Here is a 57056-nt window from a genome sequence, read left to right as displayed (position 1 = left end):
GCTGTAACCGAAGCGGAACAGCATCCAGGCCATACGACCGTCTCCTTCTCGCGCCCGTACTGCTTCGGCGAAGAGTGCGTGCGACCCGGGATTGGTGATGACGGTTCCGAACGGGTGCAGCACGACGCCGTGCCGGTGCAGTTCGAGCCACGCCCGCATGAAGGTACGACCGGCCTCAATGTAGTCGGCAGGCGAGTCGAAGGGGCCCTCGATCCAGCCCAACTGATGCACCCCGCGCATCGTGTTCAGATAGATACCGCGGATCGCGTCACCGATGCCTCGCGTGCGCCACAGCCTGCGGTGCGCCATTGCGTATCGCAAGATGCCCCCGGGCATGAGCATGGTCTCGGCAGACAGCCCGTCACGTTTCTCCGCAGCTTCCTGCTTCGAAAAACGCAGCCATTCCATGATCTCGGCGTAGACGGCATCGTTCTCGAGATCGTCGAACAGCGTGGCTTGGTTGACGTGCACAATGCGTTTCACCAATTCGCGGTCGTCAGTGAATCGGAACTCGTGCCCGGCCTCAGCGCAGAGTCGCTCGACTTCGGAAAGCACATCAGGCGGGACCGAGCGGCTGAGATACGGACGCCGCGATGTACGGCGTGTGCGAAATCGTTCGAGCTCGATGCGGGCAGCGACCCGCTCGTCGTCGCTCAGTTCGAGTGGCACGAGCTCAATCTCGGCGAAGCGGTGCAGGCGCGAGCGCCCGCCAAAATCCATGTCGGAGTGATCCAACTGCTCGCGGACGCCATACCCTGCTGCCCGCGCGGCGATGCGCAGGGACTCGAGGAAGACTCCGGCGCAGACATGCCCGAATGGGATGCCGAAGGATTCGGCGGGGAGGCCGAGTGCGAGGTCGTACGAGAGGGTCGCGCGGTGGGGCCCGTGGGGCGTGAGTTTGATCGGCTGGGAGTTATGCGGACTCGGATACCGTCGTGCATCTTCAACGATGAGGGGCCAGGGATCGGGAGCGACGGTGCTCATCATGCGTCCGAGCCTACGCCCTATCCCATGCGTGCAGGAGTCTGCGCCCGCGCATTCGCTCGTTATTTTCCCACAGTCTCCCCACTTCTTCCCCGCAGCACCACCATGCCCCCGGAACCCCTGAACCCAGGCCCCCAGCCCCCGGGAACCACGCCGATGGTAGAAAAATCATGGACTTTTCGGAGAGAAGCATCAGTTTTCCGACCCTCGGTGCGGGTCCACGCGGCAGATTCGCGGCACAGACCCGCAGCACAGACCCGCGGCACCGGATGACTCCGAGATGAGCAGCCCTGGCACCACCGCTGTCATTCACTCTTGAGCGCCAGAGGTCTCTGCGTCGCTAGTACGACACGATTCAAGCGGTGCGCCGGACCAAACCAGTGCTACTTCCCGGCTTCCAGTCGCCGGGGCGCGGCGGCAGCCTATTCCGAAAGGGCCACATACTCGACTGGCTCACATTGGAAATCCATACTGCTCCCCAGGAGGAGCTATGCGCCGTCCGAGTTCTCCAAGCCCACCCACTCAAATCGAACGCGCGCCACACGTCTCTTCTTTCGGCCAATTACGTGTGTGACAATTCCCTCGCCGAATCGCTCATGAGTGATTCGATCATCAACTTGAAACTCGGGGCTCATGTTTCGTCCCGCGCCATCCGCGGAACCCACGGACGCCTTGCCTTCATCACTCGGGGACTGCGGATACAAGGCCATCATTGAGTCTCGAAGGTCATTCACCAGAGAAAGGATGAGGGCAACCTTCTCCTTCCCCAGCTTCCGACGGAGCCGAGCAACTCCGGGGCGCTCATCATTGCTCTCGGGTGCCAACAGGCGGAACAGGTCGAGTAGGGCATCATCAAAGAGTTCGGGATCGGGGTGCCACCACCAACCGCCACTTGGAAAGCGTGATTCGCGTTCGAGCCGTGACAAAAGCTTCGAAATATCTTCCGAAGGTCTATCTTCGCTCTGGGAAGTCTGCTCAATAATTTCGTCGAGCAGTTCGGTTGCTCTCGCTCTCCGTTGCCGCAGTTCAGCTGCGTGTCTTCCGGCGAGGGCACACACCAGAGAGAGCAGGGTCACCGTCAATGTCACGACGACCGTAATCTGGCTTTCTCCTGTGACGCGAACGACAATCACGCGAATGGTAGCGACGACTGCGATCGCAACAGTCGCAGCCACGAGGAAATGACCCCACGCAATTCTCGTGATCCGTGAATCTCGTCGTCGATGACTCAGACTCACGAGAGGCTGCTGTGCGATGCCCAGAGGTAGCATCAGCATCACGAGCACAAACTGCCAGAGACCAACAAGCAAAGCGATCCATGAGGGAATTGGCTCACTTCGAGACGTTTCCCCAAGTGTCAGTATCCACGCGAATAGGCCGCCTGGCTCCAGCGGGGCTGGCACAAGCAACAGGATCACGGAGGAGCCAGCGGCCAGCACCCCACCTACAAAAGAGAGTCCCCAGACGACCATTCGTCCGATATGAGCTTGTCGATCGATACCCAACGATATGGCGATGAATCTATTGTCGCTGAGATTCCAAATCACGAAGCCCATGCCGACAACGAACGTCACCAACGAGGCCACGATGAATGGACCCCCAAATGGGTCGTCTCCTCGGGTGGTTTGCCAGATCCCTGGGCCCAAGAAAAAGGCCGACAGAACCAGCAGACCGATCCCCAAGTAAAAACGCCACCGACTCGGTACTTGTTTTCGTCCCGTAGGAGTATGCCGAATGTCATCCAACGCGCAGACGAGCGCCCAGGATCGCCGGTATTTCACCTGTTCGTGCTTGTTGGCTTCTCGGTCGCCAGAACTACTAGGGCTGACGCCTTCCTGCTTTGTCGAGCGCATGCATCACTCGACCTTCTCGATGGGTGCAAGCTTGATGAGCAGCTTGCGCATCGCCCCGGAGTCGAAGACGACGTGGGCGATGCGCTTCGATCCGGCGCCCGTCACAGTATCGACGCGGCCTTCGCCGTAGTCTTCGTGCTTGATGCGGTCGCCCGGGGAAAGATCGAGGTCGCCGTTGTCTCGGGTTTCGACACCAATCATGTTCGAGAACCCGCCGCCGGCCGCCTGCGCCTCCTTGGCCAATCGTTTGCGCTCGCGCCACTTGTCGAGGGCCGACTGCATATTGCCGCTCGCGGGTTCGGATACCGCTGCAGCGCCGCGACCACCCCCGGACCCGAAGCTGACGCTCGACTCCGTCGTGCGGCTACGAGAAGACCAGGAGGATCCCGAGCCGCGCGGTGCATTGAGCGCTCGCGACTCGGTGCCACCCCTCCCGGTCACCTCACCGGGCGATTGCCGCCAGTCGATGAGCCCCTCAGGAATCTCTTGCAGGAACCTCGAGGGCATCGCCACGGAGATGTCGCCGAACGTCGCACGGGTCGAAGCGAGCGTGAGGAAGAGTCGTTCACGCGCGCGCGTGATGCCGACGTACATGAGACGCCGCTCCTCGCTGATCCCGCCGACCTCATCCACGGACATCTGATGCGGCAGCAGTCCCTCTTCGACGCCGGTGATGAAGACTGCCTTGAATTCGAGGCCCTTCGCCGTGTGCATCGTCATGAGCGAGACCGTGCCACTCGTGTCGTCGAGGTCGTCGGCTGCCGCGACGAGGCTGACCTCGGTGAGGAAGGCGAGTAGCCCCGCGCCCGGTTGCTTGACGTCGAACTCGCGTGCGACCGCCAGGAGCTCCTCCAGGTTCTCGGCACGCGCATCGTCTTGCGGGTCGCGCTTCGCACGGAGCTTCTCAATCATCTCGGTTTCGTCGAGGATCAGCTTCAGCACGTCGCCGACCGGTGCGGGCTTGGCTTCTTCGCCTTCCACGTCGGTCGCGCCGCCGCCCGCCGCCATCCGCGCAGCACGGGTCAGCACCTCGGCAAGTTCACGCACCGTGTTGCGCAGCTTCGGGCCGAGCGCGGCGACTTCGTCAGCGCGCAGCATCGCCTCGTGGAACGAGAGATCATGCTGTTCTTGGAAGTTCGCGAGGTGGGCCTCGGCCATGGGCCCGATGCCGCGTTTCGGGGCGCCAAGCATCCGCGACCACGCAATCGGATCGTAGGGGTTCGCAATGCTCGTCAGGTACGCCATAGCGTCCTTGATTTCAGCCCGCTCGTAGAACTTCGTGCCCCCGAGCACCCGGTACGGCACAGCCGAGCGTATGAGCAGTTCCTCCAGCGCACGCGTCTGTGAGTTGGTGCGGTAGAAGACCGCGATATCGCTGTATGCGACGCCTGCCAGATGCAGGTCTTCGATCTCTTCCGCGACGAATCGCGCTTCATCGTGCTGCGAGTACCCGGTGAAGCCAACGATTCGCTCTCCGTCGCCTTCGGTGGTGAAGAGGCTCTTCTCTTGACGGTCGAAGTTGTTGCCGATGACAGCGTTCGCCGCCGAGAGGATGTTCTGCGTTGAGCGGTAGTTCTGCTCAAGCTTGACCACCTCGGCGCCGGGAAAGTCACGCTCGAACTCGACGATGTTGCGGATGTCTGCGCCGCGGAACGCGTAGATCGACTGGTCGGAGTCGCCGACCACGGTGAGCGCGGCCGGCTGGATGCGCCCGGAGCCGTCGAGTTCGGCGGGACGTGCCGGTGGCATGAGACGGTCGACGTCTTCCGGTTCGACCGGTCGCGTGAGCTCGCGGATCAGGGAGTACTGAGCATGGTTCGTATCTTGGTACTCATCGACGAGGATGTGCCTGAAGCGGCGCCGGTAGACTGCTGCAACGTCAGGGTGCGCGCGGAACAGGTGCACCGTTTGCCCGATGAGGTCATCGAAGTCGAAGGCGTTCGCTCGCCGAAGTTCCTGCTCGTACAAGGAGAAGATCTCGAGGAAGATGCGCTCACGGGGATCTGCCTCGTTCGCGGTCGCCGCATACGCCGATGCATCGGTCAGCTCATTCTTGAGCCGGGAGATCTTGGAGCCGGCATTCGCGGGTGTAAACCCGTAGCTGTCGGCGTCGAGGTCTTTGATGATGCGTTTGAGCAGTGCGCGGGAGTCTGCTGAGTCGTAGATCGTGAAGCCCGAGACATACCCGAAGCGCTCTGATTCCCGGCGGAGAATGCGCACGCAGGCCGAGTGGAACGTCGAGACCCACATGCCCGCGACCTCGGAGCTCGGTAGCCCCTGTCGCTCGAGCAACCCCTGGAGGCGCTCTCGCATCTCGGCCGCGGCCTTATTGGTGAAGGTGATTGCAAGGATCTGGCTCGGCCAGGCCTCGCGATCCCGAATCAGCTGCGCGATACGGTGCGTCAGCACTCGAGTCTTGCCAGATCCCGCACCCGCCACGATCAGCAGCGCCGCGCTGCGGGAGGTGACCGCGCGTGCCTGCGCAGGGTTCAGACCGGTCAGCAACGGATCGTCGCCGCCATCTGAACCGGTACCACTGCGGGTGCCCGCGGAGGCACCGCTGAACGGCGCACCGGGATCCAGAAGCTCGAATTCACTCATCGTCCCAAGTCTAGGCTCCGCCACTGACATCGGGCGCGTGGTGCGGAACTGAAGCAGGTCGGAAGAATACGGAAGAATGGTCGGCATGGCAGCTCTCGATCCTCGCCCCGAAGTACTCATTTTCGCCACGGGCGGCACCATCGGCATGCGTGCGACCGATAACGGACTCGCGCCGGATCCTGATTTTCCCGATGTGTTCGAAGCAATGATCGAACGGATCTGCACTCCCCTGGGCGTCACCTCCCGCATCAGCCATCTTCTCCCCGCGGTGGACAGCTCCAACGCCGACGCCGAGACCGCACCACGCGTCGCTCGCGCCATCCGGGCGCGGGTCAACACGAGCCGACCCCGTGGCGTGGTGGTGACGCATGGCACCGACACCCTGGCTTACACCGCGGCCAGATTGGCATTCGAGCTGGCCGACCTCGACGTGCCCGTCGTGGTCACCGGCAGCCAGCTCCCGCACGCCGCCCCGAAGAGCGACGCCGGGGAGAACCTCTCGCTCGCGATCCGCGCGTCACTCAAGGCGGCGCCCGGAGCACCCGTCGCGGTCGCCTTCGGCGGAGCGATCCTGCCAGCCGTCCGCACGGAGAAGCACGACACGGTCTCCCTCTCCGCGTTCCGCGCCGAACTGCCGCTCGTCCGCGGCGGCGTCGGCATCCCCGCACGTACAGAGTCCTCCGACCGAAACGGGCCAGCACGCGTGCTGAGCTTCCGTTTTGTTCCGGCCTGCACGGCAGATGACCTTCGAGCCGCGATCGGCGGTCGCCCCGACGGCCTCGTGCTCGAATGCTACGGCAGCGGCAACGGTCCGATGTCGCGACCGGGCATGCTCGGCGCCTTGCGAGAGGTCTGTTCCGACGTACCCGTGGTCGCGATCACGCAGTGTTCGTCGGGCGGAGTGGATCTCTCGCGGTACGCGGTGGGCCAGGAGCTCGCCGCAGCCGGAGTAATCGATGGATCGGATCTGACCCTCGAGGCGGCTCTTGCGAAACTCGGATTCCTGCTCGATGCCGGATATCGCGGTGATCGGCTGCGCGACTTGATCGCCAGCAACCTTGTGGGCGAGTGCCGCTGAGAAGTCGTTGTGTATCTGTCATGATTGTTGCCATGGGAGCCAGATCTACGACAGGCGTCAACCTGGTGGTAGTTGCATCTCTGGGCTTAGCACTCTCCGGATGTTCAGTTCTCAAGGAACCCCCTTCCGTCGCTCCTCTTACAGATCCGAGTGTCACCAAGACCCCAACCTCTGAAGCCCCCTCGTCGCCGGATCTCAGGTCTACTCCCGCACCCGAACTACCTCTCGGAAAGCTCCCCTCCACCTGCGAGCAACTGATCTCCCCCTCGCTAATCAGCGGGTTCGATCAATATCTGACTCCTGGCACGGCCTCTGATGCAGCGCACTGGGCGAATTCCTTTCTCGGCCCGCGCACGCTTGATGCAATCGCAGGCGCGGATCGGCAACTGACGTGCTTCTGGGGTATTCCGAATTCTGATGCGTTGGCTTCTGTCTCGGTAGCGGTGCTCTCTGAACAAACTGCGGCAGATCTACTCTCAGACTTCCGCACCTCCGTCTACACAGACATTTCTCCTGAGTTTCCGAAAGAAGGGGTCACCGCCTTTCATCGCGGAGCCTCCTCGGACCACATGCATACGGTGACCGTTGTATTTGACGGAACCACTTTGGTCGCTGCCGGCCACACCATCGGAGGCGATTTTGCCCCGCAGCAGTGGACAGCATCCGGGCTCTAAATTCTTAGCCGCTCAGATCCGGCCCCAAGTCCGCTCTCTTCACAGACTCAGTGCCCAGCTACATAATCCACAAGAACCTCGGCTTCAGAGCTTCGCGTTTCCGCCTCGGTGGCCGAGTTGCTCGAGCAAGTGCACGGCGAGGTCCGGCTGATCAACAAAAATGCCGTTGACGCCGGTACTCAGGATCATGCGAAACTCGCCCTGCCAGTCGCCCCACTCCCCTGCGCGGAGCCCGCGTTGGAATCTGGGGTTCAAGAAATGACGCTCGGGTCGGAGCGTCCAGGTGTAGACCTCAAGCCCCAGTGCGTGGGCTTTGGCGACGAGATCGTTGGGTCCGACTGCTCGGCCGCGCCGGTTGGTGCGCAGCAGATCTGATTTAGCGACGCTGATTCCGTCGACCCGTCCGATGAGCGACCGTAGGCCGTCGTCACTGCGATACCAGGCGTAAGCGTGCGCGTCCTCGCCGGCCTCGGCAACTTCGTCAGCAGGTGCGCCTTCTCGTTCGAGCAGGAAGATCCGTTTCGCTCGCACTCCGGCGTCGCCCAACCACTCCAGTACCCCGAGTTCGAAGCACTCGATCACGAGCCGATCCGGACGATTGTCCCAGCCCGTCGAGGCGAGCTCGCGCAGCAGTAGATCTCCGAGGTTCAGCCCGATCGACGCGAAGTAGTGGGCGTGCTTGACCTCCACCACGACACCGAACTGCCGACCGTGATCGTCGCTTGCCGCGTCGACGATGCCGAGCACATCGCGAAGGCGCAGGATCGGCTCCGCCCCGTCATAGGCCCGGTTGTCAGCCCGCATCCGGGGCAACCGCTCCCTGCACCGCAGCGTGCGCAGCTCGTCCCAGGTGAAATCCTCGGTGAACCAGCCTGTCAGCCGCACACCGTCGACGGTCTTGGTGGTCTTGCGATCAGCGAACTCGCGCCGCTCCGCCACGTCGGTCGTTCCCGAGATGTCGTTCTCATGGCGCACCACGAGCACGCCGTCGCTGGTGGCGACGATGTCCGGCTCCACCAGGTCGGCACCGAGCTCGAACGCCAGTCGGTAGGCAGACTCGGTGTGCTCGGGGCGGTACCCCGAGGCACCGCGATGCCCGATAACGAGGGGGGATCCCGAAGCATTCGCCATGCCGCAAGCCTATGGGGCACCGCTGACTGATCGCCGATCCGCTCACCGAGAAACTGCCGAGATTCTGCCGATTTCCCAGACAGGGCGACAGCATTCCCGATACGCTTGACTCACGTATCCGCCCCTGCAAAGGAGCCGCATGAGCAATCCCGCTCTCAGCAACAACCCCGCACTGAACGGCAAGACCCTCACTGCGGAGGAGCTGCGCCGCATCTACGATCAGCCCGCAGCTCAGACTCAGCGTCCGGGAATTGACGAACCGGTGGTCGCCGAACAGCCGCCGACCATCCGTCCGTCGGACGATCCGATGACCTACGAGAACACCATCTCGAAGACTGTCGGTCTCTTCCTCGTCGTGCTCGCCTTCGCCGCTGTCGGCTGGTTCGCGCCGATCCTCATGATTCTCGGCATGCTTGTCGGCCTCGTTCTCGGCCTCGTGAACGCGTTCAAGAAGGAGCCGAGCGTCCCGCTCATCATGGGGTATGCGGTCGCTCAGGGACTCTTCCTCGGCGGCCTCTCCGGGCTGATGGAGAGCCTCTACCCCGGTATTGTCGCGCAGGCGCTGATGGGCACCTTTGCCGTGTTCGGTGTGACCATGCTGCTGTTCCGCAGCGGCAAGGTCCGTACGAGCCCGCGCATGACGAAGATCGTACTGATCGCCATGGCAGGGTACCTCGTGTTCTCGCTCATCAATGTGGGCATGATGTGGTTCGGCTCGGGCGAGGTTGCAGACTCTGCGTGGGGCATGCGCACCGGCATCGAGGTCTTCGGTATTCCGCTCGGCATCATCGTCGGCCTGCTCGCAGTCTTCCTCGCCGCGTATTCACTCGTCATGGACTTCGAGCTCATTCAGAACGGTGTGAAGAACCGCATCCCCGCCAAGTGGGGCTGGACGGCAGCCTTCGGCCTGATGGTGACGCTCATCTGGCTCTACGTTGAGATCCTGCGTATCCTCGCGATTCTGCGCGGCGGCGACTGATCGCCGCTCCCGCTCACTGATCTTCGATCGGTCTGGGAAGCGCTGGTCCCGAATAACCGGGATCAGCGCTTTCGCGTTCCGAAGATCGTTCGCGTGATCTCACGTCCGATCTGAGTCCCTGCGGAGCGCAGCGCGGACCCGATCGCCTTCTCAATCGTTCCGCCGCGTCGCTGAGCCTTGCGCGCGGCCTCCCGTGCTCGCTGCTCGGCCTCTTTCTCCGCGGCTTTCTGAGCCTTCGCGGCCGCAGCAGCCTCAGCTTTGGCGCGCTTCTCGGCCTCGGCGGCGGCTTGCGCCTCGGCCTCCGCGCGTTGGCGCTCGGATTCCGCTTCGGCGGCTCGTTGCTCCAGCTTCTCTTCTGCGGAGATTGGATTCGTCGCCTCGGCGTACTTGCTCGCGAGTGCCGACGCAGCCGCAATCGATTGCACGGTCGCCGGCTGGGCTGGTCCCATGACTGACGCGGGCGCCCACAGCTTGGTCGGAGCGACCGGGGTCGGCCTGCCATCGGTACCGAGCACGGTCACGATCGCTTCGCCGGTGCCCAGCGTCGTCAACAGCTCTGCGAGATCGAGCTCGGTGTTGGGGAAGGTATTGACCGTCTGCTTCAGCTTCTTCTCGTCGTCGGGTGTTGCGGCACGCAGCGCGTGCTGCACGCGCGATCCCAACTGCGCCAAGACATCGGCGGGAATGTCTTTCGGAGTCTGCGTCACGAAGACGACGCCAACGCCTTTGGAGCGGATGAGACGCACCGTCTGCACCACCTGTCGCAAGAACTCCTTCGTCGCATTCGCGAACAGCAAATGCGCCTCATCGAAGAAGAACACGAGCTTCGGGTGCTCGGGGTCACCGACTTCGGGGAGCTCAGAGAACAGGTCGGCCAAGAGCCACATGATCACGGTGCTGACGAGTGCTGGCCGCTCGAACATGTCGCCCACGTCGAGCAACGACACTACTCCGCGCCCGTCCACCTGGCGCATCAGATCTGCCGTATCGAAGCCTGGTTCGCCGAAGAATCGGTCACCGCCCTGCGCTTCCAGCGCAGTGATCGCACGCAGGATCACCCCAGCAGTCGCCTTCGACACGCCTCCCAGGCTTGCGAGCACCTCCTTGCCCGCATCCGAGGTGAGGTGCATGGTCACGGCACGGATATCTCCGAGGTCGACGAGCTCGAGCCCTTGTGCGTCGGCCCAGGAGAAGATGAGCTGCAGCGCCTGCTCCTGCGTGGTGTTCAGGTCGAGCGCACGGGCGAGGAGGATCGGACCGAAGTCGGAGACCGGCACGCGTACGACGACGCCCGGGCTCTCATTTTCGACGCCGCCCAGTCGCAGCAATTCCACCGGGAACGAAGCAGGCTCCCAGGCCTGCCCGTTGGCCTCCGTGCGAGCCAGCAGCTTCTCGGAGGCTGCGCCGTCTTCCGCCATGCCGGTGAGATCGCCCTTGACGTCGCAGAGCAGTACTGAGGATCCCGCAGTCGAAAGTCCCTCTGCAAGCAGCTGCAGCGTACGCGTCTTGCCGGTGCCCGTCGCACCGGCAACGAGCAGGTGCCTGTTGAACATGCCGAACGGCATCCTGACGAGGTTTCCCGGGCGCGGCTGCTCACCATCCAGCAGTGTGCCGAGCGTCAGCGCTGATGCCTCGAACGCATACCCGTCAGCGATAGCACGCAGGGCTGGGTCGAGTTCAGATGCGGGGCTCGGCTCCGTGGGCGCCGCGGGCTCCGTGACCGGCGCCGGACCTGCAGCATCGCCCTCGACCGCTGCCAACGCTGCTCGCGCAGCCTCGGCTTCAGCCCGCGCGGCTGCGGCCTCCGCGGCTTTCGCCCGCGCCTCTGCCTCAGCCAGTTTCGCCCGCAACACCTCGACGTCTTCGCTCATGCTGCGATCTTATCGAGGAGCACTGACACCGCCGAACTTTCCTGGGGAGAACAATGCGGCGCATCTTGTTCTTATCAGCTCGGATAAAAACCAGATGCGCCGCATCGCACGGGATCGCCTACTGCAACAGCGCTACTCCCACTCGATCGTCCCCGGAGGCTTCGAAGTGACGTCGAGCACGACTCGGTTCACCTCGGGCACCTGGTTGGTGATCTTGTTCGAGATGCGCGCGAGCACCTCGTAGGGCACGCGCGTCCAGTCGGCCGTCATCGCGTCCTCGCTGGAGACGGGACGCAGCACGATCGGATGCCCGTAGGTACGGCCATCGCCCTGCACACCGACCGAGCGGACGTCGGCGAGCAGCACGACCGGGCACTGCCAGATCTCGGCGTCGAGACCCGCGGCGGTGAGTTCGGCTCGGGCAATCGCGTCGGCCGCGCGCAACGTCTCGAGGCGGTCTCGAGTCACTTCTCCCACGATCCGAATTCCGAGACCGGGCCCGGGGAACGGCTGTCGCGCGACGATCGGCTCAGGAATCCCGAGTTCACGGCCGACCGCCCGTACCTCGTCCTTGAAGAGGTCACGCAGGGGTTCAATGAGCTCGAAGGTCATGTCTTCGGGAAGACCGCCGACGTTGTGGTGGGACTTGATGTTTGCGGTGCCAGAGCCACCGCCCGACTCGACGACATCAGGGTAGAGCGTGCCCTGTACGAGGAACTTGATCGGCTCGCCCTCGGCCTTCGCCTCCGCGATGAGATCGCGCTGCACTTGTTCGAAGGCGCGAATGAACTCGCGGCCGATGATCTTGCGCTTCTCCTCGGGGTCGGTCACTCCTGCGAGGTGACCGAGGAAGGTATCTGCCGCATCAACCGTGATGAGGTGCACTCCGGTCGATTCGACGTAGTCCTTCTCGACCTGCTCGCGTTCACCCTGACGCAGCAGACCATGATCAACGAATACGGCGGTCAACTGGTCGCCGATCGCACGGTGCACGAGTGCAGTCGACACCGCGGAGTCGACACCGCCCGAGAGCGCCGAGATCACGCGGGCATTCCCCACCTGCTCACGAATCAGTTCCACCTGCTCCGCAATGACACTGCCCGCGTTCCAATCGGGTTCGATCCCCGCAACGATGTGCAGGAAGTTCTCGAGGATGCGCTGCCCGTGATCGGAGTGCTTCACCTCGGGGTGCCACTGAACACCGTAGAGCCCCCGCTCGGCAGATCCGAATGCCGCGACGGGAGTGACCGCCGTGCGAGCAAGCACCTCGAAGCCCTCGGGCGCTTGCTGCACCGCATCACCGTGACTCATCCAGACATTCTGCTCGACCGGCTGCCCGGCGAGGATCGCACCGCCGTCGCCGACCACCACCGCATCCGTCGCTCCGTACTCGCGGTCACCAGTGTTGCCGACCACGCCACCGAGCGCACGTGCCATCACCTGGAATCCGTAGCAGATGCCGAGAACGGGTACACCGAGATCAAATACCGCCTCGTCGAAGGCCGGCGCACCTTCCGCGTACACGGAGGAGGGGCCGCCGGAAAGCACGATGCCGAGCGGCTGCTTGGCCTGAACCTCTTCGGCGGTAATCGTGTGCGGTACGAGCTCGGAGAACACGCCCGCCTCCCGCACGCGGCGCGCGATCAGCTGAGCGTACTGCGCACCGAAATCGACCACGAGAACCGGGCGATGCCCGGTAACGGTCTGCTCTGTCATTACTGGCCTTCCGAAGCCTGGGCGGCCTGAGCCGCGGCGGATGCTGAGGATTGGGATGTCTCGGACGCGCTCGCTTCTGCCTCACGAGCATCGAGGTATGCGGTGACCTCTCGCGCGACTCGCACCTCCATGATGAAGGAGAGCAGCGGCACCACGCCGCCGAGCGCGAGAAGCAGGAACCGCGGGAAGCGCCAGCGCATCGGGCTCCAGATCATGAAGCAGCCGATCAAGTAGGCGACGTAGAACCACCCGTGCGCCACCAGAATCATGAGTGAGAGGTTGGCTCCAGTGCCGGTCGATTCCAGCGAGCACCCCTCTTGGAAGGGGTTGAAGAGCGAGAACCACTGACACGATTCGCCCACGACGACCGGTGCGAAATGGAGCCCGCCCGTCTCGCCACCTGCGAAGAGCTCAACGTGCGTGGGCGAGTACTTCAGAATCATCTCGGTCAGCAGCAGGAGCAGCATGATGCCGGTGATCACTGAGGTGACTTTGTACACCTTGAGAGCGGAGCGGATTCGCGGGAAGTCTGAGAGCTTCGGTTGCAGAACCATGAAGTCCATCCTATCGGTGTTCCTGAGTCGAACCTCTCGCTACACTGAGCCCTGCTATGGAGATCACACCGACCGCACTCAAGGCGCTCGCCGCGGTCATCGAGACCGGCTCGTTCGCCGACGCGGGTCGTGCACTCGGGTACACGGGTTCTGCGGTTTCCCAGCAGATCGCGAGACTGGAGGAATCGCTCAACATCACCCTCTTCGAGAGACAAGCTCGAAGCGTGAAGGCTACGATCTCGGCGCTCTACCTGTACGAGCAAAGCGAGAAACTACTCAATGAACTCGCGACGCTTCGACACGAGGCAAAGCGGCTCGCGGCCGGGCAGGCCGGCAGACTCCGCATCGGCACGTTCAGCTCTGCGAGCGACCGGTTATTGTCCCCGGCAATCGCTCAGTTCCTTCTTGAACGGCAAGACGTCTACGTCAGCTATACGGAAGGAGAGCCGTACGAGCTCATTCCACAAGTGCTCGACGGAGCAATCGACATCGCTTTGGTCTTCACCTATGACGGCGTTCCCGAGCGCTGGCCTGAGCAGCTGACGCTGCATCCGCTGCATTCGGAATCGCTCCACGTCGTCGCATCCCCGTCACGCGCGATTGCGGTGCGGAAGCCCATAGCCTTTGAAGACCTGAGCCGAGAACGCTGGATAACGAACACGGAGAGCACTGCGGCCTACCAGTGCCTGCAAGGACTGACCTCACGGCATGGTTTTCAGCCTCAGATTGCTTTTCGCAGCAACAACTTCGACGCCGTACGCGGTCTGGTTCGATCGTCGTTGGGCATCGCGCTTCTCCCTCACCTCGCATTTCCCGACGACGGAAAGCTCCGCATGGTCAGGATCAGCGATCCACTTCCGAAGCGCCGAATCGTCGCCGTGACGCGCAGCACGGCCGGAAACGGACCTCTGGTACCCGCCTTCCTCGAGCGTCTACGCAGTATCGCGGAGGGTCTGCGGGCGCCCGAGATGTGACGCGGCGCTACTACTTCTCCGGAACGCGCAGGAAGCTCTCCGCGTCGGGCTGCAATCGTTTCTTTGCCACACGACGACTGGGCGTCATCGGCAACTCGTCGACGATCTGCAGATAACGAGGTACCTGGAAACCGGCGAGGTGCTGATGTCCCCAGGCCGAGATCCCCGCGGGGTCGACGGTTGCCTCCTCCGAAGGGATCACGAAGAGCAAGATGTCCTGTTCGCCGATCTCACCGTCAATCCCCATAGCCGCGCTGCGTGCGACTCCGGGCATCCGATCGAATACGCTTTCAACCTCCCACGCAGAGACATTCTCTCCACGCACGCGGATGCTGTCATTCACCCGACCCACGTAGTGCAAGTTGCCGTTCGTGTCGCGTCTCCCTAGATCACCTGTGCGCCACCACTCGCCGAAGAATGCCCGAGCATTCGCTTCATCATTGTCCAGATATCCCGGAGTGACCAGGCCGTCCCGGAGCCCTCGTACCGTGATCTCACCGTAGTCGGCGCTTGCACCGGTCTCCGGATCAAGCAACTCGACCTCGAACCAGGGCAAAGGCCTGCCGATACCCGCTTCGAAGGATGAGGAGTTCGACGTGGTGACACTCGAGTTCTCGGTCATCCCGTAGCACTCGTGCACCTCAATGCCGAACCGTTGCTCGACACTGCGCCAGACGTCTTTCGTCGCCCCGGCTCCCCAGGTGATCCGCACGCGGTGGTCCCGTTCCTCCGCTGAAGGCTCCCTCGTCAGAAGCATCTGCAGGATTCCCCCGAGGTGATGGATATGCGTCGCCCCGAAGCGCTTGACCTCCGCCCAAAAGCGGGAGACGCTGAACCGTTGCGCCAGCGCGATATGGATATTGGATGCGAGCGGCAGGAACAGCACCTGTGCTCCCCCGATATGGAAGATTGGCTCCCAGATGTAGAACACGTCGCCGTCGCGAGCACCGGTGACAACCGCGCACCCTGCGGCAGACGTACGCAGCATCCGGTCGGTAACCTGCACTCCCTTGGGAGGGCCGGTGGTCCCCGAAGTGTAGAGAATCGCGATGGTCCGAGGATCCCCCAGGGTGGTATCAGCACTTTGCACGGCATAGACCAAAGCTTCACTTCGACCTTCTTCTGCATCCGAGGTTCCGACGGAGAGCGATCCGACCGCCTCAGCCCCTTCCTCAGAGAGCACCTCCGATGCGCCGCTCACTGCTGCCGCCACGACGTGGGTGGCACGGGAGTCCCGGATGATGTGTGCAACTGAATCGCGGCGCAGCTGTGGGTTGAGCGGTATCCACACGGCTCCGATGTCGAACAGCGTGTAGATGAGCGCGATGTGTGCGACCGAGTTTCCAAGCGAAACTACGACGCGCGAGCCGTCACCGATTCCCATGCCCTCAAGCAGTTCCGCGGTCTGCGTGACTCGTTTCCCAAAGTCGGCGAACGTCACTCGTTCAGCGACATTCTCAATGAGGAGCCGTTCGGGCACTTCCTCGATCCGGCGCCGCAGCAATTCGGGGATGCTGCTGTCAGCGGTGAGCGCCGCAACCGTCGGTGCGAATGTTGCCTGAAGCATGGCGTCCTCCATCCCTCGTTCGATGCTCGGCTTCACCGCTCCGGCCGATCGAAGAAGCCGGAGATCGAAGACTGGGCGTCGCCGGACCCCCAGGCCTCCTCGTCAATGGCCCGAGCAATATCGAAGGCCTCCATCAGTCCTGGCCAGATCTTGTCTCGAATACGTTGTTTCGTCACCTTGAATGCGTGCTCTGGATGCCCCGCGAGCTCCTCTGCCATGATCAGAGCCTGATTGAACACGTCTGCCTGGGGAACGATCTTGTTGAGCAGCCCCACGTGTAGACCCTCGTCGGCGTCGAGCAGGCGCCCGCTGAGCATCAGATCCACGGTTCTGGCATGCCCCAGAGACAGCTCTGTGAGGTATTGCCCCGTGATGCTCGGGATCCCTGACTTCACCTCAGGTTGCCCCAGCCGTACTCCCGGGTGGCCGATCCGAAAGTCGCACACCAGTGCAAGCTGATATCCGGAGCCCGCGGCGACACCATTCAGCGCGGCTACGACCGGCTTCGGGTTGGAGAGCAGAACATCATAGATGTCCACGAAGTTCTGCAACCAGCCCTCAACGTCGTTACGGCCGAACTCGGCCAGCTCTTTCAAGTCCTGTCCCGCGCAGAACGCTCGTTCTCCGGTTCCGGTCACGATGATCGAGTCGACAGCACTTTCGGTGCTTACACGGTTCACTGCCTCGACGAATTCGCGCTGCATCTGCGTCGTCCAAGCGTTCATGCGTTCCGGATTGTCCAGACGCACGACACCACTCCTGCCGACGATCTCGGTAGTTACCTGCCCCATGTTTCTTCTCCTGCTTCCTGAGATATCTGTTCTTCGAAATGTGTGCGGCTCTCAAAACCCGTGCAGCAGCCTGATATCTGCGTACCCGAGACCCTGTTCAATCATTCGGCCGGTGGCAGCGCCCTCGAACACCGCGTTGTGTACACGGCGAGGCTGCAGTGCATCGCCGATCGTGACCACATACTGACCGGCGTCCTCCAGGCCGCTGCGCAACTCGTCGTCGGCCCGATAACCGCTGACATGCACAAAGCTGTCGGCCGGCAGTTCGGTACATCTGCCCGCTCGAAACATATTGCGAATCACCACGTGGCCGTTGCCGATGCTGTCAATTTCACTCTGCGAAACGATCTCGACTCCGATGTCGAGCAGTTGCTCGATGATGGGATACAGACTTGCCTCGCCCTCGTTCTGCGCGGCATACATCTCTGAGGTCACCAGGGTGACGTCACATCCGTTCTCTCGCAGGTATTCGGCCACGAGGCACGCGTCAACCCGTCCCATGTCATCGAATACGACGGCCCGCCCGGGCGTCACTCGCCCATTCAGGGCCTCCTCCACGGGCACCACCGTGACCGATGGATCCACCGAGGTGTACGGGCTCTGGGCCGGTCGCGCCCCTGTCGCCAGCACGATGCCGTCCGGGGTCCGTGATAGCAGACCCTCGATGGTGGCCCGCTCACCCAGCGAGAAACTCACTCCGTCCTTCTTCGCCGAGCGCGCCCACCAATCGGACAGTCGCTTGAACTCGCGACGCGAGGTCGAACGCGTCCACGCCCGCATCTGTCCGCCTGTTTCGGAGTTCTCATCGATGACTTCGACGAGATGACCACGCTGCGCAAGCACGCGCGAGGCTTCGAGGCCGGCTGGTCCGGCACCGACGACGACGTATCGCCGTTGCGTCTGCGCAGGCTCTGTTTCCGACCATTCCCGTTCTCTTCCGAGCCCAGGATTCGCGATGCAGCGGATCATGCGACCGGCCAAGTGATGATTCGCACACTCGTTAGCACCCACGCACGGCCTGATGTCTTCGGAGCGCGATTGCGCAGCCTTCGCAAAGAACTCGGGGTCCGCGATCTGTGCGCGTGCGACACCGACAAGGTCGGCGTCGCCCTCATCGATGATGCTCGCCGCGACCTCGGGGCTTGTCACCCGCCCCACATACGCGATCGGAGTGGACGTGCTCCTCTTGATCTGCCCTGCGAGCTCTCTGAAAAGCCCGAACGGCAAAGGTGTTGCGGGGTAACCGTATGGAAAGGATGTTCGGTGAGTCGGGGTACCGCCTGTGACGCTGACGTAGTCCACCAGCCCCTCGGCTTCGAACGCGTTCACGATCTCTGCGGCCCCACTCGCATCGAGGCCGTTCTCGATGAACTCGTCCGCACTGATCCGGACGCCGAGGATCGCAGCGCCCGCAAGCTCGGCCCGCACGCGTCGCAATACCTCGAGCGGGAACTTCAGGCGGCCTTCGAAGGATCCTCCCCACTCATCGCTCCGGTGGTTGAAGGCCGGCGAGAGGAACGTGCTGAGCAAGGACCCCCTGGCCATGAGCAGTTCGACGCCATCAAGTCGCCCACGCGCGGTGCGCTCCGCCGCCGCCGCATAGTCTTCGACCAGCGCAGAGATCTCACCGCGTGTCAGAGCTCGAGCGCTCTCTCCGGTTCGTCCAACGGAGTAGTCGCTGGCGGCTACCACGACGGTGTTCGCCGACTTCGAGAGCAGAGCGGAATGGGAGAGCTGCGCGAGGATCAGCCCATCCTCGGCATGCACCGCGTCGGCGAGGCCTGCGTACCCTTCGACGATCTCCTCGCCGATGTTGGCGAGCCTGAGCGAACTCATCTCGTACCGGTGGGACGGCGTGATCGTGGTGTTTCCCGTGATCTGCATTGCAGCTCCCGACCGCGCTCGGGCCCTGACGTAGTCGATCATCCTGGCACTGGGAATGCTGTTTCGCGCCATCATCTCCTGGTGCGCGGAGACGTAGAGACGGCTGCGAAGCCGCTTTCCGCCCAGTGTGAGGTGTGAGAAGAGAGAAGACATTGGTTCGTACGCGCTTGCACGCGCGATGCTCCGTTCCGATTAGGCGTGGGTGTTCGTGACGTAGACGTGCTCGGGGTCCCAGGTGCAGTGGGCTTCCTCTCCGACACGGGGCAACTCTGCATAGCTATCCACCGACGCTTCGAGTTGCCCGTAGTCGCTCTCCAGATAGACACGGACCGCAGCACCGAGGAATCGAATATCGCTCACGCGCGCAGGAATTCCCGCGGCGGATGCGATCTCCGGCTTCAACCCGACGTGCAGATGCTCCGGGCGGATGATGAGTCCGGCCGTTTCTCCGACGTCGATACCGGGCTTTGCCCGACCGACCCAGGTCTGCCTTTGGCTTCGCGAAACCACTGTCGCCATCCCCTCCTGCACGGCCTCCACATCCACAGAGATGATGTTCGCGTCACCGAGAAAGGTCGCAACCCAGGTATCGGGTGGACTCTGATAGACCGTCTGCCCCGGCCCTTCTGCGACAATCTGCCCGTCTCTGACGATGACAAGACGGTCCGCGATTGCGAAGGCCTCCTCCTGATCATGCGTGACATAGATGGCCGGTATTGAGAAGTCCTTCTGCACGCGACGGAACTCGCGCTGCAAGGTGTGTCTGAGCGCCCGGTCCAGTGCCCCGAGGGGTTCATCCATGAGCAGGAGATCAGGTGAGAACACGAGAGCACGAGCGAGCGCGACCCGCTGCGCCTGGCCACCAGATATCTCGCTGGGATACTTGTCCGCGTGCGCCGTCAGGTCGACCATCTCAAGGGTCTCCTCAGCACGTCTCCGGGTCTCTGCGCTTCCGAGCTTTCGGACCCGGAGCGGGAACTCGACGTTCTCTCTCACGGTCTTGTTCGGGAACAGATTGTACGACTGGAACACCATGCCGATGTTCCGTTGATCGAGCGGCTGCTCGGTGACATCGCGTTCTCCGAACACGATCCGTCCGGAGTCCGGCATCAAGATGCCCGCGATCATGGAGAGCAGTGTGGTCTTCCCCGAACCACTCGGGCCGAGGATGGCCACCAGTTCGCGGGAGCTCACGTCGATGGAGACGCCCGACACGGCGTTGAAGTCTCCGTACCACTTATCTATGTCCTCGATACGGACTCCCGGCCTGGTCCGCTTCTCGTCGACGACCGCCGTTGGCGAGGTGAAGATGGACATGTTCATTCCTTACTGTTTCTGCGGTTCGCGACTACACGCTCACCGAAGTATTCGAATCCTGAGGAGAGAAGGTGCGAGTTCAACGCTTCTTCTGCGTGCTCTTCCTCGCCACACCTACGAGCACTCCGATCGCAATGGTCGCGATGAGGAGGAGCGTTGAGATCGCTGCTACCGCGGGAGTGATGAATTCCTGGATGTAGTAGAAGAGTTGCGCCGGGAGGGTCGGGTTCACTCTCGGCCCGATGAAGATGGCGAAGGTGACCTCGTCCCAGGAGAGCATGAATGTCATGATCAGGCTTGCCAGGAAGGCCGGCATGATGATCGGCAGGACGATGGAGCGCAGCACCACGATGGATTTGGCACCCAACGAGCGCGCCGTGTCCCAGAGCCTGGGGTCCAGCTGGTCGACAGCGGCCAGCAGCATCATGATCGAAATGGGCAACGTATACCCCGCATGCGCGATCGCAAGCGCCCACTCCTGTCCGAGTACCCCGAGCCGGAGCACGATCGAGAACAGACCCGTGGCCAAGATCACGTTCGGTACGAGGAGAGGCAGCATGAAGAAGGTGTAGGAGCCGGATCCCACGCGCTTCCCACGGAAGTGTCTGAGGGCGATCAGCAGTCCGGCTACCGAGGCGATCGCCGCAGAGAGGATCCCGATTCTCAACGATGTGAGCGCCGACTGCTGCCAGGATGCCGCTGTCAGGACTTCCTCATACCACCTCGTCGACATCCCACTCGGCGGGAACTGCATCACGTCGGAGTCGGTGAACGAAGACGGCACCATCAGTCCGATGGGGAAGAACAGGAACAGGAGCAGCAGGGCGATCCAGGTCCAGCCCAGGGCGCCGATCAATCTCGACCTGCGCACCCTGCGTGCGTTCGGATTGGTTGTCTTCTGTTGGACGACTTCACGGCTCATCGGCTTGCACTCCTCGCGATCTGACGGAACGGGACGCCGGAAACCCGGGCGAGCAGCGCCGTAATGATGAGCAGTACCGCTGTGATGACAATTCCGAGCGTGCCCGCCATCGATGCATCGAGCTTTGACCTGACTTCCGATTGCATCTGTTGACCGAGCATGACGTCACCAAATCCGCCGAGGAGCGCTGGGATGACGAAGAAGCCCATCGACAGTGAGAAGACCAGGATCGTCGCTCCGAGGATGATCGTGCGCACCTGGGGCCAGTAGGCGATTCTGAAGCTTTCCCAGATGCCGGCTCCGAGACTGCGTGCGGTGATCCAGAAGGAGATATCGATCTTCTTCATGCCTGGAAGCACCACCATGACTGCGAAGGGGATCATGAACTGGATCATCGCGATGATCACGGCCGTTCGGGTGTACATCAGAGACATCGGTTCCTCAGGCGAACTGACCCAGGTATGAATCGATCCGATCAGTCCTTCACGGGAGAAGACCACCTGCCATGCATAGGTCTTCACCAGCACGGAGATCCATATGGATGCAGCGATGATTCCCATGAACAGGGTGCCGCTCTTCTTTGCATGATGGGAGAAGAATGCTCCCGCGACTGCTGCCGTGAGGATGCTGCAGATCGTTACGACCAGCGAGATCACCGTGGTGTTCCACAGAATCGACAGGTAGGGCGGCTGAGTGAAGAACGTCACGTAGTTCTGCACAGACCACTCTCCGTCGACCTGCAAGGAGGCGAGCCCCGCAGCACCGATAGGGAGCACCACGATGACCACGACGAGAAGCAGGGCCGGGGTCGAGGCCAGTCCGTTGAGGATCAAAGCCTTCCGCCTGCCGTCCTTGGCGTTTCGTCTCCCGCCGGCGGCAATCGCGATCGCCTGGGTCTCGGGAGCCGGATGGTTCGACGGTACGCTCATGAGGTTCCCTTCCTTTCACGAATCACCGGAGTTCAGTTCGAGGACTTCCAGGCATCCCAACGGGTCTGCAGTTCGTCCACGTTCTCGCTCCACCATTCCTCGTCGATCTCGACGGTCTGATCGAAGTTCTCTGGATTCGTCGCGAGCGAATCGGCGACCTCGGAATCGACGAGATCGAGCACTTCCGTGTTGCCGCCGGCGTATGAGGAGATCTCGGCCAGTGTCTTCTGCTGCTCGGCCTCCTGCGTGAAATACAGGAATGCCTCGGCAGCCCGAGTGTTCGGAGCACCGTCGAGGATGTACCACCAGGAGACGTGCAGGGGTGCGTCGGCCCAGACAATCTCAATGTTCGAACCGCGCTCCTTTGCCGGGTACGCACGACCGTTCCAGGCCGGAGAGGCGACGACCTCGCTGCCGGACACGGCATCAATCGGCTCATCGCCCGAGCTCCAGAGCACGCGTACGTCATCCTTGATCTCATCGAGTTTCTTCTCGGCACGATCGATGTCGAGTGGGAAGAGTCCATCCTGCGGCACACCGTCCGCGAGCAACGCGATGACGAAGCTCATCGGGTCATCTTGCAGCGCGCGCTTGCCGGGATAGGCGTCCGTGTCCCAGAAGTCTTCCCAGCCGTTCATGCCCTCCGGGAACACCTCTGGGTTGTAGACCAGCACATCGCCGTATGGCGTGGACCAGGCTCCGTTCTCAGTAATCGATCCCTCAACCATCTGGTCGCTGATGTCATCCCAGAATCCGTCGGGCAAAGTGTGAAAGATGCCGTCACTCACTCCGCGGGGAAACTCCTCCGAAGATCGGGTTGAGCCGATGTCATGCGTATGGTTTCCGGTCGCGACCTGCTCTTTGAGGTTCGCGTAGGTGCGATCATCGCTCGTCTGCACGACGGTGACGCCGCACTGCTCCTCGAACTGGGCGACAAAGGCCTCCTGAACCTGGTCGGCCCAGGCGCCACCGCTCGTGCTCACGGTGAGTTCGGATTCGATCGGTTGCCCATCGGGGTGGCAGTCGCTCTCCACGAGGTCGCCGCCGCTCGAGCCTCCCGAGTTCGAGCAGCCTGTGGCGGCGAGTGCGAAGCAAAAGGCTGCGGTGAGAGCTGTGGCATGGCGAAACTTCATTGGTATTCCTCCGAGTCATCATCGACTTCGAGTGCGAGGGTGCGCTCTGAATCCCGGGAGAACCGAGATATCCACGAGTGTGTCCGAAGAACAAACGAGCTTCTAGACCAGTTGCAATCGGGTTCGGATCGCTAAGCGAAATATTTGCTTATGCTCAATGGTCTGCTTCCAGAGACATTGGAGACGATGGGAGAAGCCAGGCAGTCGAGACTCACCACCGACCCGGACCGAATGAACGCGCATCAATCCACGCGTACTACTCGGAGCCTTCCTCCTGCGCGAGCAGCTTGAGCTCATGCTCCTTCTCCCAGGCGTCTCGCGTCAGGCGGAACCAGAAGAAGATCGCGAACCCTCCGAAGACGACCCATTCGATCGCGTAGAAGAGATTCAGCCAGCTGATGCGTTCGGCGGGCAGCGGCGGCACCGAGTCGATCGTGTCGAGTCCGGCCTCGGAGATCGCGGTTCCGAGCTCCGGTGCAGTTGCCGCGTCACCCGGGTGCAGCACCAGAAAACCGGAGTACACCGGACCGGGAACCTCGCTCCAAACGTTCGCCAACTGCGCCGGTGACATGCTCAACAGCAGCTGCGGATCTTGACCGGGCTCCGGGATCTCTGGCCCGTCGGGCGGCATGTACCGGCCCACGAGCTCGGTCGGCCGAGACAAGGCTTCAGCGTCGGCCAGGGCGTCGCGGGCCTCGCTCGCCGACTCGGTATCAGGGGCCCAGCCAAGAGCGACAGCAAGCTGACCGCCACTCGCAACGGATAGGTTGCCGACCACCCAGACTCCCTCGACACCGTCGTTGTAGCGCAGCTGCACGAGATCCAAATCTGCGGCCTCGAACTCACCTTCGACGCTTGCGACCATGCCTGCCGCGTCCTCGTTCACGCCGGTTCCGAGCTCGGTCAGCTTGCCCAAGGGACGTGGCGATTCAGTGACGGCTTCAGACGTGTCCTGCTCAGTGCGGATCGCATGGTCGAGCTGCCACTGCCCCAGCCACGCGAACACACCCGCAACTGCGAGACAGCCGAGTAGGGCGAGGATCCAGACGGGCCGGCGCATGACCCGACCAATCGTCGGCTCTCCGAAGTACTCCGGCTTCTCCCGCACCATCAGCGCTCAGCGTGGACGATGCCGACTCGCTGGAATTCCTTGAGCTCGGAGTACCCCGTAGTCGCCATTGCACGCCGAAGCGCACCCATGAGGTTCGCACTGCCGTCAGCGACATTCGCGGGACCGTTCACGATCTGCTCGAGCGGGGCGACCCCGCCGACAGCGACGCGCTTGCCGCGCGGCAGATCTTCGTGGTGGGCCTCCTGCCCCCAATGCCACCCCTGGCCCGGCGCATCGGTCGCGCGCGCAAGGGCCGCGCCAAGCATGACGGCATCGGCTCCACAAGCCATCGCCTTCACGAGATCACCGGACGTACCCAGACCGCCATCTGCGATGACGTGGACGTAGCGGCCGCCCGATTCGTCGAGATAGTCCGTCCGCGCGCCGGCCACGTCGGCGATCGCGGTGGCCATCGGTGCACGGATACCGAGCGTCACACGAGTCGTCGACGAGGCTCCCCCGCCGAAGCCGACGAGCACACCCGCGGCTCCCGTGCGCATCAGGTGCAGTGCTGACTGATAGGTCGCAGCGCCGCCGACGATCACCGGCACATCGAGCTCATAGATGAACTGCTTGAGGTTCAGCGGCTCGCGCCCCTCGATGGAGACGTGCTCGGCTGACACCGTGTTACCGCGGATCACGAACAGATCAACGCCTGCGCCGACCACGGTTTCGGTGAACTCGGCGGTGCGGTGCGGCGAGAGCGCACCGGCGACCGTCACCCCGGCTTCGCGGATCTCCCCGAGGCGCGCCTGGATGAGCTCCGGCTGGATCGGCGCCGAGTAGAGTTCTCGCATTCGCGCCACCGCTTCCGACTCGTCATCGAGAGCGGCGAGTTCGTCGAGCAACGGCTGCGGATCCTCATGCCGAGTCCACAGTCCCTCGAGGTTCAATACACCGAGGCCACCCAGCCGGCCGAGCGCGATCGCGGCAGCGGGAGACATCACCGAATCCATGGGGGCACCCAAGACCGGGATGTCGAACTGGAATGCATCAATCGACCAGGAGGTCGAGACCAGCTCAGGGTCTCGGGTACGTCGCGTCGGCACCACGCCGATCTCGTCGAACGTGTACACACGCCGAGCGCGCTTGCCCCGGCCGATCTCGATCTCGTTGCTCACCGGTCCAGTCTATCGACCGTCACTGACAACGCGACACGGGGAGCCGACAGTGCTCATCAACGCTTGTAGTTGGGCGCTTCGACGACCATCTGCACGTCGTGCGGGTGGCTCTCCTTCAGCCCGGCAGCGGTGATACGCACGAACTGGCCACGTTCCTTGAGCGAATCGATCGTGTGCGCACCGACATACATCATCGACTGGCGCAGGCCTCCGGTGAGCTGATGCGCCACTGAGCGCAGCGGGCCGCGGTAGGCGATCTGCCCCTCGATGCCTTCCGGAATCAGCTTCTCATCGCTTGCAGCATCCGCCTGGAAGTAGCGGTCCTTCGAGTACGAAGTGCGCTCACCTCGCGTCTGGAGTGCGCCCAGAGAACCCATCCCACGGTAGTTCTTGTACTGCTTGCCGCCCATGAAGACCAGGTCGCCGGGGCTCTCATCCGTTCCGGCGAAGAGTGACCCGACCATGACCGATGAGGCACCAGCTACAAGCGCCTTCGCGATATCGCCCGAGTATTGCAGACCGCCGTCGGCGATGACCGGGATGCCCGCGGGAGTCGCGGCCCGTGCCGCTTCGTAGACCGCAGTCACCTGGGGAACCCCGACACCCGCGATGACCCGAGTGGTGCAGATCGAACCCGGGCCCACACCGACCTTCACCGCATCGACACCAGCCTCGACCAGAGCCTTGGCTCCAGCGTACGTCGCGACGTTGCCGCCGATGATGTCGACATCGGCGAACGCCGGGTCCGCCTTCATCTTCGTGATGATGTCGAGCACACCCTTCGAGTCACCGTTCGCGGTGTCGACGACGAGCACATCAACGCCGACCTCGAGCAGTGCGGTCGCGCGCTTCCAAGCATCACCGAAGAATCCGACTGCGGCTCCCACACGGAGGCGTCCGGCGGAGTCCTTCGTCGCGTTCGGGTACTCCTCTTCCTTATCGAAATCCTTGACGGTGATGAGCCCGGTCAGTCGACCCGAGTCATCAACGAGCGGCAGCTTCTCGATCTTGTGCTGACGGAAAATATCGGCGGCGTCTTCGCGCTTGATGCCTGCGGGGGCGGTGATCAGCGGCATGCGAGTCATCGCATCGGCGACGCGCACGTTCGCGCGGTCCGACGGCTCGATGAATCGCATATCGCGGTTGGTGATGATGCCGAGGAGCAGACCCTGCTTGTCGACGACGGGCAGCCCGGAGACGCGGTACTCTCCACAGATCGCATCGACCTCGGCGACGGATGCGTCGAGGGTCGTGGTCACCGGATTCGTGATCATTCCGGCCTCGCTCCGCTTGACCCGATCCACCATCTCGGCCTGATCCTGGATCGACAGGTTGCGGTGCAGAATCCCGAGGCCGCCATTGCGAGCCATCGCGACCGCCATGCGAGTCTCGGTCACGGTATCCATCGCGGCAGAGATCAGAGGGATGCCGATTCGGATCCGCCGAGTGAGCTGAGTGCTCGTATCGGCTTCGCTCGGGATCACATCCGTATGCGCAGGCATGAGCAGCACATCGTCGTAGGTGAGCCCGGTGAAGGCGAACGGATCACGCTGTTCCATGAGACCTCTTTTGCACGTCGGATCGAGTCGGAGCCCCGGAGGGTCACACCAGTTTACGCCCTCCACCGCGGTCTTGACGGCGCGCCCACCTGACCATGTCGGTGAGCAGGATGACGATAGCGATCCAGACCGCGACGAAGCCGAGCCACCGCGCGAGCGGCATCTCTTCATGGAAGATCAGGTAGCCGGTGAGGAAGCTCAGCACGGGCGTCAGGAACTGCAGGAATCCCAAGTGCGTGAGTGGCAGTCTCCGGTTCGCCGCTCCGAAGAAGATGAGCGGAATCGCGGTGAAGATGCCGCTCAGAAGGAGCAGGATCGAGATACGCGGGCCGTGGGCGACGAACTCCGAGCCGATGTAGCCAACTCCTCCGGCCAGCAGCCAGACGACCACGAGCTGCACCACGAGCACCGGAGTGGTCACCAGCGTCTCGACCGTCAGGGCGGTGATCGCATCCACATTCTCATTCGCGATCTTGCGCACAGCGCTGTACAGGCCGAAGGTGAATGCAAGACCGACGGAGATCCACGGGAAGACGCCGTAGGCGATCGAACTGATGACGACGCCGACCGCAGCGATCCCGACGGCGGCCCATTGGGCAGGACGCAACCGCTCGCGTCTCACGAACACGCCGATGAGGATCGTGAAGAGCGGGTTGATGAAATAGCCGAGCGCGGTCTCGATGATGTGCCCCGTCACGATGCCGAGCACGAAGAGCTGCCAGTTGATGTACAGCAGCAGACCCGACACGGTGAACCAGAACAGGCTGCGGCGCGAGCGCAGAATTCCTGCGACCGGCCGCCAAGCGCGGAGCGCCGTGACGAGCACGACACAGAAGAGCATGGCACTCGCCACTCTGAACGGGATGATCTGGAATGGATCCACATCGGTCAGCAGGCTGAAGAAGAGCGGGAACGCACCCCAGCAGAGGTAGGCGGCCAGACCGAAGAGGAACCCCGAACGCGCAGTCACCACGCCATCCTATGCCCGAGTACGACGAAGGGCCGGCGCTTTCGCACCGGCCCTTCGCTCCCACCGCCCGAGCGGAGGAGATTCTGACGAATTAGCGCTCGACGATTGCGAGCACGTCGCGTGCCGACAGCACGAGGTAGTCCTCGCCGCCGGCCTTCACCTCGGTGCCGCCGTACTTCGAGTAGATCACGATGTCGCCAACGCTCACGTCGACGGGCACGCGGTTTCCGTTATCGTCGAAACGACCGGGACCAACTGCCACAACCTCGCCCTCCTGGGGCTTTTCCTTAGCGCTGTCGGGGATGATCAGACCTGAAGCGGTGGTCTGTTCAGCCTCGACCTGCTTGATGATGATGCGATCTTCGAGCGGCTTGATGGAGACCGACACGTTTGACCTCTTTCTCGGTGTGGAAGAAGAACTAATGGACGCACTCGCGGATGAGTGCGCTCGTTAAGAATTGTATGGCGCACTTTGGCACTCTCGCAAGGCGAGTGCCAATTCTTCCCGGATCCTTCGCGCACGGCGAACGAGGCCTCCTAGACTTGAAGCACCAACGGCCTCCCGCGCCGACCCGCCGACCAGGAGCGACCCACCATGTCGAATACGACGCCTCAGCCGAATTTCCCCTCCCCTACTCAGAACGCTCCCCAGTATCCGGGAGCTCCCGGCCAGCAGCCGCAGGCCCCCCAGCAGACCGTTCCCGCGCCCCCATATGCGCGTGCGGCAGCGCCGCAGAACCCGTCGACCCGCATGGGCGACACCAATACGTTCGCAGTGCTCGCGATCATCTTCGCCTTTGTCGCTCCGATTGCCGGCATCATTTTCGGCCACCTCGCTCTGAGCCAGATCAAGCGGAATGGCGACGCAGGGCGCGGCATCGGACTCACCGGCCTCATCATCAGTTACTCGTACTTCGTGCTGCTGGCGATCTTCATCGTCGCGTACATCGGTCTTCTCATCATGATGTTCGGCGCCATGGGAGCAGCGTTCTCCGAAATCGGATCAGTCAGCTCCTACGACTCCTACGACTACTGATCACGATCGATCACCCGTCGAGCGTGACCACTGGTCCCGCTCGATTCCTGTCCACGATCGACTCCTCATCGCGTCCGCTCACCCGCACCCGACGGCGCAGCGTCGCGGGGAGAAGAGGATGCCATGACCAGCGCTTCCGCACAGCTCAGCAGCGATGCGGCACCCCCGCCGGGCTGGCAGTTCCTCCTCACCCCCGAAGGCGCCGCGACGTTGGATCGCGCGGAGCAACTCCTCGCCGACGGTACGGGCAACGAAGAAGCACGCAGTTTTGCGGCGAACTCCGCGCTGCGCCGTGACGGCCTCGACCCTGCGCACGTCGCGGCCGCCCTGGCGCAGGCCCTGCTGCGACGAAAGGCCGTGTCGAAGTTCGGCGAACAGGCTCGGCATCTGCTGTTCACTCCGGCCGGCCTCGAACAGGCCACGCGTCTCGAAGTGGCCCGCCTGCATGCGAAGAGATTCCGTGCCGCCGGGTGCACGCGCATCGCCGACCTCGGGTGCGGCATCGGCGCGGAATCCCTCGCGTTCGCCGCAGCCGGACTCGGAGTCCTCGCGGTCGAACGCGATCCGTTCACTGCCGCGGTCGCCGCGCACAACCTCCGCACCCTCGGCGGAGCACCCCCCGAGCGCTTTCTCAACGAGCTTCCTCAGCATCTCGAAGTGCTGGTGTCCGACGCCGAGTCCGCTGCGCTATCCGACGTCGACGGGGCCTTCCTCGACCCTGCTCGACGCACGTCAGGGCACTCAGACACCCGGCGGCTCGCCTCCCCCGATGACTACAGCCCATCGCTCGACTTCGCCTTCGGCATAGCGGCGCGCATGCCGACCGGCATCAAACTCGGGCCGGGCCTGGATCACGAACTCATACCCGAAGAGGCCGAAGCTCAGTGGGTCTCCACCGATGGGCAACTGGTCGAGGTGGGTCTGTGGTTCGGGGCCGCCGCTCGTGCGGGGGTCTCCCGCTCAGCACTCGTGCTGCGAGACGGGGCCCACCACGAGATGGCCGCAACCGGCGAAGCCCCGAATGAGTCGGTTCGCCCGCTCGGCGAGTACCTCTATGAACCGGACGGCGCCGTCATCCGCGCTCGACTGATCGGCCGACTGGCCAGGCAGATCGGAGCAGGAATGCTCCACCCCGACATCGCCTACCTCACGTCAGACACGCACGTTTCGACACCGTTCGCACAGGGATTCCGCATCATTGCTGAGCTGCCCGTACGGGAGAAGGATCTGCGGCGTGAACTTGCGCACCGCGAGATCGGGTCGCTCGAGATCAAGAAACGCGGCGCCGACGTCGACCCTGCGACGCTGAGGAAACGGCTGAAGCTGCGCGGGCCGAACCGCGCAACGCTCATCATCAGCCGGACCCCCGAGAAACGCCTCGCCCTCCTCGCCGAACGCTGTTGACGCGTGGCGAGGAGGGCGATTGGGAGCGTACTCAGTACCCGCCGCTGTTCATCATGGAGCTCATGATCATGACGCCGATGATCGAGGAGATCACTGCGAGCACCAGGGCAATGGCTCCGGTGATGATCCCTCCGAGAGCGAGTCCGCGCGGCTGGCCCTTACGCAGGGCGAGGATGCCGAAGATGACTCCGAGTGCGCCGCCGATGTAGCCGAAGAGCGCGAGCAGAAGCGCGAACAGGATTCCGCCGATACCGCAGCACAGGCCGGCAATAGCCATGCCTTTCGACTGGGGAGCCGCTGGATACGACGGACCGGCGCCGTACGCCGGAGTTCCGGGCTGGCCGGAAGCTGCAGGTGCCTGCGGCACGGACGGAGGCTCCGGGCGGTTCGATGCCGGATCGATATTGGGCTGATTATCGGACATGGTTCTCCTCGGGTGTTGAATATCGGATGGCCTCTCGACCCTGGATGGTGCTCAGCGTAACCCGACGCAGACCCCCTCGCTGAAACACGGGTACAGCGTGGCGGATCTGCGGTCCGCCACTTGAAAACCTAGCAGCGCCTGCCCCGTCGCCGCATTCATCAGATCGGGGAAGATCAATCCACTCTGATCTGCGTCACCGGCAGAGTCGAATCCGCTCCGAACCCGAGACCGGACGGTGCCTGCCCGGCGGAGAACAGCTGCGCGCCCAGCGATGCGATCATGGCTCCGTTGTCCGTGCAGAGCGACAGGGGCGGGACGCGCAACGCGATGCCATGCTCCGCGGCGCGCTCTGCGGCGAGCGCCCGCACTCGGGCATTCGCTGCGACTCCACCTCCGAGCAGTAGGCGCGGCACTTCGAGGTCTCGACAGGCCGCGATCGCCTTCGCGGTGAGCACATCGGCAACGGCTTCCCGGAAGCTTGCGGCCACATCGGCGATCGGAATCTCAAGCCCCTCGGCCTCTCGCTTCTCAACCCACCGAGCCACCGAGGTCTTGAGGCCGGAGAACGAGAAGTCGTAGCGGTGCTTCGCCAGGTCCTTCGGCAGTGTGAGCCCGCGCGGGAAGCGGATCGCCTGCGGATCTCCGTCTTCGGCAACTCGGTCGATATGCGGGCCGCCCGGGTACGGGAGCCCCAGCAGGCGTGCGACCTTGTCGAACGCCTCCCCCGCCGCATCGTCGATGGTCTCCCCCAGCATCTCGACGTCACTGACGAGATCTCGGACGAGCAGCAGCGAGGTGTGACCACCCGACACGAGCAGAGCAACGGTGGGCAGCTCCAGATCTCCCACGGGTCCTGAGACCTCGCGCAACCCTTCCCCGTGGAGCAGGTCCGCCCCCACATGTCCCACGAGGTGGTTCACACCGTAGAGCGGCTTGTCGAGCGCAATCGCGAGCGCCTTCGCAGCCGATACCCCGACCATGAGGGCGCCGGCCAAGCCTGGGCCGGCGGTCACCGCGACAGCGTCTACGTCCTTGAGCTCCACGCCCGCACGGGCGAGGGCAAGATCGATCGTGGGGGTCAGCGCTTCGAGATGCGCGCGCGCAGCGATCTCCGGGATGACCCCGCCAAACCGTGCGTGTTCGTCCATCGATGATGCGACGGCATTCGCAAGCAGTGCACGACCGCGGACGATGCCGATGCCCGTCTCATCGCAACTCGTCTCAATGCCCAGGATCAGGGGCTCCGGTGTGGTCATTCGTGATCCTCCGTTCGACGCTCGCTCATTCGCAGTCGCTGCACAATCGCATCGACGTCATCGGGCTGATAGTAGCGGGGCCTCACCCCGATCTCGGCAAACCCGAGAGATGCGTAGAGTGCTCGTGCGACGGGGTTGTCGGCGCGCACCTCGAGAAACACTTCGCGGACATCTCGCGACGCCGCCTCGTCGAGGAGCGCGTTCATGATGCGCCGTCCGTGGCCCGCTCCGCGCGTTTCCGAATCCACCGCGATCGTTTGGATGTCACCATCCGCACCGATCGCGAGGAGCCCTCCGTACCCTCGAACATGGCCGACCTCATCCTCGAGCACGACATACCGGCGATGCGCAGCAGTCAGCTCCTCGCGCATCATGCCGCGACTCCAAGCTTCGCCACCGAAGACGGCCGTCTCGATCGCCCATATCGCATCGAGATCATCGAGCGTCGCGGGACGAATGCGGTGCGTCGTTGCCCGCGACGGCGCTTCACCCTCCTCTGCAGTCCCCGAGGTGGAGTTCACGTCGACACCCGCTTCGGCGCGTTTGGTGCCTGCACGTCAGGCGCCCTGAGATAGAGCGCACGATCCTGTGCAAAGTCGCGGCCAGCTGAGAGTCGCAGCAGCGCGAGGGCAGGCATCAGCTCGGCGTTGATGTGCTCGGGCCAGATGTCGCGACCCTCCGGTACGTACTCGCTGCGATGAACCAGGTGCGATTCCGCGGTGCAGTTGGGCAGGCCGTCTTCATCGAGTCCGTCGTATTCGGTCACGAAGAGCTCTCGCCGCTTGGCGTCCTGGATCACGCGCACGCGTTCGGCACCCCCGCGTAATGCCTCGTATGCCACCGCCTCGTGTCCGCTCACCGGCAGGAAGGGCACGTTGCGCGCTCTGGCGAAGGCACGCGCTGCAGCGATACCCACGCGGAGTCCGGTGAACAGACCAGGCCCGATGCCGACGACGACTCCCGTCACATCGGCGGGCGTCGCACCGCTCAGCTCGAACACTTCAGACAGCATCGGCCCGATGCTCTCCGCGTGGCCGCGAGGATCAGAGTTCGAACGCGTTGCGCCGGCATCCGGAAGCGTTCCTCCGGTGAGACGCAGGGAGACGCTCGTGTGCATCGACGTGTCGATCGCGAGCAGCGCATGTGCGTGCAGCTGCTGCTCGGTCTCCTCCGAGTGTCCGCTCACAGCGCCTCCTCCTCCCATCGCGGCCCGTAGCCCGCGAAGGTCAACGTTCGGGGCTCGACCGGAGCCTCGTCCGGGTCGGCATCCGGATCTTCCAGAGACTCCAGCTCCCCGGCCATCGGTCGTTCAATCACGATCTCCGCCCAGGAGTCCCCCGGCACCGCAACCCCGGCACCCCATTCGGCGATCACGACGGAGCGCTCGAAATCGACGTCGAGATCGTCGAGTTCATCGGGGCCTGAAAGCCGGTACGCATCGACGTGCACGAGTGCTGGCCCGCCGACAAGCGACGGATGCGTGCGCGCGATCACAAACGTCGGGCTGGTGACGGGCCCACGCACGCCGAGCCCCTCGCCGATGCCACGGGTCAGAGTCGTCTTGCCGGCTCCGAGGGGGCCGGTCAGGATCACGAGGTCGCCCGCACGCAACAGACGCCCCAGTTCGACCCCGAGTTCGTGCATGGTGTCGGGATCCGGAATCTCGCGTCGCAACATCGTCACGGGGCGAGCGTCGGCGCTCACGGCCCGACGTCCTCACCATCGACCGGGAGGCGCACCACGCGCTGTCCGATATCGACGACGATCTCGTAGTTGATGGTGCGCATCAGATCCGCCCACACCTCGACCGGCGGTACCCCGGTCGTCGGGTCGCCGAACAGCACCACCGGGTCGCCGATGCGCGCTTCGCGACCGTACTCCCCCAGGTCGACGATGCACTGATCCATCCCGATGCGCCCAACGATCGGCATATGTCTGCCCGCGATCGAGACCGTCGCTCCCACACCGTTGAGCGCACGGGGCATGCCGTCGGCGTAGCCGATCGGCACGAGCGCGAGCGTGGTGTCGCCCTGCACGACGTGGTTGTATCCGTACGAGACGCCGGTGCCGGCGCCGGCGGCACGCAGCGCGACGATCTCCGAACGCAGCGTCATCGCCGGGATGAGGCCGAGGTCGGCCGAGGTCTTGTTCGGCAGCGGGCTGAGCCCGTAGATCACAACGCCTACGCGCACCGTGTTGTAGTGCAGGTGCGGCGAGGTCAGCGTCGCTGCGGAGGCGGCGAGATGGATGAGCTCAGGCTCGCAGCCCGTCGCTCTCAGCAGTGCCACGGCTTCGTCGAAGCGGGCGGCTTGCGCAAGATCGGCCTCGCTGCCGGCATTCGCGAGATGGCTGAAGATCCCGCGGATCCGGATCCGTCCTAACGCCTCGAGTTCAACCGCGCGCGCAAACAGATCCGGCCACTCCGACGGAGCCGCCCCGTTGCGGCTGAGCCCCGTGTCGACCTTGAACTGGAGCGTCGCGACGCGCCCCGTGCGCTCGGCGGCCGCGGCAAGCGCCTCCAGCTGCGCGAGGTGACTGACGCCGATCTCGAGATCCGCTTCGACCGCGGCATCGAAGTCGGCGCGCGCACCATGCAGCCAGCACAGGATGGGGGCGTCGATGCCCTCCGCTCGCAACGCGAGCGCCTCCTCGAGGTCCGTCACGCCGAGCAGGGAAGCGCCGCCGTCGATCGCAGCCCGCGCCGCAATGGTCGAGCCGTGACCATAGCCGTTGGCCTTGATCACGGCGATCACCGTGCCGCCCGTCAGGTCCTTCACGCGACGAACGTTATGACGGATCGCCGGCAACGATATCTCGGCGACCCTCATCGACCCTGTTCTCATCGTTCGCTCCGATACGCTGATGCTTCGGGCGTCGTGCCCGGTTCGACACCGACCGTTTGCTCATCAGCCCCGTGCCGGGGCCGATCTTCCGAGCGCTCAACGATGACGAACGCGGTTGCTGTACCCGCGTCGTGGGTCATCGAGAGATGCGGGCTGCGGCAGTCCCGTTCCGCAAGGACCGCGAGCAGACCGGGGGTGGGCTCGAACGACGGCGCGCGATCCTCATCCCGAACCACGCTCATGTCATGCCAGCGCAACTCGGCAGACCCGCCGAGCGCCTTGATGAGTGCCTCTTTCGCCGCGAAACGGGCGGCCAGCGATGCGTCGCGCAGTCCGCGTTCGTGCTCGGTGAAGAGCCGCGACCGCAACGCAGGGGTCCGCTCGAGCTGGCGAGCGAACCGGGCGATGTCGACCGTGTCGACTCCGATTCCGACGATCACTGGTGCATCCTTTCGTGGCCGGGACAGCCCTACTCGACGGTGACCGACTTCGCGAGGTTTCTCGGCTGGTCGACATCGAGGCCCTTCGCGGTCGACAGTTCGAGCGCGAACCACTGCAACGGCACGACCTGCAGCAGAGGCTCGAACAGAGCATCGCTGAGCGGGATGCGGATGACCTCGTCGGCGTAGGGCAGCACTGCCGTATCGCCTTTTTCGACGATCGCGATCACTCGGGCGCCCCGGGCTCGAATCTCCTGAATGTTGGAGACGACCTTCGAGTGCATGACCGGCGCGACTCGCGGGCTCGGCACCAGCACGAACACCGGTTGCCCGTGATCGATCAGAGCGATCGGACCGTGCTTCAGTTCCCCTGCGGCAAAGCCCTCGGCATGGATGTAGGCGATCTCCTTGAGCTTGAGTGCGCCCTCGAGCGCTGCCGGATAGCCGACATGACGACCGAGGAACAGCACCGAGCGCGTATCAGCCATCCAGTGGGCCATCTGGGCGACCTGCTCGTGAGTCGACACCGCTTCGACCATCTTCTCGGGCAGCGATTCCAGCTGAGCGACCGCAGCCGCCGCGTCTTCCACGGTGAGCGTCTCCCGCACTCGCCCCAAGTGGAGACCCACGAGGTAGAGCGCCGTGATCTGCGCGATGAACGCCTTCGTCGATGCGACCGCCACCTCGGGGCCGGCGTGGGTGTACACCGCGGCGTCGGACTCACGCGGAATCGTGGCGCTCTGCGAGTTGCACACCGAGACGGTCGTCACCCCGCGCTCAATCGCGTACTTCACGGCCATGAGCGTGTCCATCGTCTCTCCCGACTGGCTCACCGAGATCACCATGGTGCGTTCCGTGAGCACGGGATCGCGGTAGCGGAACTCATGGCTGAGCTGCACATCCACCGGAATCCGCGCCCACTGCTCAAGCGCGTAGGCACCGATCATGCCCGCGTAGGAGGCCGTGCCGCAGGCAATGATCACGATGCGATCGATACCACGCAGCCGCTCATCGCCGAGCGCCGACAGCTCGGGAATATCGACATGCGCACGAGAAGTACCGGAATCGACGATGCGCCCCCGGATCGTGTTCGCCACGGCTTCCGGCTGCTCGTTGATCTCCTTCGCCATGAACGACGACCAACCGCCCTTGTCCGCCGCTCCGGCGTCCCACTCCACCTCGTACTCGGTGAACGCCACCGGTTCGCCCGCGAAGTCGGTGATGCGCACCTCTTCCGCCGTGATCACCGCGATGTTGTCTTCATCGACCGCGACCGCCCGGCGAGTATGGCTCACGAATGCGGCGACATCAGAGCCGAGGAAGTTCTCACCGTCGCCGAGCCCGACGACGAGAGGCGAGTTGTGGCGCGCGGAAACGACCTTGCCCGGCTCGTCACGGTGCAACGCGAGCAGAGTGAAGGTGCCGTGCAATCGGGTTACCACGCCGCGGAAGGCCGTCTCGAGATCTCCGAGGCGGGCCACCTCGATGCCGAGCAGAGCCGCAACCACCTCGGTGTCTGTCTCGCTTGAGAGCACCGCTCCGGCGGACTCCACCTCGGCGCGCAGTTCGGCGAAATTCTCGATAATGCCGTTGTGGATCAGTGCGAGCTTGCCGCCGTCACCCACATGCGGGTGGGCATTCTCATCGGTGGGTCCTCCGTGCGTCGCCCACCGGGTATGACCGATCCCGGTACCGACCGCCTCGACCGGGCTGTCGTCGAGCAGCTGCTCAAGCCGGGCGAGCTTGCCCGAACGCTTGCGTACGACGACCTCACCGGAATTGTCGATCACCGCGATGCCAGCGGAATCGTAACCCCGGTACTCGAGGCGACGCAGGCCACTCACAAGCGCTTCGACCGTGTCGTTCGGGCCGACGTATCCAACGATTCCACACATGAGGCTTCATTTTAGTGGCACGATGATGGGTGATGAGTGACCAGCACCCCGACACGCAGACCCTGTTGCGCCCAGATGTCATCTCACCCTTCACGGAGATCGGCCGTGAAGCGTGGGCCAGGCTTGCGGGCGAGACCCCCATGCCCTTGACCGAGGCGGAGATCGCGGCATTCCGCGGCCTCGGCGAGCCTCTTGATATGGCAGAGGTGAGCGAGGTGTACCGTCCGCTGAGCCGGCTCATCAACCAGTATGCGATTTCGGTTCGCGAAACCTATGCCCGCACCCGTGGCTTCCTTCAGCTCGACGGCGAAACCCCGAGTCCCTTCGTGATCGGCATCGCCGGGTCAGTGGCGGTCGGCAAGTCCACCGTGGCCCGCATCCTGCGCGACCTGTTGGCCCGCTGGCCCGAAACTCCAAGTGTGCAGCTGCTCGCAACCGACGGTTTCCTGTACCCGAACGCTGAAATGGAACGGCGGGGTATCGCTCACCGTAAAGGCTTCCCCGAGTCCTACGACCGACGTGCGCTCCTGCGCTTCGTCACTCAGGTGAAAGCGGGAGTTCCCGAGGTGTGGGCTCCTCAGTACAGTCACCTGGTTTACGACATCGTGCCCGACGCGTATACCGTCGTGAAGCGTCCCGATATTCTCATCGTCGAGGGGCTCAACGTCTTGCAGCCTGCGTCGATGGAGCATCCGCTCGCTGTCAGCGACCTCTTCGACTTCTCGATCTACGTTGACGCCCGCACCTCTGACATTCGGAGGTGGTATCAGCAGCGCTTCCTCCGTCTGCGCGAGGGTGCGTTCCGAGATCCGAATTCCCACTTCCGGCGATTCGCCTCCGTCGACGATGATGCGGCCCTCGCACTCGCCGATGAATTCTGGAAGAACATCAACGAGCCGAACCTCATCGAGAACATTCGGCCGACTCGAGCCCGTGCCTCGCTCGTGCTCCGCAAGGAGGCGGACCATCGTGTGCAGAAGGTGCTTCTGCGCAAAATGTGAGCAATCCGACCCGCGAACCGTGCAGCTTCTGAAGTCCGTCGTCTAGCCTGGAGGCATGAGCAGCATGGGTCGTGCACGACGCGCCGTGGCCGCTGCGTCCGCGATCGCCGTCACACTGATCTTCGCCGTGCCCGCGGTCGCGGTGCCGAGCGAAGACCCCGCCGACTATCCCACCTGGGACGAAGTCGAGGCCGCACGCAGCTCCGAGGCGAAGACCGCAGCCACCTCCGAGCGTCTCGAACGGGCGCTGCGCGACGCCCAGGGCGCGGCATCCGAGGCATCGACCGCTGCAATCCAGGCTGACATGTCGTCGCGAGTCGCGCAGCAGAGTCTCTCCGATGCCACGGAGCGCGAACAGCAGATCAAGGAGAGTCTCGAAACTGCCGAGGCCGAGCTCGACGAGAACAGCGAGGTGCTCGGGCGGACCGTCTCCTGGCTGTATCGCGATGGCACTGGGCTCGCGCGATACTCTGAACTCGCATCGTCAGAGAACTCGGAAGAGTTCATGGCCAAGCTCAGCGTGGCGACGCAGGTGACGAGTACATGGAACACGCTGGCCGAGAACGCGGCGACACAGGTGAACGCCGCAGAGTCGCTGCGCGAGCAGGCCGAGAACGCGCGCGCAACCCGGGAGCGTCTCGCGGAAGAGGCGACAGAGGCAGCCGAGGCAGCCGAGCGTGCGGGCGAACTGGCCGCCGCCGAGGTGGCAGACGCCTCGGAACGCACCGAGACCGTATACGCCCAGCTCGCGTCGCTGCGCGGCACCACCGCTGAGACCGAGAAGCAGTACGAGTTGGGCGTGCAGGTGGCCGCGCAAGTACAGCAGCGTGAGCAGGAGCGCAGACAGCAGCAGGAGCAAGAACGTCAGGCCAGAGAGCGCGAATCCGGCGGCGGAGGCGGCGGTTCCGGCTCAGGTGGGTCAGGGGGCTCAGGTGGGTCGGGTGGATCCGGTGGATCTGGCGGGTCCGGAGGCTCGGGTGGATCAGGCAGCGGAGACAACTCACCCGCCGCGGCTCAATCGTATGCACGAGGCGCCATCGGCGCCTACGGCTGGGGAAGCGGCGAGTTCTCCTGCCTCGTGAACCTGTGGAACGGCGAGTCGGGCTGGCGCTACGACGCGACGAACCCGTGGAGTGGCGCCTACGGAATCCCGCAGTCGTGGCCCGCGGAGAAGATGGGCGCAGCCGGACCCGATTGGCGTACGAATGCGAGGACCCAGGTGAATTGGGGCCTCGCGTATATCAAGTCTGCGTACGGGAGCCCCTGCATCGCCTACAACACCTGGCTCGCTCGCGATCCCCACTGGTACTGAAACGCACTGGTACTGAAACGCACTGGTACTGAAACGCACTGGTACTGAGACGGGCTGATACTGAGGCGCGCTGAGCGTCTTCGAGTCAGCAGCCGAGTCAACCGAAGTCGAATCCGTGGCGGCTCAGTCCGTCGTCACTCAGATCGCGAGGCGTTCCTTGACGATCTCGGCAAGGTCGTTCGCGAGCGACTCGGCTCGTTCTTCGGATTCCGCCTCGACCATCACCCGCACTACGGGCTCGGTGCCCGACGGGCGCAGCAGTACTCTGCCCTTGCCTCCGAGCGCGAGCTCTGCCTGATGCACCGCCTGTTCGAGCACTTCGTCGTTCGCGACACCTGCGCGATCGACTCCGCGAACGTTGACCAGAACCTGAGGGTAGACCGTCATGCAGGCTGCGAGCTCGGCGAGCGTCTTGCCGCTGCGTACAATTTCGGCAGCGATGTGGAGTCCGGTGAGGATCCCATCACCGGTCGTCGCATACTCGCTCATGATGACATGTCCAGACTGCTCTCCGCCGAGCGAGTAGCCGTGCTGGTTCAGAGACTCGAGAACATAGCGGTCGCCGACTCGGGTCTCGACGACGTCGATGCCGTTATCGGCCATCGCGAGTTTGAGTCCGAGGTTGCTCATGACCGTGGCGACGAGTGTGTTCTGTGCGAGCTTGCCTCGCGCAGCCATCGAGAGCGCGAGAATCGCCATGATGCGGTCGCCATCGATCACATTGCCGTCCGCGTCGACTGCAAGGCATCGGTCGGCATCGCCGTCGTGCGCGATACCGAGGTCGGCCCCCGAGCTGCGCACGGTATCAATCAGCGCGTCCAGGTGCGTCGATCCGATGCCGTCGTTGATGTTGAATCCATCAGGATCATTGCCGATGACCGTGACCGTTGCACCGGCATCGGTGAACACGTCCGGGGAGATTCCCGCCGCGGCGCCGTGGGCGCAGTCAAGAGCAACGTGCAGACCTTTGAGGCTGACGCCCTGCAGGGTACCCAGCAGGTGCACGAGGTAGCGATCCTCGGCGTCGGCGAAGCGCCTGATGCGCCCGACCTCTCGGCCGGTCACCGCAGCCACGGGGCGATCCATCGCCTGCTCGATCTCGTCTTCGATCTCGTCGTCGAGCTTGCGCCCGCCTTCCGCGAAGAACTTGATGCCGTTATCTGGCGCGGGATTGTGGGATGCCGAGACCATGACGCCGAAATCCGCGCCGGTGTCTGCCACGAGATACGCGGCCGCGGGTGTCGGAATCACGCCGGCATCGAGCACGTCGATTCCGGCGGCTGCCAGTCCCGAGGTCACCGCTGCCGAGATGAACTCGCCGGAGACGCGCGGATCGCGCGCGACCACAGCAGTCGCACGACGGCTCTCGGCCCGGGCATTGCGCCCGAGCACGAGAGCCGCTGCGTGAGCGAGGTTCAGGGCCAGGCCGGCGGTCACATCGACCCCGGCCAGGCCCCGAACCCCATCGGTGCCGAATAGGCGTGCCATAGCTCGTCGCGCGATTAGCGCTTCGAGTACTGCGGAGCCTTGCGGGCCTTCTTGAGACCGGCCTTCTTGCGCTCCTTGATGCGAGCATCGCGGCTCAGGAAGCCGGCCTTCTTGAGCGTCGGACGGTTGTGCTCCGCATCGATCTCGTTGAGCGCACGAGCGATCGCGAGACGCAGTGCGCCCGCCTGACCCGAGGGGCCACCGCCGACGATACGGGCGATGACATCGTACGAGCCACCGAGCTCGAGCACGGTGAAGGGATCGGTGATCAGCTGCTGGTGCAGCTTGTTCGGGAAGTACTCCGCAAGCTCGCGACCGTTGACGGTCATCGAACCGGTGCCGGGTACGAGGCGCACGCGGGCAATGGCCTGCTTGCGGCGTCCGACGGCCGAACCGGGAACGGTCAGCGCGGGGCGCGGGGTCTCGGGCACGGCGGCCTGGCCGGCCGGGGTCTCAGTGGTGTAGCTCTGCTCTTCAGTCACTTTGAAAGTCTCTTCTCTCGTCTATACGTCTGGAGCCGCGGTTACTGCGCGACCTGACCGATGGTGTAGGCGGTCGGCTGCTGCGCAGCGTGCGGGTGCTCGGCGCCCGCGTAGACCTTCAGCTTGCGGAACTGATCGCGACCCAGCGAGTTCTTGGGAAGCATGCCACGGATAGCCTTCTCGACCGCGCGCTCGGGGTTCTTGTCGAGCAGCTCGGTGTAGCTGACCGAGCGGAGACCGCCCGGGTAGCCCGAGTGACGGTAGGCCTTCTTCTGCTCTGCCTTGTTGGCGGTGAGCACGACCTTGTCGGCGTTGATGATGATGACGTAATCGCCCATGTCCATGTGGGGGGCGAACGTCGTCTTGTGCTTGCCGCGGAGCAGTGCGGCGGCGTGCGAGGCGAGGCGACCGAGCACGACGTCGGCGGCGTCGATGACGAGCCAATCGTGCTTCTGTTCTGCGGCCTTCGGCGAGTAAGTGCGAGTCACTGGCGTGCTGCTTTCTGTCGAAATGGAGGTGTTCGTGGATCCCGCTCCGTGCGGAGTCCCGGTAACGGGTGCTCGCGCGGTGGAGGGCTCAACAAGTCGGGTGCTGACGCACCAAGGATCCATAGTAGCACGCCGTTCGGCGTCACACCCCTCGGTCGAGCGGTGCCCGTCGTGCGCGGGTGCGCTCGGCGCGGACTGCGAGCTCATCGTCACGCGGATACGCGATCTCCTCGAGACTCAGGCCGTGCGCCGGCATGACGGAGAAGCGACTCGTGCGTTCTCGTCGCATACGTATCTCCTCGAGTTCGGCCAGGCCGATCCTGCCCGACCCGACCGCGACCGCAGCCCCGACCAACGCTCGCACCATGGAATGACAGAAGGCATCGGCCTCGATGCGTGCGGCGTAGGCGCCGTCCTCGGTCTGCCGCCACTCGAACGACAGGAGCGTGCGAACCGCAGTCGCGCCCTCTCGCGCCTTGCAGAAGCTCGTGAAGTCATTCAGCCCGAGCAACGATTCTGAGGCACGGCGCATGAGCGAGAGGTCGAGGTCGCGTCCGATATCCACCGTGAAGTGCGAAGTCAGCGGATCTCGCTTCGCACGAGGATCCCGGATCCGATACTCATAGCGCCGACGCAGTGCAGAGAATCTGGCATCAAATTCCGCAGGCACTTCGAGCACCCGGTGCACGACGATATCTGCTGCAGTACGACTGAGCACCCCGACCAGCTTTCGCGCGCGCAGCGCGGCGAGATGCTCGTGAGCCGCGTCGGCGTGCGTGCCGGAGCCACCGGCACGACGGGAGGATCCTGCCCACTTCTCCAATTCGCTCCGGGAGACGTCGAGGTGAGCAACTTGACCACGGGCATGCACTCCGGCATCGGTACGACCGCCGACTGTCAGAGCGACCTCTCCCGGTGCTCTTCGCAGCAGCACCGCGAGCGCCGCTTCGAGCTCCCCCTGCACCGTGCGGAGCCCCGGCTGCGCCGCCCACCCGTGGAACTCAGAGCCGTCGTAAGCGAGATCGAGCCGCACCCGCACGAATGCGGTCCCGTCTCCGGAGTCGTCGACTGCACTTGCCTGGGTCACACCGACGATCCTGCCAGATCCGCCCCACAATCTGCCCCGCGTCCACTTATTCGGCATCGGCGCCAGCGGCCACGTACGCTCAGAGGCTTCGAAGCGCTGCGACGCGTATCATGATCAGGGCGAACCGACACCCACCGACCACGAAAGCCCAGGAATCCATCGAATGTCACAGCCCGCAGCCGTATCGCCCCCGCGCTTCGGTGGGCTCGACGGTCTACGCGCGATCGCCGTGGCGCTGGTACTCGTCTACCACCTGTTTCCCGGAGCACTTCCCGGAGGCTTCCTCGGCGTCGACGTGTTCTTCGTCATCAGCGGATTCTTGATCAGTTCGCTGCTGCTCAGCGAGCATCGGACCACGGGTCGCGTGCGTCTCGGTCGTTTCTGGCAGCGCAGGGCGCGTCGGCTGCTCCCAGCGCTCGCTCTCGTGCTCGTCGTCTGCACCTCACTCGCACTCCTGGTCGATCGTGACGTGCTCGTCGGCATCGGCTCGCAAGTCGCCGGCGCGGCATTCTTCGTCAGCAACTGGATATTCATCGCCAACGGCGCAGACTACTTCGCTCAAGACAACCCCGAGCTCTTCCGCAATACCTGGTCGCTGTCGATCGAAGAGCAGTTCTACATTCTGCTTCCGCTCCTGCTCCTCGCACTGATCAAGTCGAACCCGCGATTCTTCCAAGCACTCCCGTTCCTCTTGCTCGCCATCGCCTCGTCTCTCTGGATGACGCAGCTCTCGATCTCCGGGGCCGAACCGACGCGCATCTACTTCGGCTCGGACACCCACACGTTCGGGCTGCTGCTCGGAGTCGTGCTGGCGATCATGCTGCATCCGCACGAGCGAAACGCGCAGCCCGGAATCACGGCTCAAACGGGATACACCGTCGCGGCGCTTCTCGGCCTGGCGGCGCTCGGCTGGTTCTCGGCGACGATGCGCGAGGGCAGCCCCTTCAGCTTCGAGGGCGGGTTCCAGCTCGCAACGCTGGCGGCGGTGCTGGTGGTCTGGGCGGTCACCCGTCCAGGAGCATGGATCGGGCGCGCACTCGATATTGCTCCGCTGCGCTGGATCGGTGAGCGCTCCTACGGTATCTATCTCTGGCACTGGCCCCTGCTCGTGTTAGTCGCCGCGGCCCCGGTTCCCTGGGCAGCACTCCCCCAAGGACGTGCGATCACCGGTGCGGTAGTGCTCCTGGCGACGCTCCTGATCGCGGCCCTCTCATACCGCTACGTCGAGCAACCGGTGCGGCGCTTCGGTCTGCGACGCTCCCTCGCACTGCTCGTCCGCCCTGTGTCGCAGACTCCGCGCATGCGCGTCGTCGCGGCTTCCCTCGGACTCGTACTGATCGCCTCAGTGCCGACCGCCGCGTATGCCGTCGCGTCGGCGCCTGCGCAGAGCTCCGCCGCCGACGCCATTGCCCGCGGGCAAGCGATGCTCGACGAGGACGCCTCTCCAGGCGACAGACGGGATGAGGAGGCAGGCGACTCTGGCGCAGAGGACAGCGGCTCGGCTGGATCCGGCACAGATGGCACCGGAGCTCATACGGATCGGCCCGGCACAGACGCGGGCGATGCGCAACAGGCCGAACAGGGCGCGAAGGCCGCGCTTGAGACGCCGGAGAATGTTGTCATCGACGGCTCTGACATCACCGCGATCGGCGACTCCGTCATGCTCGCGAGTCTGCCCGAATTGGATTCGGCGTTCCCGGGCATCAGTGTCGACGCCGAAGTGTCGCGCGGTCTCGTCGCCGGCGTCGGTATCACCGATGCCGCCGCTGCCCAGGGACAGCTCCGCAGCGTGCTGGTCGTCGGGCTCGGCACGAACGGCCCCATCGATGCGGCAGGCCTCGATGAGCTGCGCAGGATCGCGGGGACACGTCCGATTGTGCTCGTCAACGCTCACGCGGATCGCGATTGGATTCCCGGAGTCAATAAGACGCTCTCCGACTATGCCGCGTCGCACCGAGGGGTCGTCGTGGCGGACTGGTCCGGATCGGTGACCCCCGAGCCCGATGCGCTTGCGGGCGATGGCATCCACCCCAATCCCAGCGGCGGAGAGATCTATGCCAACTCAGTGCAGACGGCACTCGAAGACCTTGAGGACCCCCAGGAAGCTCTCGGGCTCCACGCTCCGCGCTACTAAGCCCTGCTGCGGTCTCATCGATCGTCTGGTGCTCAGAAGAGGATGACCGTTCGGGCCGCTTCACCCGCACCCATGGCGCCGAAGGCCTCGTTGATGTCATCCAGACTCGCTGTGCGGGCGACGAGCAGGTCGAGATCAAGCCGTCCCTCCATGAAGAGGTCGATCAATCGAGGAAAGTCAAGAGCCGGGTGGCAGCTGCCATAGTTGCAGCCGATGAGAGACTTCTCTCTGTCCGACATCACAAGCGGGTCGATCTCCACCCTCACGCCGTCCGCAGCCTGCCCCACGACGACGACGGTTCCACCTGGCCGGATCACCTCGTACGCCTGCTCAATCGTCTGTTTCAGGCCGATCGCTTCGAATGCCCAGTCAAGACCGTCCTCCCCGACAATCTCCGATATCACTGCTTCGAGTTGCACCTCGCGAGGGTTCAGAACATGCGTCGCCCCCAGTCGCTCTGCCTTCTCGAGCGCCGAATCATTCACGTCGGCCACGATGATCCTGCCGGCCCCGACTAACGCGGCCCCCATGACAACGGAGAGGCCCACGCCCCCGGCTCCGATGACCAGCACGGAATCGCCTGCCCTGACCTGAGCTGTATTGACTACGGCTCCAACCCCGGTAGCCACCGCGCAACCGATCACGGCCACTTTGTCGAGCGGCGCATCTTTCCGCACTACGATCGCGCAACTGGCGGGCACCACGGCGTACTCTGCGAACGCGCCGATGGAGGTGAAGCTGTACACCGGCTCTCCAGACCGTGAGAAGCGCGTCGACCCGTCGAGCATCACCCCTGATCCGGAAGCACTTCCCACTCTGGTGCACAGCCCGGGCCTGCGCTCTCGGCAGCGTCGACACTCGCCGCAGTACGGCACCCATGACAGTGCGACATGATCTCCGACCGCGATCCCGGTAACCTCCTGGCCCACCGCGTCGACGACCCCGGCTCCCTCGTGACCCAGCACCAGCGGTGTCCGCTTACTTCGGTCCCCTTTGATCACGTGGTAGTCGCTGTGGCACACCCCGCTCGCGACAAGACGCACACGCACTTCCTGCGGCCCCGGGTCATCCACCTGAATCGTCTCTATACGTATCGGGGATCCCGCAGATTCAAATACTGCTGCTCTGACATCCATCGGCGCTCCTGGTTCTTGCTGCATTCACGGCTGCGGACTCAGAACCCTGTGCGCGGACCGTCTGGGCCGCATGTATTCCGGTCTCTCGACTCAAGCTACCCACGATCACCTCACGTGAGAATGCGCGACTTGCTAGCGCTGCGATCGCGAAAGGCGATGACAGAAAGACAGCTATGCTCTGTCCGTATGGAGCTGCATCACCTTCGCTACTTCGTCGCCGTTGCGGAGGAGCGTCACTTCGGTCGGGCCGCGATGAGGCTGCATGTCACGCAGCCACCTGTGTCCCAGAGAATCCGAGATCTCGAGCGCGAACTCGAACTCACGCTCTTCTCACGGGGCCCGCAGGGAGTGCAGCTGACCGAGGCGGGCACCGTGCTGCTCTCTCACGCACGGCAGGTGCTCCGGGAGGTCGACCTTGCGGGCCAAGCGATGAAACAGCTCTCAAACGGTCCGGTATCCGAGCTGAGGGTGGGCCTGCCTCCTGACACCTCTCCCCGCACCATCCAAGTGATCCTGCAGGAGTTTTCATCCCGCATTCCTGACACGAGTCTGCAGTTCAGTGAGATGAGCACGTCGAGTCAGCTCGAGAGCTTACGGCTCGGCGAGATCGATGTCGCCGTTGCGCGCCGTCCATTGAATAGCACGGGTCTGGCGTCGAGTATCACTTTGACATGCCCCGTGGGGGTCTGGCTGTCTCAGAACGATCCGTTGTCCGCACAAACGCAGGTGCATCTCTCTCAACTCGGCGATCGTCCTCTCATCATGTTCCCCAGACGCATGGCACCCGCCACCTTCGACCGCACGATGGAGACCTGCAAGGATGCGGGATACTTACCGCCCTCCCTCCACTACGTTCAGGATCCCTCCTTCGTCTACGGCCTGGTACAGGTCGACTTCGGAGTGCACTTCAATATCGATACCTACTTCGGCCAAAGCGCCCCGGGGGTCGTCTACCGCGAGATTGACGGCGAGCCCTTAGCTTGGCAGTCATCCGTCATATGGGTACCGCAACGCCGAACGGATGCGACTGATGCATTCGTCGAGGCAGGCCTGAAAGGGCTCATCGCCGGAGGTTACCGCGCTCCCGAGAACTCCGATCCGGCTTCCGACTAGGAGTCGGCGCCACCTCCGTATCGCCCTATCGACGCCATCGCGATGCGCTATCGCGAAGGTCGCGATATGCACATTGATCAGCAGTTTTCAACGCTGCTAGGGTCCGAATCGACAGTGCCGGAATAGGGATGCGGAGGAACCCGGAATGAGCACCACCAGAGACTTGAGACCACGAGTTCGGAAATTTCTCGATCAGACCCCTGCGGTCTACATCGACGGGCGTCGACACGAACTTCCCGCCCCTCGCACATTCCCTTCCCACGACCCGGTCACCGGTGAAGAAGTAGCCCGCATCGCGGCAGGCAGCCGTGCCGAGGTCGACGAGGCAGTGGCGGCAGCCCGCGCAGCACTGCACGGGGAGTGGAGATCCTTCTCCCCTGACCAGCGCAGCGAAGTGCTCTGGCGCGTTTCCGAACTCATCACCGAGCATGCCGATGACATCGCCCAGCTCGAGTCGCTCGATAGCGGTAAACCGATCACGCCAACCCGCAGCGGCGACATCTCGATTGGAGCCGAAACCTTCCGGTACTACGCGGGCTGGGCCAGCAAGATCGCAGGTGACACTCGCGCGCTGAGCATTCCTCGCACGCACGGCATGACGCTCAAGCAACCAGTCGGCGTATGCGGCCTGGTGATCCCTTGGAATTTCCCGTTCATGCTCACCGCCTGGAAGATCGCGCCGGCACTGGCAGCGGGCTGCACGGTCATCGTGAAGCCATCGGAGTTCACCTCGCTGAGTGCTCTCTATCTGGCCGACCTGATCACGGAAGCAGGCGTACCGCGCGGCGTCGTCAATGTCGTCACCGGCTTCGGAGCCGACGCGGGTTCAGCGATCGTAGAGCATCCGGATATTGACAAGGTGGCCTTCACTGGCAGCACGGTGACAGGACGCAAGGTTCTCCATGGTTCTGCAGACTCGAATCTGAAGCGAGTATCGCTAGAACTCGGGGGCAAGAGCCCCAACATCGTCTTCGCGGACGCTGATCTCGACCAGGCGATTCAGGGTGTAGCTCGCGGCATCTTCGGAAACATGGGCCAGAACTGCACCGCCGGCTCTCGCGTGCTCGTCGAGCGTTCCGTGTACCCCCGAGTGGTCGAAGAGCTGTCACGTCGCGCAGATTCGCTTCGCATCGGCGACAGCCTCGATCCCGAAACGGAGATCGGTCCGCTGGTGAACCAAGCCCAGCAAGAAAAGGTGCTCTCGTATATCCGCCTCGCCCAGGATGAGGGCGGCAAAGTGCTCAACTCGTCAGAGGTCCCCGCGCAACTCGGTGACAGTTGCTTCGTCGCCCCCACCGTCATCGGGCAGGCCGAGAATACGATGCGTTTCGTCCGTGAGGAGATCTTCGGCCCGGTCGTCGCCGTCATCCCGTTCGACACGGAGGAGGAGGCGGTTGAGGTCGCGAATGATTCAGAATACGGACTTGCAGCAGGAGTCTGGACATCTGATCTCTCCTGCGCACATCGTCTCGCGAACAGGCTCCATGTCGGGGTCGTGTGGATCAACACCTACAACAGCTCAGATGTGGCCATGCCATTCGGCGGCTTCGGCCAGAGCGGAATCGGCAGAGAGATGGGCAAAGAAGGTCTCGAGGCCTACCTCGAGACGAAGAGTGTCGTCTTCTCGGTCGAGGGAATGTAATCCGCAAGCAATGACCTCACAGGTGCAGGGCCTGCGCTCGGGAGCGCAGGCCCTGCACCTGTTCTCATCGGGTTAGAGGTTCCAGACTTCCTCGATCTCGGTCGATTCCGGATCCAGCCCGTACTTATCGAACAGCTCGGCTATGCTTCCGTCCTCGTGCCACGCCTCGATGGAGGCATCGAGAGCCTCACCGATCGACTCATTGTCGAGTGCTGTCAGCATTGTCGTCTGGCCTGGACGATCGAATTCCGGCACCCCATCGATAGGTTCCACGGGCACAACCTCAACGCCTTCGATGGGCTTCGAATCGAGACGGGTGGAAATCGCGGCCAGCGTCTCGATGACGGCATCAATGCGACCCGCGGACAGATCGCTGAACTCGGCCTCCGTGTCTTGGTAGACCGCGAAGTCATCACCGAGCTTCTTCTGCAAGCTGTCGTTCCACAAGTTGCCTGACTGGGACCCGACCTTGTGCCCATCGAGATCCTCGGACGAGAGTCCTTCCAGAGATACGATGCCGCTGCGGTCGAGTGATGTCGGGTAGCTGAGTCGTACAATCTCTGCCCGAGCCTCCGTACGGTACCAGGCGCCGATGCCGACGTCGGCTCGGCCGGTCTCGACCGATGGGACCACGGCACCGGCCCCGCCCGCGGCCGAAACCTCCAGTGAGAGGCAGTTCTCCTCGGCGAACTTGGAGATCAGTTCACCCTCCCAACCGCTCAGCGTGCCATCCTCCTCGATGACCACATATGGCGGGATGTCGTAAGTCGATACTGCAAGAACCCCTTCATTGAGAGTCTCGAACTCGTGCGCCGGGCTGCATTCCTCTCCTCCGGCGCCGTCCTCTCCTCCGGCAGAAGAACAGGCGGCCAAACCTGTTGCGGCGATAGTCGCGACCCCGCCAAGAGCCAGTAGGCGGCGAACATTGCGTGTGTTGAGGGACATGAGGTGTCCTCCTTCATGTGTATTCATTCTGTGGTCAGTGCGGAGTCCGTGTTTCCGAGTCCAGGCACGAACTCCTCCGAGCGATATTCGTCCGCTTCTCAGCGGTGCGATTCAGTAGTTCGACATCCACCCTCCGTCGACGACGATGGCTTGGCCCGTCACCCACGCCGCCGAAGGCGAGCAAAGGTACACCAGCGCGCCGGAGAGGTCATGGGGCTCACCGATTCGCCCCAGCGGAATCCGAGTGTCCACGACTTCTTGCTCGATGGACCGGTCCTGCAGGAACTGCGTGGTCATAGCCGTATGGATGTAGCCCGGCGCAATCGTGTTGACCCGGATCCCGTACGGTGCCCATTCGTACGCCATATTCGTCGTCATGTGCGCGATGGCTGCTTTGGATGCGTCATAGACCGACGATTGCCTCCCATCGACGGTGAAGGCACCGATCGAGGCGATGTTGACGATGCTTCCCGCTCCCCGCTCTCGCATCCGTCGCGCCGCAGCCTGCGCGACGAAGTATGCGCCTCGGGCATTGACTCCAAAAGTGAGATCAAACTCCTGCGGAGATGCTTCCAGGGCATCGTGAGGAATCGATACGCCGGCATTATTGACCACGATCGAAGGAGCACGATCACGGGCGTCGAGCTCCGTGAAGGCGAGGTCAATCTGCGCCAGGTCGAGAACGTTCATCCGCAGGCCCTCAGCATCGAACCCTTCTTCTCGCAGGGCGGTAGCCGCGTCTTCGCTACTCTCCTCATCGCGGTCCGCAAGAATCAGCCGGGCTCCGGCTACGCCGAGAGCGCGTGCGTGTGCCCGGCCCAGGCCGCCGGCCGCGCCAGTGATCAATGCGGTCTGCCCGGCCAGGCCGAACATGGAGCGCAACGTCATCTTCTTCGCTCCGTCCATCAGACGAGAGAGTCCAGAACTACGGGGGTGCCGTTCTCACGAGTCGCAAGGAAGTCGCCCACGACGTACTCGCCACCGAGTACCTCCAGAATTTGGAGCTCTCGGCCTCCGAGCAGGCTCGATCCGACATCGATCTTGCCGATAGTTGCCGTGGCCGAACCAACTCGACGCTCCTTGAGTCGGAAGTTCGCCGCAGTGTTGCGCATTGAGATGTCAAAGAGCGAGAAGGACGGTCCGTTGACCTCGGGAACGGCGCGAACCTGGATCGTCGGTGCGAGCACGACGTCGGCCCAGGCATCTGCTGACCGCGTCTCATCAAAGTTCACGGACAGGTCCAAGATCGGAGTCTCGTAGTCCCAGATGCTGGCTCGTGCCGAACCCTCAGCCACGTCCATCGAGAATTTCGCGTAGCGTTTCGGGTACCCCCAGAGTTCCCGGCCTGCCGCGGTGCTCCAGTGCTCATCCTCGAACTCGAAGAAGTAGGATCCGCCGACGTGCTCACGGTAGGAGACCGGCAGGATCAGCCCCCCGTCGAAGTAGCGGCCTTGCGTCATCGTGCAATTCGCAAAATCGGCGACCGTCAACTGAAAGATGTCGCTCGTCAATTCGAACGGCGTCACTCCGATGAGTGCAGCGAGCTGCTCGCGATCACCTCGGCAGTAGACGTTCAGGGTCGCGAGGTCAGGGCACGCGTACTCCTGGTCGCCGGGATCGAACCCGAGGAACCTGAAGAAGGTCTTGGGGTCATACGGTTTCATGTCACTTCCTTGTGATTCGGAGACGGAGCAACGTGGCAGGGCATCGCGTCCGTCCGGTCTTCATCGGCCTGTGTCAAAGTTCATCACCGGAGGGTTGTCGGTGTCTAAGTTCAAACTCCTATCGTTCCGATAGCAATTCCAATGCGAGCGGTCCGACAGAGGTCGAGTCCAGCGTGTTCAGACACCGAGCCCGAGTCGCAGTGCATCGAGAATTGCAGCGTGGATGTTCCGGGACGTGACTGCATCCCCCACACGAAAGAGCTGGAAGGCACCCTCCGGGTGATTGCCCGTCGTTCGCTCCTGTGATGCGCCTTGGACGAATGCGTCATAGTCGACTTCGCCGCGGTTCTTCGAGTGCTCCTTGAGTTCGAAGTACAGATCTTCGTTTGGAATCACCCCGCGGTCGACGACCACCGCATCGACGGCCACCTCGGTCTCCTTGCCGGAGTACTCGTTACGCAGCGTCACTACTGCATTTCCGCGATCGCCCCTATCGGCGGTCACGAGACGCTCGCCAAGCCGCACTTCGACGTCGAACTCTGAGAACGCTTCCATGTAAGCCGGCCCGTTCATCCCCCCGACATCGGCACCGACAGCCCTGTCAGGTGTCACGAAGAGCACTTCCTGCCCGTTACGGGCAAGCCGCTCTGCCGCGTCGAGGGCCTGGTAGAAGCCGTGATCGTCGAACACCATGACCTTCTGCTTGTTCTTCAAAGAATCCTGCAGCACGTCCCAGACATCATGAATCTGCGTGCGGGCACCGCCGATGATCTCGGTATCGGGAACCCCGCCGGTGGCGACGATCACGACGTCCGGCTCCTCGGAAAGCACGTCATCGGCTTCCGCATAGACACCGAAGCGGAAGTCGACGTTCCGTTTCTTGCACTGCTGGTACCGCCAGTCCACAATCCCGATGAGATCTCTCCGACGTTCAGACCTCGATGCAGTACGTACCTGTCCCCCATAGGTCGTATCAGCCTCCAAGACGATCACTTCGTGGCCGCGCACGGCGCAGACTCGGGCCGCCTCGAGGCCGCCCGGACCCGAGCCGATGACGACGACCTTCTTCCTTCCCGAAACCGATGCCGGTTCGATCTGCTGAGGGAGTGTCTCTTCCCGCCCGGTCGCTGGGTTATGCACGCAGATGGCCGACCCCGAGGAGTAGATGCTGTCGAGGCACTGATTGGCGCCGACGCAAGGCCGGATATCGTCCTCGCGGCCTTCCTGCGCCTTGATCGGCAGATAGGGGTCGGCGATGTTCGCCCGGACCATGCCGACCAGATCCATCGCACCCGACTCGATCGCGTGCCTCGCCGTAGTCACGTCGGCGATGCGGGTCGCGTGCATGACCGGGATTGAAATGCGTTCGCGGATCCTGCGAGAGAGATCGAGATGCGGTGCCGACGGAGTTCCCATGCCCGGCGCCTGCCTAGCCAGACCGGCCTCTTTGTCGATGCTTCCCGTAATGAGGTTGAGAAACTGGATGCCGTGCTCGGAAAGCTCATTCACAATGCGGACCACCAAATCCTCATCGGACCCGCAGTCGTCTACTGACGCCTTGAGCCCGATGACGAAATCGGCGGGTACGGCCTCACGCACTGCATCGACCACGCGAGTCAGAAAGCGCAGGCTATTCTCAAAATCTCCGTTGTACTCGTCTTCACGGTGGTTCATCTCCTCATGCACGAACAGGTCGAGCAAATGGCCCATGTGCATGATCTCAAGACCGTCGAGCCCACCATCGGCCGCCCGCCGCGCCGCTGACGCAAAATCAGCTACGATCCGATCCATGTCCCAGTCTTCCATCGCCTTTGTGAACGAACGATGCGCCTGCTCCTTCACTCGGCTCGGGGCTACGAGTGGGAGCCAGTCCCCCTGAAAATTGCTCGACCTCCAGCCGAGATGGGTGAGCTGAATCATCACTGCGGCGCCCTCGGAGTGCACGTCGTCGCTGAGTCGTTGAAGCCAGGGCACGACCTCGTCTCGCGTCATATCGATGTTGCCGAACGCAGCGGGCGAATCCTTCGAGACGAGGGCGGAACCTCCGATCATCGTCAGCCCGATCCCGCCGCGGGCCTTCTCGAGGTGGTATCTGCGATAGCGATCCTTTGGCAGCGCATCATCGGTATAGGACGGCTCATGCGACGTCGACACGATGCGATTGCGCAGGGTCAGAGAGCCGATCTGGAAAGTCTGGAAAAGCGGGTCGATAGTCACGGTGCTCCACACATGCTCGAGAGGCGGGATTCATCAAGGGCGTCTGATACGAACCGTCGTTGGTTCCATCAACGCCAATTCCAGGGTAATCGGTAACCGCTTACCTATGGATCGCGCTTTGAGATGTACGAGATAGGGCACTGGCATAACTGCGGACTGGCCGGATGCCTCCTCCGCACAACGAGAAAAGGCCCCTGCCGTGCGTTTCGCACGGCAGGGGCCTTGACCTCGAGTGAGGCGAGTCGTTACTCGGCCTTCTCCTCCGTAGCGGCCTCGGTCTCCTCAGCAGCTTCGGAAGCCTCAGCAGCTTCCTCAGCGGGAGCTTCCTCGGCCTGGGGCTCCTCGGCGGCCGGGGCCTCCTTCTTAGCCTTCGGCTTGGGATTGACGGGCTCAAGGACCAGCTCGATGACCGACAGGGGGGCGTTGTCGCCCTTGCGGAAGCCGGTCTTGATGATCCGGGTGTAGCCGCCATCGCGGTTCTCGACGAGGGGCGCGATCTCCGTGAAGAGCTCGTGAACGACCGACTTGTCGAGGATCTGGCGCATGACGCGGCGGCGGGCGTGGAGGTCGCCGCGCTTTGCGAAGGTGATCAGGCGCTCGGCGAACGGCTGCAGGCGCTTAGCCTTGGTCTCCGTGGTCTGGATGCGCTTGTGCTCGAACAGCTGCGAGGCGAGCTGGTTGAGCATGAGGCGCTCGTGCGCGGGACCGCCTCCGAGGCGGGGACCCTTGTTGGGCTTGGGCATTGTTTACTCCAGTGAAATGAGCGATCGAACCGGACGGGCCGATGACTTAGTTGTTGTCGTCTTCGTAGCTGTAGAACTGCGCACCGTCGAAACCGGGTACGGCGTCCTTGAGGGACAGCCCCATCTCGGTGAGCTTGTCGCGCACCTCGAAGACCGACTTCTGACCGAAGTTGCGGATGTTCATCAGCTGGGCCTCGGAGAGCGCGACGAGCTCGCTCACCGTGTTGATGCCCTCGCGCTTCAAGCAGTTGTAGCTGCGCACGGAGAGATCCAGGTCTTCGATCGGGATCGAGAGCTCGCCGTCCGTCGTGGTCTCGACCGGTGCGGGGCCGATCTCGACGCCTTCGGCGGCGGTGTTCAGCTCGCGGGCGAGGCCGAACAGCTCGACCAGCGTTGAACCAGCAGAAGCGATGGCATCGCGCGGGGTGATCGCGGGCTTGGTCTCGACATCGACGACGAGACGGTCGAAGTCGGTGCGCTCACCGGCACGAGTCGCCTCGACGCGGTAGGTCACCTTGAGTACCGGCGAGTAGATCGAGTCGACCGGGATCCGGCCGACCTCGGCGTCCTCGTTGCGGTTCTGAGCGGCGGAGACGTAGCCGCGGCCGCGCTCGACGGTCAGCTCGAGCTCGAACTGCGCGTCCTCTCCGAGCGTCGCGATGACGAGCTCGGGGTTGTGCACCTCGACGCCGGCCGGCGCGGAGATATCAGCGGCGGTAACCTCGCCGGCACCGGTCTTGCGCAGGTAGGCGGTGATCGGCTCGTCGTGCTCGCTGGAGACCACGAGATCCTTGATGTTCAGGATGATCTCGGTCACGTCCTCGGTCACACCGGGGATCGTGGTGAACTCGTGAGCCACGCCTTCGAAGCGCACGCTCGTAACGGCTGCGCCAGGAATCGACGAGAGCAGGGTACGACGGAGTGAGTTGCCGAGCGTGTACCCGAAGCCCGGCTCAAGGGGCTCGATGGCGAAACGCGAACGGTACTCGGAGATTGATTCTTCAGTCAGTGAGGGTCGCTGTGCGATGAGCACTGTATTGGGTCCTTTCGCTGGAGTCCGCTATATGACTCGTGCGTGATGTGGAAAGGGGAAGCCCCGGGCTCCGCATGCGGAGTGCTCCCGGGCCGCCGCCCGAGGGCGGCCGCCGTGCCACGCGGAATGCGAGGCACGGCCTAAGCTCAGACGCGGCGACGCTTGGGCGGGCGGCAGCCGTTGTGAGTCTGCGGGGTCACGTCGGTGATCGACCCGACCTCGAGACCGGCGGCCTGCAGCGAACGGATCGCGGTTTCGCGACCGGAGCCCGGCCCCTTCACGAAGATGTCGACCTTCTTCATGCCGTGCTCCTGCGCCTTGCGCGCAGCCGACTCAGCGGCGAGCTGAGCGGCGAACGGGGTCGACTTACGCGAACCCTTGAAGCCGACGCCGCCCGAAGAGGCCCAGCTGATCACAGCACCGGTGGTGTCGGTGATCGAAACGATGGTGTTGTTGAACGTCGACTTGATGTGGGCCTGGCCCACGACAACGTTCTTCTTGTCCTTGCGACGCGGCTTGCGAGCCGCCGTCTTAGGTGCAGCCATGAGTGATTGTTCTCCTGAAAAGCTCTGTGTGGATGGTCGCTATGAACCGGTGATTACTTCTTCTTGCCGGCGACGGTGCGCTTCGGACCCTTACGAGTACGAGCGTTCGTCTTGGTGCGCTGACCATGCACGGGCAGGCCCTTGCGGTGGCGGAGACCCTGATAGCTGCCGATCTCGACCTTGCGGCGGATGTCAGCTGCGACCTCACGGCGGAGATCACCCTCGACCTTGAAGTTGCCCTCGATGTAATCGCGCAGTGCGACCAGCTGATCGTCGGTGAGGTCCTTCACTCGGATGTTGCCGTCGATGCCGGTATCGGCGAGGGTCTTGAGCGCGCTCGTGCGCCCAACACCGTAGATATAAGTCAGTGCGATCTCGACGCGCTTATCGCGCGGGATGTCGACTCCTGCGAGACGTGCCATAGTGGCTCTCCTCTGTAACTGGTGGAGGTATGGCGCGCATCGGGGGTTCGGGCCTCCGTCCCGAGGTGTCCCCCGCGATCCTCATCGGTGCTCGACCGATGCGGGCGCAGGTTCTTCGATGCGCTATTTCAGATATTGAGTTGTGAGTGGTACTGCGAGCGCAACCGCGCCGGGCCTTAGCCCTGGCGCTGCTTGTGACGCGGGTTGCTCTTGCAGATGACCATGACTCGGCCGTGGCGACGGATGACCTTGCAGTGATCGCAGATCGGCTTGACGCTGGGCTTAACCTTCATGATGTTCCTCTTGGGGGGTTCGCTGTCCTCGTACCCGCGGGGTGCCGCGGGCCGTTACTTCCCAGCGGATTACTTGTAGCGGTAGACGATGCGGCCGCGGGTCAGATCGTACGGGGTCAGCTCGACGATCACCCGGTCCTCCGGGAGGATCCGAATGTAGTGCTGACGCATCTTGCCCGAGATGTGCGCGAGTACCTTGTGCCCGTTGGTCAGCTCAACGCGGAACATCGCGTTGGGCAGAGCCTCGAGAACATGGCCCTCGATCTCGATGACGCCGTCTTTCTTCGCCATAGC

General features: G+C 63.5%; 52 protein-coding genes (1 of these 52 cut by a window edge). 10 read left to right on the top strand and 42 right to left on the bottom strand.

The annotated features are described in order from the left end of the window. The 3 genes from ACUYV6_RS06485 to ACUYV6_RS06475 all read right to left on the bottom strand — a co-directional run. Positions 1-987, bottom strand: the 5' portion of a protein-coding gene (locus ACUYV6_RS06485) for a hypothetical protein (RefSeq protein ID WP_449277836.1). Its footprint begins 84 nt before the window's first position; only the first 987 of its 1071 coding nucleotides appear in the window; it begins with the start codon at positions 985-987; its stop codon lies off the left edge, out of view. Between the two features lie 485 nt (positions 988-1472). Beyond that, the gene (locus tag ACUYV6_RS06480; RefSeq protein ID WP_449277835.1) at positions 1473-2837 is read right to left on the bottom strand and encodes a hypothetical protein; all 1365 of its coding nucleotides are present in this window, start codon (positions 2835-2837) and stop codon (positions 1473-1475) included. Positions 2838-2840: 3 nt separating this feature from the next. Continuing rightward, a complete protein-coding gene (locus ACUYV6_RS06475) occupies positions 2841-5438 on the bottom strand; it encodes an ATP-dependent helicase (RefSeq protein ID WP_449277834.1) in 2598 nt (865 codons plus the stop codon). A gap of 85 nt (positions 5439-5523) precedes the next feature. Between ACUYV6_RS06475 and ACUYV6_RS06470 the strand changes: the two genes are divergently transcribed. Then, positions 5524-6516: an asparaginase domain-containing protein gene (locus ACUYV6_RS06470; RefSeq protein ID WP_449277833.1), complete on the top strand. Its 993-nt coding sequence runs from the start codon at positions 5524-5526 to the stop codon at positions 6514-6516. Positions 6517-7274: 758 nt separating this feature from the next. Here the strand turns inward: ACUYV6_RS06470 and ACUYV6_RS06465 are convergent. Beyond that, the gene (locus ACUYV6_RS06465; protein ID WP_449277832.1) at positions 7275-8321 is read right to left on the bottom strand and encodes a glycerophosphodiester phosphodiesterase family protein; all 1047 of its coding nucleotides are present in this window, start codon (positions 8319-8321) and stop codon (positions 7275-7277) included. A gap of 139 nt (positions 8322-8460) precedes the next feature. Between ACUYV6_RS06465 and ACUYV6_RS06460 the strand changes: the two genes are divergently transcribed. Next, a complete protein-coding gene (locus ACUYV6_RS06460) occupies positions 8461-9300 on the top strand; it encodes a Bax inhibitor-1/YccA family protein (protein ID WP_449277831.1) in 840 nt (279 codons plus the stop codon). A 62-nt stretch (positions 9301-9362) separates the two neighbouring features. On the opposite strand, the gene ACUYV6_RS06455 is transcribed toward ACUYV6_RS06460, so the two are convergent. The 3 genes from ACUYV6_RS06455 to ACUYV6_RS06445 form a co-directional block, all read right to left on the bottom strand. Then, positions 9363-11171, bottom strand: a complete 1809-nt coding sequence (locus ACUYV6_RS06455) for a helicase HerA-like domain-containing protein (RefSeq protein ID WP_449277830.1) — start codon at positions 11169-11171, stop codon at positions 9363-9365. A gap of 132 nt (positions 11172-11303) precedes the next feature. After that, positions 11304-12887 carry a glutamine-hydrolyzing GMP synthase gene (gene guaA, locus ACUYV6_RS06450; RefSeq protein ID WP_449277829.1) on the bottom strand — a complete coding sequence of 528 codons (1584 nt, stop codon included), beginning with the start codon at positions 12885-12887 and terminating at the stop codon, positions 11304-11306. Next, positions 12887-13441: a DUF3817 domain-containing protein gene (locus ACUYV6_RS06445; protein WP_449277828.1), complete on the bottom strand. Its 555-nt coding sequence runs from the start codon at positions 13439-13441 to the stop codon at positions 12887-12889. Before ACUYV6_RS06445 ends, guaA begins: the two co-directional genes overlap by 1 nt. A gap of 56 nt (positions 13442-13497) precedes the next feature. Between ACUYV6_RS06445 and ACUYV6_RS06440 the strand changes: the two genes are divergently transcribed. Further along, entirely contained in the window at positions 13498-14415 is a 918-nt protein-coding gene (locus tag ACUYV6_RS06440; protein WP_449277827.1) for a LysR family transcriptional regulator, read from the top strand. 10 nt (positions 14416-14425) lie between these two features. Here the strand turns inward: ACUYV6_RS06440 and ACUYV6_RS06435 are convergent, their stop codons facing one another. The 12 genes from ACUYV6_RS06435 to groES form a co-directional block, all read right to left on the bottom strand. Then, complete coding sequence (locus tag ACUYV6_RS06435; RefSeq protein ID WP_449277826.1) at positions 14426-15982, bottom strand: AMP-binding protein; 1557 nt, start codon at positions 15980-15982, stop codon at positions 14426-14428. Positions 15983-16014: 32 nt separating this feature from the next. Then, a complete protein-coding gene (locus ACUYV6_RS06430) occupies positions 16015-16773 on the bottom strand; it encodes an enoyl-CoA hydratase/isomerase family protein (protein ID WP_449277825.1) in 759 nt (252 codons plus the stop codon). 51 nt (positions 16774-16824) lie between these two features. Further along, positions 16825-18810 (bottom strand): oxidoreductase, encoded by a 1986-nt coding sequence (locus ACUYV6_RS06425; RefSeq protein WP_449277824.1) that lies wholly within the window; start codon positions 18808-18810, stop codon positions 16825-16827. A gap of 39 nt (positions 18811-18849) precedes the next feature. Continuing rightward, positions 18850-19974, bottom strand: a complete 1125-nt coding sequence (locus ACUYV6_RS06420; protein WP_449277823.1) for an ABC transporter ATP-binding protein — start codon at positions 19972-19974, stop codon at positions 18850-18852. Positions 19975-20053: 79 nt separating this feature from the next. Next, a complete protein-coding gene (locus ACUYV6_RS06415; protein ID WP_449277822.1) occupies positions 20054-20896 on the bottom strand; it encodes an ABC transporter permease in 843 nt (280 codons plus the stop codon). Beyond that, positions 20893-21825 (bottom strand): ABC transporter permease, encoded by a 933-nt coding sequence (locus ACUYV6_RS06410; RefSeq protein ID WP_449277821.1) that lies wholly within the window; start codon positions 21823-21825, stop codon positions 20893-20895. Before ACUYV6_RS06410 ends, ACUYV6_RS06415 begins: the two co-directional genes overlap by 4 nt. Positions 21826-21857: 32 nt before the next feature. Further along, complete coding sequence (locus ACUYV6_RS06405) at positions 21858-22958, bottom strand: ABC transporter substrate-binding protein (RefSeq protein ID WP_449277820.1); 1101 nt, start codon at positions 22956-22958, stop codon at positions 21858-21860. A gap of 256 nt (positions 22959-23214) precedes the next feature. Further along, positions 23215-24069, bottom strand: a complete 855-nt coding sequence (locus ACUYV6_RS06400; protein WP_449277819.1) for an SURF1 family protein — start codon at positions 24067-24069, stop codon at positions 23215-23217. Next, entirely contained in the window at positions 24069-25190 is a 1122-nt protein-coding gene (locus ACUYV6_RS06395; RefSeq protein ID WP_449277818.1) for a GuaB3 family IMP dehydrogenase-related protein, read from the bottom strand. Before ACUYV6_RS06395 ends, ACUYV6_RS06400 begins: the two co-directional genes overlap by 1 nt. Positions 25191-25246: 56 nt before the next feature. Next, positions 25247-26749 carry an IMP dehydrogenase gene (gene guaB / locus ACUYV6_RS06390; RefSeq protein WP_449277817.1) on the bottom strand — a complete coding sequence of 501 codons (1503 nt, stop codon included), beginning with the start codon at positions 26747-26749 and terminating at the stop codon, positions 25247-25249. A gap of 43 nt (positions 26750-26792) precedes the next feature. Continuing rightward, positions 26793-27719 (bottom strand): EamA family transporter RarD, encoded by a 927-nt coding sequence (gene rarD, locus ACUYV6_RS06385; protein ID WP_449277816.1) that lies wholly within the window; start codon positions 27717-27719, stop codon positions 26793-26795. A 91-nt stretch (positions 27720-27810) separates the two neighbouring features. Then, positions 27811-28107, bottom strand: coding sequence for a co-chaperone GroES (gene groES / locus ACUYV6_RS06380; RefSeq protein ID WP_449277815.1), 297 nt, complete (start codon positions 28105-28107; stop codon positions 27811-27813). 207 nt (positions 28108-28314) lie between these two features. Here groES and ACUYV6_RS06375 point away from each other — a divergent pair, with 207 nt between their 5' ends. Together ACUYV6_RS06375 and ACUYV6_RS06370 are read left to right on the top strand one after the other, a co-directional pair. Further along, a complete protein-coding gene (locus tag ACUYV6_RS06375; protein WP_449277814.1) occupies positions 28315-28755 on the top strand; it encodes a DUF4190 domain-containing protein in 441 nt (146 codons plus the stop codon). A 123-nt stretch (positions 28756-28878) separates the two neighbouring features. Then, the gene (locus ACUYV6_RS06370) at positions 28879-30159 is read left to right on the top strand and encodes a THUMP-like domain-containing protein (protein WP_449277813.1); all 1281 of its coding nucleotides are present in this window, start codon (positions 28879-28881) and stop codon (positions 30157-30159) included. A gap of 31 nt (positions 30160-30190) precedes the next feature. On the opposite strand, the gene ACUYV6_RS06365 is transcribed toward ACUYV6_RS06370, so the two are convergent. From ACUYV6_RS06365 to glmS, 8 genes are all read right to left on the bottom strand, one after another. After that, entirely contained in the window at positions 30191-30583 is a 393-nt protein-coding gene (locus ACUYV6_RS06365; RefSeq protein WP_449277812.1) for a DUF4190 domain-containing protein, read from the bottom strand. Positions 30584-30756: 173 nt separating this feature from the next. After that, positions 30757-31839: a tRNA (adenosine(37)-N6)-threonylcarbamoyltransferase complex transferase subunit TsaD gene (gene tsaD / locus ACUYV6_RS06360; protein ID WP_449277811.1), complete on the bottom strand. Its 1083-nt coding sequence runs from the start codon at positions 31837-31839 to the stop codon at positions 30757-30759. Then, positions 31836-32360, bottom strand: coding sequence for a ribosomal protein S18-alanine N-acetyltransferase (gene rimI / locus ACUYV6_RS06355; protein ID WP_449277810.1), 525 nt, complete (start codon positions 32358-32360; stop codon positions 31836-31838). Before rimI ends, tsaD begins: the two co-directional genes overlap by 4 nt. Then, positions 32357-33025 carry a tRNA (adenosine(37)-N6)-threonylcarbamoyltransferase complex dimerization subunit type 1 TsaB gene (gene tsaB / locus ACUYV6_RS06350; protein WP_449277809.1) on the bottom strand — a complete coding sequence of 223 codons (669 nt, stop codon included), beginning with the start codon at positions 33023-33025 and terminating at the stop codon, positions 32357-32359. Before tsaB ends, rimI begins: the two co-directional genes overlap by 4 nt. After that, positions 33022-33516 (bottom strand): tRNA (adenosine(37)-N6)-threonylcarbamoyltransferase complex ATPase subunit type 1 TsaE, encoded by a 495-nt coding sequence (gene tsaE, locus ACUYV6_RS06345; protein ID WP_449277920.1) that lies wholly within the window; start codon positions 33514-33516, stop codon positions 33022-33024. The genes tsaB and tsaE overlap by 4 nt, the downstream gene beginning before the upstream one ends. A 23-nt stretch (positions 33517-33539) precedes the next feature. Continuing rightward, the gene (gene alr, locus ACUYV6_RS06340) at positions 33540-34616 is read right to left on the bottom strand and encodes an alanine racemase (RefSeq protein ID WP_449277808.1); all 1077 of its coding nucleotides are present in this window, start codon (positions 34614-34616) and stop codon (positions 33540-33542) included. A gap of 62 nt (positions 34617-34678) precedes the next feature. Continuing rightward, positions 34679-35122, bottom strand: coding sequence for a holo-ACP synthase (locus tag ACUYV6_RS06335; protein WP_449277807.1), 444 nt, complete (start codon positions 35120-35122; stop codon positions 34679-34681). A gap of 29 nt (positions 35123-35151) precedes the next feature. Beyond that, positions 35152-37017 (bottom strand): glutamine--fructose-6-phosphate transaminase (isomerizing), encoded by a 1866-nt coding sequence (gene glmS / locus ACUYV6_RS06330; RefSeq protein WP_449277806.1) that lies wholly within the window; start codon positions 37015-37017, stop codon positions 35152-35154. Between the two features lie 32 nt (positions 37018-37049). On the opposite strand from glmS, the gene coaA reads away from it, so the two are divergent. After that, entirely contained in the window at positions 37050-38018 is a 969-nt protein-coding gene (gene coaA, locus ACUYV6_RS06325) for a type I pantothenate kinase (protein WP_449277805.1), read from the top strand. 55 nt (positions 38019-38073) lie between these two features. Next, the gene (locus ACUYV6_RS06320) at positions 38074-39330 is read left to right on the top strand and encodes a coiled-coil domain-containing protein (protein WP_449277804.1); all 1257 of its coding nucleotides are present in this window, start codon (positions 38074-38076) and stop codon (positions 39328-39330) included. Positions 39331-39468: 138 nt separating this feature from the next. Here the strand turns inward: ACUYV6_RS06320 and glmM are convergent, their stop codons facing one another. From glmM to truA, 4 genes are all read right to left on the bottom strand, one after another. Then, complete coding sequence (gene glmM, locus ACUYV6_RS06315; protein WP_449277803.1) at positions 39469-40818, bottom strand: phosphoglucosamine mutase; 1350 nt, start codon at positions 40816-40818, stop codon at positions 39469-39471. 14 nt (positions 40819-40832) lie between these two features. Further along, the gene (gene rpsI, locus ACUYV6_RS06310) at positions 40833-41300 is read right to left on the bottom strand and encodes a 30S ribosomal protein S9 (RefSeq protein WP_449277802.1); all 468 of its coding nucleotides are present in this window, start codon (positions 41298-41300) and stop codon (positions 40833-40835) included. A gap of 41 nt (positions 41301-41341) precedes the next feature. After that, positions 41342-41788: a 50S ribosomal protein L13 gene (gene rplM / locus ACUYV6_RS06305; protein ID WP_449277801.1), complete on the bottom strand. Its 447-nt coding sequence runs from the start codon at positions 41786-41788 to the stop codon at positions 41342-41344. Positions 41789-41930: 142 nt separating this feature from the next. Further along, entirely contained in the window at positions 41931-42875 is a 945-nt protein-coding gene (truA, locus tag ACUYV6_RS06300; RefSeq protein ID WP_449277800.1) for a tRNA pseudouridine(38-40) synthase TruA, read from the bottom strand. Positions 42876-43038: 163 nt separating this feature from the next. On the opposite strand from truA, the gene ACUYV6_RS06295 reads away from it, so the two are divergent. Further along, a complete protein-coding gene (locus ACUYV6_RS06295; protein ID WP_449277799.1) occupies positions 43039-45009 on the top strand; it encodes an acyltransferase family protein in 1971 nt (656 codons plus the stop codon). 32 nt (positions 45010-45041) lie between these two features. On the opposite strand, the gene ACUYV6_RS06290 is transcribed toward ACUYV6_RS06295, so the two are convergent. Next, on the bottom strand, positions 45042-46145 hold the full coding sequence (locus tag ACUYV6_RS06290) for a Zn-dependent alcohol dehydrogenase (protein ID WP_449277798.1): 1104 nt from the start codon (positions 46143-46145) through the stop codon (positions 45042-45044). Positions 46146-46331: 186 nt separating this feature from the next. Between ACUYV6_RS06290 and ACUYV6_RS06285 the strand changes: the two genes are divergently transcribed. Then, positions 46332-47258 (top strand): LysR substrate-binding domain-containing protein, encoded by a 927-nt coding sequence (locus tag ACUYV6_RS06285; RefSeq protein ID WP_449277797.1) that lies wholly within the window; start codon positions 46332-46334, stop codon positions 47256-47258. Positions 47259-47403: 145 nt separating this feature from the next. Beyond that, the gene (locus tag ACUYV6_RS06280) at positions 47404-48900 is read left to right on the top strand and encodes an aldehyde dehydrogenase family protein (protein WP_449277796.1); all 1497 of its coding nucleotides are present in this window, start codon (positions 47404-47406) and stop codon (positions 48898-48900) included. A 72-nt stretch (positions 48901-48972) separates the two neighbouring features. Here the strand turns inward: ACUYV6_RS06280 and ACUYV6_RS06275 are convergent, their stop codons facing one another. From ACUYV6_RS06275 to infA, 10 genes are all read right to left on the bottom strand, one after another. After that, positions 48973-49845 (bottom strand): substrate-binding periplasmic protein, encoded by an 873-nt coding sequence (locus ACUYV6_RS06275; protein WP_449277795.1) that lies wholly within the window; start codon positions 49843-49845, stop codon positions 48973-48975. A gap of 111 nt (positions 49846-49956) precedes the next feature. Then, positions 49957-50751, bottom strand: a complete 795-nt coding sequence (locus ACUYV6_RS06270; RefSeq protein WP_449277794.1) for an SDR family NAD(P)-dependent oxidoreductase — start codon at positions 50749-50751, stop codon at positions 49957-49959. Next, positions 50751-51509: an acetoacetate decarboxylase family protein gene (locus ACUYV6_RS06265; protein ID WP_449277793.1), complete on the bottom strand. Its 759-nt coding sequence runs from the start codon at positions 51507-51509 to the stop codon at positions 50751-50753. The genes ACUYV6_RS06270 and ACUYV6_RS06265 overlap by 1 nt, the downstream gene beginning before the upstream one ends. Before the next feature lie 177 nt (positions 51510-51686). Then, positions 51687-53726: an oxidoreductase gene (locus tag ACUYV6_RS06260; protein WP_449277792.1), complete on the bottom strand. Its 2040-nt coding sequence runs from the start codon at positions 53724-53726 to the stop codon at positions 51687-51689. Positions 53727-53971: 245 nt separating this feature from the next. After that, the gene (gene rplQ, locus ACUYV6_RS06255; RefSeq protein ID WP_449277791.1) at positions 53972-54469 is read right to left on the bottom strand and encodes a 50S ribosomal protein L17; all 498 of its coding nucleotides are present in this window, start codon (positions 54467-54469) and stop codon (positions 53972-53974) included. 46 nt (positions 54470-54515) lie between these two features. Beyond that, complete coding sequence (locus ACUYV6_RS06250; RefSeq protein WP_449277790.1) at positions 54516-55502, bottom strand: DNA-directed RNA polymerase subunit alpha; 987 nt, start codon at positions 55500-55502, stop codon at positions 54516-54518. Positions 55503-55648: 146 nt separating this feature from the next. Beyond that, positions 55649-56047, bottom strand: a complete 399-nt coding sequence (gene rpsK / locus ACUYV6_RS06245; protein WP_449277789.1) for a 30S ribosomal protein S11 — start codon at positions 56045-56047, stop codon at positions 55649-55651. Positions 56048-56100: 53 nt separating this feature from the next. Then, a complete protein-coding gene (gene rpsM / locus ACUYV6_RS06240) occupies positions 56101-56469 on the bottom strand; it encodes a 30S ribosomal protein S13 (protein WP_017885302.1) in 369 nt (122 codons plus the stop codon). A gap of 176 nt (positions 56470-56645) precedes the next feature. Next, complete coding sequence (rpmJ, locus tag ACUYV6_RS06235) at positions 56646-56762, bottom strand: 50S ribosomal protein L36 (RefSeq protein ID WP_017885303.1); 117 nt, start codon at positions 56760-56762, stop codon at positions 56646-56648. Positions 56763-56831: 69 nt separating this feature from the next. Beyond that, the gene (infA, locus tag ACUYV6_RS06230) at positions 56832-57053 is read right to left on the bottom strand and encodes a translation initiation factor IF-1 (protein ID WP_449277788.1); all 222 of its coding nucleotides are present in this window, start codon (positions 57051-57053) and stop codon (positions 56832-56834) included. Between the last annotated feature and the right edge of the window lie 3 nt (positions 57054-57056).

The sequence above is a fragment of the Leucobacter sp. GX24907 genome, assembly GCF_053567335.1.
Note: the sequence above shows the minus strand (reverse complement) of the source record. Positions and strands in the feature narration are given on the sequence as shown.

What these genes read in the sequence shown, in the direction of transcription:
- ACUYV6_RS06480 (WP_449277835.1), bottom strand. Translation starts at nt 2,837, where the DNA reads ATGCGCTCGACAAAGCAGGAAGGCGTCAGCCCTAGTAGTTCTGGCGAC.
- ACUYV6_RS06475 (WP_449277834.1), bottom strand. Translation starts at nt 5,438, where the DNA reads ATGAGTGAATTCGAGCTTCTGGATCCCGGTGCGCCGTTCAGCGGTGCC.
- ACUYV6_RS06470 (WP_449277833.1), top strand. Translation starts at nt 5,524, where the DNA reads ATGGCAGCTCTCGATCCTCGCCCCGAAGTACTCATTTTCGCCACGGGC.
- ACUYV6_RS06465 (WP_449277832.1), bottom strand. Translation starts at nt 8,321, where the DNA reads ATGGCGAATGCTTCGGGATCCCCCCTCGTTATCGGGCATCGCGGTGCC.
- ACUYV6_RS06460 (WP_449277831.1), top strand. Translation starts at nt 8,461, where the DNA reads ATGAGCAATCCCGCTCTCAGCAACAACCCCGCACTGAACGGCAAGACC.
- ACUYV6_RS06455 (WP_449277830.1), bottom strand. Translation starts at nt 11,171, where the DNA reads ATGAGCGAAGACGTCGAGGTGTTGCGGGCGAAACTGGCTGAGGCAGAG.
- guaA (WP_449277829.1), bottom strand. Translation starts at nt 12,887, where the DNA reads ATGACAGAGCAGACCGTTACCGGGCATCGCCCGGTTCTCGTGGTCGAT.
- ACUYV6_RS06445 (WP_449277828.1), bottom strand. Translation starts at nt 13,441, where the DNA reads ATGGTTCTGCAACCGAAGCTCTCAGACTTCCCGCGAATCCGCTCCGCT.
- ACUYV6_RS06440 (WP_449277827.1), top strand. Translation starts at nt 13,498, where the DNA reads ATGGAGATCACACCGACCGCACTCAAGGCGCTCGCCGCGGTCATCGAG.
- ACUYV6_RS06435 (WP_449277826.1), bottom strand. Translation starts at nt 15,982, where the DNA reads ATGCTTCAGGCAACATTCGCACCGACGGTTGCGGCGCTCACCGCTGAC.
- ACUYV6_RS06430 (WP_449277825.1), bottom strand. Translation starts at nt 16,773, where the DNA reads ATGGGGCAGGTAACTACCGAGATCGTCGGCAGGAGTGGTGTCGTGCGT.
- ACUYV6_RS06425 (WP_449277824.1), bottom strand. Translation starts at nt 18,810, where the DNA reads ATGTCTTCTCTCTTCTCACACCTCACACTGGGCGGAAAGCGGCTTCGC.
- ACUYV6_RS06420 (WP_449277823.1), bottom strand. Translation starts at nt 19,974, where the DNA reads ATGTCCATCTTCACCTCGCCAACGGCGGTCGTCGACGAGAAGCGGACC.
- ACUYV6_RS06415 (WP_449277822.1), bottom strand. Translation starts at nt 20,896, where the DNA reads ATGAGCCGTGAAGTCGTCCAACAGAAGACAACCAATCCGAACGCACGC.
- ACUYV6_RS06410 (WP_449277821.1), bottom strand. Translation starts at nt 21,825, where the DNA reads ATGAGCGTACCGTCGAACCATCCGGCTCCCGAGACCCAGGCGATCGCG.
- ACUYV6_RS06405 (WP_449277820.1), bottom strand. Translation starts at nt 22,958, where the DNA reads ATGAAGTTTCGCCATGCCACAGCTCTCACCGCAGCCTTTTGCTTCGCA.
- ACUYV6_RS06400 (WP_449277819.1), bottom strand. Translation starts at nt 24,069, where the DNA reads ATGGTGCGGGAGAAGCCGGAGTACTTCGGAGAGCCGACGATTGGTCGG.
- guaB (WP_449277817.1), bottom strand. Translation starts at nt 26,749, where the DNA reads ATGGAACAGCGTGATCCGTTCGCCTTCACCGGGCTCACCTACGACGAT.
- ACUYV6_RS06375 (WP_449277814.1), top strand. Translation starts at nt 28,315, where the DNA reads ATGTCGAATACGACGCCTCAGCCGAATTTCCCCTCCCCTACTCAGAAC.
- ACUYV6_RS06370 (WP_449277813.1), top strand. Translation starts at nt 28,879, where the DNA reads ATGACCAGCGCTTCCGCACAGCTCAGCAGCGATGCGGCACCCCCGCCG.
- ACUYV6_RS06365 (WP_449277812.1), bottom strand. Translation starts at nt 30,583, where the DNA reads ATGTCCGATAATCAGCCCAATATCGATCCGGCATCGAACCGCCCGGAG.
- tsaD (WP_449277811.1), bottom strand. Translation starts at nt 31,839, where the DNA reads ATGACCACACCGGAGCCCCTGATCCTGGGCATTGAGACGAGTTGCGAT.
- tsaE (WP_449277920.1), bottom strand. Translation starts at nt 33,516, where the DNA reads ATGTTGCGACGCGAGATTCCGGATCCCGACACCATGCACGAACTCGGG.
- glmS (WP_449277806.1), bottom strand. Translation starts at nt 37,017, where the DNA reads ATGTGTGGAATCGTTGGATACGTCGGCCCGAACGACACGGTCGAAGCG.
- coaA (WP_449277805.1), top strand. Translation starts at nt 37,050, where the DNA reads ATGAGTGACCAGCACCCCGACACGCAGACCCTGTTGCGCCCAGATGTC.
- ACUYV6_RS06320 (WP_449277804.1), top strand. Translation starts at nt 38,074, where the DNA reads ATGAGCAGCATGGGTCGTGCACGACGCGCCGTGGCCGCTGCGTCCGCG.
- glmM (WP_449277803.1), bottom strand. Translation starts at nt 40,818, where the DNA reads ATGGCACGCCTATTCGGCACCGATGGGGTTCGGGGCCTGGCCGGGGTC.
- ACUYV6_RS06295 (WP_449277799.1), top strand. Translation starts at nt 43,039, where the DNA reads ATGTCACAGCCCGCAGCCGTATCGCCCCCGCGCTTCGGTGGGCTCGAC.
- ACUYV6_RS06290 (WP_449277798.1), bottom strand. Translation starts at nt 46,145, where the DNA reads ATGGATGTCAGAGCAGCAGTATTTGAATCTGCGGGATCCCCGATACGT.
- ACUYV6_RS06285 (WP_449277797.1), top strand. Translation starts at nt 46,332, where the DNA reads ATGGAGCTGCATCACCTTCGCTACTTCGTCGCCGTTGCGGAGGAGCGT.
- ACUYV6_RS06280 (WP_449277796.1), top strand. Translation starts at nt 47,404, where the DNA reads ATGAGCACCACCAGAGACTTGAGACCACGAGTTCGGAAATTTCTCGAT.
- ACUYV6_RS06275 (WP_449277795.1), bottom strand. Translation starts at nt 49,845, where the DNA reads ATGTCCCTCAACACACGCAATGTTCGCCGCCTACTGGCTCTTGGCGGG.
- ACUYV6_RS06270 (WP_449277794.1), bottom strand. Translation starts at nt 50,751, where the DNA reads ATGGACGGAGCGAAGAAGATGACGTTGCGCTCCATGTTCGGCCTGGCC.
- ACUYV6_RS06265 (WP_449277793.1), bottom strand. Translation starts at nt 51,509, where the DNA reads ATGAAACCGTATGACCCCAAGACCTTCTTCAGGTTCCTCGGGTTCGAT.
- rplQ (WP_449277791.1), bottom strand. Translation starts at nt 54,469, where the DNA reads ATGCCCAAGCCCAACAAGGGTCCCCGCCTCGGAGGCGGTCCCGCGCAC.
- rpsK (WP_449277789.1), bottom strand. Translation starts at nt 56,047, where the DNA reads ATGGCTGCACCTAAGACGGCGGCTCGCAAGCCGCGTCGCAAGGACAAG.
- rpsM (WP_017885302.1), bottom strand. Translation starts at nt 56,469, where the DNA reads ATGGCACGTCTCGCAGGAGTCGACATCCCGCGCGATAAGCGCGTCGAG.
- rpmJ (WP_017885303.1), bottom strand. Translation starts at nt 56,762, where the DNA reads ATGAAGGTTAAGCCCAGCGTCAAGCCGATCTGCGATCACTGCAAGGTC.
- infA (WP_449277788.1), bottom strand. Translation starts at nt 57,053, where the DNA reads ATGGCGAAGAAAGACGGCGTCATCGAGATCGAGGGCCATGTTCTCGAG.